The sequence below is a fragment of the Halomonas sp. BC2 genome, assembly GCF_002078115.1.
Classification (GTDB): domain Bacteria; phylum Pseudomonadota; class Gammaproteobacteria; order Pseudomonadales; family Halomonadaceae; genus Vreelandella; species Vreelandella stevensii.
This window is the reverse complement of record NZ_LFGT01000003.1, coordinates 100,317-145,666: the sequence shown is the minus strand read 5'-3', so window position 1 is coordinate 145,666 and position 45,350 is coordinate 100,317. Positions and strand designations below refer to the sequence as shown.

The window sequence follows — 45,350 nt, the reverse complement described above, 5'->3', positions numbered from 1 at the left end:
AGCAGCAGTGTGATCGCCTGATCACCTTTGCCTAGGAGCCATTGATGAGCACTTCTCAACGTCTGGTGATCATTCGTCATGGGCCCCATGCGTCCAACGCCTTGCGTGAAGGGCTGGATGTGGCCCTTGTGGCGGCGGCATTTGGTGAAGAGGTGGGTCTGCTGTTCATGGGGCAGGGGGTGTTTGCGCTGCTCAAGGAGCAGGGGGCTGGTGCGCCGGGCCAGAAAGCGACGCTGCCGACGATGAACATGCTGGAAATGTACGACATCAACGACCTGTGGGTGCCCCAAGAAGCGCTGGACGAGCTGAGCTTGACGCCCGATCACCTGCGGGAAGGGGTCAAGTGCTTGCCAGCAGCGGAGCTGCCTGCGCTGTTGGCACGTCATGAACAGGTACTCACCTTTTAATGGGCGACATACGATGCTGCATATAGTCAACAAACCACCTGAGCACAGCGCCGCACACCAGATGCTGGCAGTCGTTTCCCCGGGTGACACGGTGCTGCTCATCGAAGACGCCGTTCAGGCCGTGCTGCACGATGCCTGGCAGGGCTGGCGCATGGAAGGCGTGGAAGTGCTGGCGCTGCATGACGATGTGGTAGCCCGCGGGTTGAGTGGATATGCATCTGCATCTGACAAGCCGTTGGCAGATATGCCAATGTTTGTCAGCTTGACCGAACAGCACCCGCAGATCTTGACGTGGTATTGATATGAGTAATGAAGATTTATACCGTTATCTTGATTCGGCTAAAACAATCCAACTCGACCCTGAGGGCTATCTAGTAGAGCAAAGCCAGTGGTCAGAAGAAGTAGCGGAGTGGCTGGCTAACGACGAAGGCATGTCGTTGACGGAGGAACACTGGGAAATCATCCATGTGGTACGAGACTTCTATGCCCGTTACGAGATGGCACCTGCCATGCGCCCGTTGGTCAAGGCCACCACACAAGCACTGGGAGCAGAAAAAGGGCGCTCGATCTATCTGATGACGCTCTTTCCCGGCAGCCCGCCGAAACGTATTGCGCGGATTGCTGGCTTGCCCAAGCCGACCAACTGTCTTTGAACGAGCGCCTGCTGATCATGGCAGGCGCTATACCAGGTCTCCTCGCGTACAAACCGAGAGCACCACGGCATCGTCCTGGCTGGTCGACACCAGCGCGTGGCCCATGTCGCTATCGAAATAGATGCTGTCACCCTCTGCCAGTACCAACGGAGCATAGAACTCGGTGTACAGCATGATATCGCCATGCAATACCATCAAAAACTCTTCGCCGTCGTGACGCACCCACTGATGATATTCGTCAAAGCTACGGGCGCGCACGATGGTCTTGAACGGGATCATGCGCTTTTGCGCCAACTGATGCCCCAGTAGCTCGTGCTCGTAGGTGGGGGTGGGGTGCAGCTGCCCTTTGCCTTTGCGGGTAAGATCACGACGGCCCATGGTGTAGCGCTCACGCTTGGGCGGCGTAAACAGCTGCGGCAGATCGATATTCAAACCGCTGATCAGCTTCTGGACCACGCTAAAAGTTGGCGAGACCTGATCATTTTCGATCTTGGACAGCGTCGAACGAGCAATGCCGGTACGTTGGCTCACATCTTCCAGCGTCCATTGGTTGGCCAAACGGATCTGCTTCAGCCGCTCACCCAGGCGCAGCGGCTCGACAAAAGGTTTTCGCCCTGAGGCAATGCGCAGCGCGGCATGCTCTTCGGAGGTCGCGGTCATAAAGGTCACGTAGTGAGAGCGTCAATGAGTGAGAACGTCAACGAGAGCCGCATGGTACCACAGCCGAAAGGGGCACGGTGGCGCCCTAGGGCGTATCGGTGAAAGGTAACCCCAACAGGGCCTTGAGATGCGCTTCACTGCTGCTGGCCAGCGAGGTCAGGTTATAGCCGCCTTCCAGCACGGAGACCACGCGGTTGTCGGCATACAGGGCGGCTATCTCCATGGCCAGGTGCGTCACCCAGTAAAAGTCCTCGTCTTCCAGGCATAGGTCGCCCATGGGATCCTCGCGGTGAGCATCGAACCCCGCCGAGAGCATCACCAGGTCCGGTTTGAACGCATGCAGCGCTGGTAGCCACTGGCGTTCGATGGCAGTGCGAAACGCCGCGCTGTCGGTACCGGCCTCCAGCGGGGTGTTGACCACGTTCTGCCACTCGCTACGCAAGTAACGCCATGGATAGAAGGGATACTGGAAGCTGGTACAGACCAGCACATCGGGGTCATTCTTGAAAATATCGATGGTGCCGTTGCACTGATGGACATCGAAATCGAGTATGGCGATACGCCGAGCGCCATATTTTTCGCGGGCATGGGCAGCGCCCACCGCCACGTTGTTGTAGAAACAGAAGCCCATGGCGTCGGCAGCTTCCGCATGGTGCCCAGGGGGGCGGACCGCACAAAACACATTGTCTGCCTGTCGTTTGTAAACCTGATCGACGCCACGAATCACCGCTCCGGCCGCCACTCTGGCCGCTTTCAAGCTATCTGGGTTCATCATGGTATCGCTGTCCAGCGTCACGATTCCCTCATCGGGCACGCACTTTCCCAGCGCTTTCAGGTGGCGTAGGGGGTGCACCCGTGCAAGCACCTCATCATCCGCTTCCTTGGCATCCCCCTGCATGGTTTGCTGCAGCAGCCCGCTCAGTGACAGGCGTGCACGAATGGCTTCCAATCGCTCAGGGCTTTCGGGATGTTCCGGCCCCATATGGTGCAATACGCAGTGGGGGTGGGTAAGGTAGGCGGTAATCATGCAAGTGCTCCGGTGACAGTAAAGCCACCTTAATCGCCCCGAGGGCTTGCGCAACAGTGTCAATAAGTCGTACACATGTAGGAACCCATGCCAGAGGAGATGCCTTCGTGAGCACACGCTTTCTGCACCATTTTTTCGAGCCTCGCTCCATTGCCGTGTTTGGGGCGTCTGAAAAGCCTGAATCGCTGGGTGGGCTCGTGTTGGGCAACGTGCAGGAGGCGGGCTTTAAAGGTGCGCTATGGGCGGTGAACCTGAGGGGCTACGACAGCGTGTTTGGAGTCAAATGCGTCAGAAATGTCGACGAGCTGCCGGAAGTCCCTGACCTGTGTGTCATCTGCTCGCCTATCGAGGGCGTGCCTCGTTTGATCCGTAAGCTGGGCAAGTTTGGCGCCAAGGCCGCGCTGGTGCTGTCAGGCGGCGCCTATCTGGACCGCGAGGAGGGCGACAAGGGGTCGATTCGTCAACGCATGCTGCAGGCCGCTCGGGAATCCGGCATCCGAGTACTGGGCCCGGAGTGCATGGGGCTGATCGTGCCTGGCAAAAAGCTCAACGCCTCTTATGCCAGCCAACCTATCAAGGCCGGGCGGGTCGCGTATCTGGGCCAGTCCGGCATGTTGGCCAATGCGATGATCGACTGGGCAGCCGGGCGGGACGTGGGCTTTTCCCATCTGATTACCGTGGGTGACAGCGTCGATGTGCTGCTGCCGGATTTGATCGACTACGTGAATCAGTATTCACCGGCCCAGGCCATCCTGCTGCACCTCGAACGGGTCACCGACGCCCAGCACTTCATGACCTCCGTGCGGGATGCCTCGCGCAACCGGCTGGTGGTGGCGATCAAGAGTGGTCGAACCCCGCAATCGGATATTTCCGGCATGCCGCCGACGCCGGGTATCGCCAATCGTGACGTAGTGTTCGATGCTGCCTTTGCCAGGGCAGGGGTAGTACGAGTGAATGATTCGGACGAGATGCTGGATGCGCTGGAAACGCTGTCGCGCATGAAGCCGCTGCGCGGAGACCGCCTGGCCATCGTGTCCAACGGCCTGGGCCCTGCCATGCTGGCCATCGACAAGCTGATGAGTGCCGGAGGAACGCTGGCCGAGTTCGACGCCGACACCCAGGCGGCACTGCACAAGAACCGGGTCGACATAAGCAAACCGGGCGAAAAACCCGGGTGGACCTGGGGGGCAACGCCACGCCGGAGCGTTTTGTCGAGGCGCTGCAAATCGTCACCGCAGACCCCAATGTCGATGCGGTGCTGGTGGTTCACGCCCCCACTCGGCTTGCACCGTCGGTGACCACTGCCCAGGCGCTGATCGATCACCGCAAATCCTTCAAGCGCAACCTGCTGACCAGTTGGATGGGGCTCAAGGAAGCCCTCAATGCCCGCCATGTCTGCAATCTGGCAGGGATACCCACCTACACGTCGCCAGAAAAAGCGGTCAAGGCCTTCATGCACATGGTCGACTATCAGCGGGTGCAGGCGCTACTGCATGAGATTCCACCCAGCCTGCCGTTTTCCACCAGTCCGGCCATTCGCGCCGAGTGCCGTGCCCTGATCAAACACGCCAAGGAGCAGGGGCGGCAAACGCTGACCCACTCGGAAACCGCCCAGGTATTGGAAGCCTACGGTATCCCCACGGCAGAGAGTGTCTACCTTCAGTCGCCGGAAGAAGCCTTGCAGGTAGCAGAGCGCTTCCCGGGGCCCAAGGCGTTGAAAGTGATTCACGACGGCAACTGCCGACCCTATCGTTATCGCAAACATCCTCACAAGCTGTCCGCAGGCCTGTTGCAGGACCTCGAAAGCGCCCAGCAGGTGGCCGATGGCGTGCGCCAACTGGGTGACAAGGTCCGCGAGAAATTCCCTGAACACAGCGTGCGTGAGTACTGCCTTCAGCCCATGCAGCGAGGCAAGCACTCCATGCAGATTTGTGCCGGCATCACCCGAGATCCGGTGTTCGGTCCGCTGATCGTGTTTGGCATTGGGGGCTACAAGGTCAACGTGCTGGCGGATCGGCAGGTGGCCCTGCCGCCACTGAACATGAGCCTGGCCTCGGATGTGGTCGGCCGCACCCATGCCGCCTCGCTGATCCGTGAACACTCTGCCGACCCCGAGCGGGACATCCAGCGGCTCTGCCAGCTGCTGGTCAAGCTGTCACAGATGGCCTCCGACCTGACCGATCTGCGTGGCCTGGAACTCAACCCGCTGCTGCTCAACCGGGACGGCATGCTGGCGGTGGATTTTGCCATGGATTTGGGCACTCCCGCGCGGTTTGCCATCATGCCGTACCCGGAAGAGCTGCGGGAATGGGTTTCCCTCAAAAACGGTTGGCAGGTGGAAGTGCGGCCAATTCGAGCAGAAGATGCGCCGCTGATCACCGCCTTTCACCGGCAGCTGTCGGAGGAGAGCATCCGTTTTCGCTATTTTCACAACAAGTCCAGCCTGACTCAGCGTGACCTCTCGATTCTCTCGCATATCAATTATGACCGGCAGATGGCTTTCATTGCCGAGCATCAGCACGACGATGGCAGCAAGGAGATGCTGGGGTGGTGCGGGTGTGGAACGACCCTGACAATATTCGCACCGAGTTCTCGATCATCATTCGCGATGATGTGCAGGGCCTGGGGATTGGTAGCCTGCTGATGAAGAAAATGATCGATTACTGCACCAGCATTGGTACCCTGGAAATGATCGGCAAGATCATGGTGGACAACCACCCCATGCGGGCGCTGATGAAGCATTTGGGGTTTCGCTGCCGCTATAACATGGAGGAGCAGGTAATCGATGCCGTGCTGAGACTCAACGAGCCAGATAGCGAATGGCAGCGCCACCGCCTGGAGAGCCTGCCGGATTAAGGGCGGCTACTGCCTGAGGAGCGGCCTTCTCAGGCAAGGTGACATGGAAAGCGACGTCAGGGTGCCAGGCGGAAGCGGCTCCACTCGCCACCGTCGCGACGCTCGTAGCGCAGGCGGTCGTGCAGGCGGCTTGGCTGGCCTTGCCAGAACTCGATCATTTCAGGATTGACCCGGTAACCTCCCCAGTGAATCGGGCGCGGAATCGTCTGGCCCTCATACGCCTGCTCGAAGCGCTTCTGACGCTCCTCGATCCAGTTGCGGTCAGGAATCACCACGCTCTGGGTGGCAATCCATGCGCCCAGCTGGCTGCCCCGAGGGCGGCTTGAGAAGTACTCGTCTGATTCTGCTGCTGGAACCTGCTGGACAGGCCCTTCGATACGCACCTGTCGCGACAACGACGGCCACCAGAAGGTGAGTGCCGCGTAAGGCACGTTATTGAGTTCGCTGCCTTTGTGGCTGTGGTAGTTGGTAAAAAACACCATGCCCTGAGCATCGAAGCCCTTGAGCAGTACCACGCGGGCATGAGGGCGCCCCTGGCTATCCACCGTGGCCAGGGTCATGGCGTTGCCATCCTGGCCTTCCTCTTCCAGGGCAAGGCTGAACCACTCATCGAACAGCACAAACGGGTCGCTGGGGGCGGCGGCTTCTTCCAGACGTCCACCTTCGTAGTCGCGCCTGACATCGGCAATGTTACGTGTCATGAGCGGATCTCCCTTGCTTTCATCAATTGTATGCGGGTTATGTTCGCTGGTCTGTGCGTAAAGCTCAAGCATTGATCATGCCTCGCTTTGCTACCTGCGCTTGTGACGGCGATAGCAACGTGGATAATGAGACCCCTTGCCAGCGCCATGACAGAGGAACGGGGAATGCAGAAAGAGACAAGACGCATTGCAGTATGGGATGTACTGATACGCCTGTGCCACTTGGCCTTGCTGGTCGCGGTCGCCCTGGCCTTTTACACGACCAAAACCGATGGGGCGCCGTTTCTGTTTCCCATCGAGGTACATGCTCAGGCGGGTTATGTGATTCTAGGGCTGGTCGTCTTCCGCGTACTGTGGGGGCTGGTGGGCAGTCGCTACGCTCGTTTCTCTACCTTTCTCTACTCTCCGGCGCGTACTACCGACTATGTCCGTGCGCTGATGAAGCGCCAGGAGCCACGCTATGCCAGCCACAACCCGTTGGGCGGCTGGATGGTCGTGCTGCTGCTGTTGAGTCTTGGCTTTCAAGCCCTCAGCGGCCTGTTCCTGAGTGACGATATCTTCTTCCAGGGGCCGCTGAACGGCTGGATCGAACGTGACCTCAGCCGCGATCTCGCCAGGCTGCACGCCCTGAACAGTGATTTGCTGTTGATATTGATCGGCGTGCATGTGGCCGGGGTGGCGCTGCATGGTGCCAAGGGGGAAGGGCTGATGGCCGCCATGGTCACTGGCGTAAAACGCTTTGCCCGGCCGCCCGTGGATGAAGCACCCGCCGTTCACTCGGCGGCTACCCAGCGGCTGTGTGCCGTCGGCGCGCTGCTGGTGGCGGCGGGTGTCAGTGGTTGGCTGTGGTTTGCGTAAGATCAGCCTTTCAGGTGCTGCTGACGGCTACGGAAACGCGCGTAGCCCATGCAGCCGGTGAATAGCGCCAGTGCCACGATGGCTTCCAGCACGCCGCGCAGGCCTTGCCCTGGCAGCGTGGCCAGCATGACCCCTTGGGTGAAGTAGAGCAGGCTGACGAAGGCCAGCCAGGCATGGCCGCGCGCACGCTGGCCAATGATCGAGGGCAAGAACAGTAGCAGCGGCAGAATGAACGCCACCACCGGCCGCCAGTTGAATTCATCCCCTTGAATGAAGAACCCACGATAGATGACCAATAGCATCAGCAACGCGAAACTCCCCAGCACCAGCTGGCGGGAGTAGCGGGTCAACGTATCCAGCCCGTGGCGCTGTTCCAGACCATCCAGCCACTGTCTCATGAAGCCTCCTTGCGGCGCATTGCTTCGAGTGCCATGGCCAGCCGGGCAATACGTTTGCCTTGTGCTCGGCACAGCGCGCGTTCGTCGGCATCCACCGGGCGGTCACTGCGGGCGCCCGCCACGTGGCTCGCCCCGTAGGGAGTTCCGCCGGTTTGGGTGCTCAGTAGCTCGGTCTCGCTGTAAGGCACGCCTGCGTACACCATGCCATGGTGCAGCAGGGGCACCAGCATGCTCAGCAGCGTGCTCTCCTGGCCACCGTGAAGGCTGGAGGTCGAGGTGAAGGCACAGGCGGGTTTATCGATCAGTGCACCATTCATCCAGAGGTTGCTGGTGCTGTCCAGGAAGTACTTCAAAGGGGCGGCCATGTTGCCAAAGCGGGTCGGGCTGCCCAATGCCAGCGCGCTGCAGTGGCGTACATCGTCCAGCGTGGCGTAAACCGCGCCTTCTTGCGGAATCTCGGGATCGACGGCCTCGCAGGTGGTCGATACTGGCGGCACCGTGCGCAGGCGCGCTTCGATGCCTGCCACGCTTTCCACGCCGGCGGCCAGCTGTCGTGCCATCTCTGCCGTCGCGCCTGAACGAGAGTAGTAGAGAATCAATACATAAGGGGTAGCATCGCTGCTCATGGTCGCTCCTGAAGGGGCCTGAAATAGGCAAGGACGCTGCCTGGGGTTGGCGGCGTCGTCAAAGATGTGGGGTATGTTACCAGAGCGGCCAGGTCGACAGGAGGGGCAAGCCAACGTTGCCCGAGGGTTGGCAAGCGCACGTATACCCAAGCCTGCTGCCCGTTGGCCAGCGGCTGTTTGATGCGGTTATAGCGCACCCCCAGCCGTTCGTAGCGGTCCAGCCTTTCCAACTGATCTGCCGTCACGGTCAACAGCAGCCCCTCCACGTGGGCCGCTGGGTTAGGCGCCAGGTCGAGGCCCCGGCGTTCGAAGCCCGGTAGCCGTGCTTCGCTTGGATCGCCGGACGCGCCCATGACCGCCCAGCGCACCGGCCAGTAGCGCAGCGTGCCATAGACGAACACCTGGTGCGTGCGCGGTTCGACCTCGGCCACGCTATCGGGGCGTTCATAAAACCAGGGGCTCAGCATGGTCAGCCACAGCCACCCGGCCATGCCGATCAACAATAGCCCCATGGCCCACAGCCCGCGTTTGACCCAAACCATGGGCATCACTCCTCAGGTTGCAAATCTCTCAGCTTGAACGGCGTGACGACACAAGACAAGTCTTAAGCAATATCGCGGGGTTTGCTACGATGGTAGAGAGTAGCGTGGCACTCTATAGCTGACGAAAGGAGCCTGATATGAGTCAGTCACTTCGGGATGAGTTGGATTTCCGTTCGCTGGTCGGCGAGGTAACGCCGCTGGCCAAGCGAAACCGTGCCGATACAGGCCCTCGGCGGCAAACGCCCTCCGAGGCGCAGCTGGCCAGACGCGAGAGCGCCGCTCAGCGCTTCGATGAGCGCAATTTTCTGTCCGACGACTTTGTCGATCTGCTGCCTCCTTTCGACCCCATCGAGTTTCGCCGTGAGGGAACCCAGCAGGGCGTGGTCGATAAGTTGAAGCACGGCGGTTACAGCGTTCAAGCTCAGCTTCACCTGCTGCGCAGGCCTTTGGCGGAGTGTCGGCGCATGCTGTTTCCGTTCATTCAGGAGGCCTATGCCCACGACTTGCGCTCGGTGCTGATCGTGCATGGGCGTGGCCGCGAGCTGGATAGCCCAGCCAACGTATTACGCTCTTATATCGCCAAGTGGCTGACTCAGTTCGACGAAGTGCAGGCATATGTCTCCGCCCAACCGTCGGAGGGTGGGTTAGGCGCCACATGGGTGATGCTGCGCAAGAGCGATCGCGCCAAGGCCCACAATCGAGAGCGCCAGCAGAAACGGCGCGGCTGAACGCAAAAACGCCGACAGGGGCTGCCCCGGTCGGCGTTTGTTTTAGCGGATGGCCGCGCCTAGTGGCTGGCGGTCAAACGCTTCTCGAACAGCGCCTGACGCTCTTCGACGTCCGTCTGGTAGCGAACGCTGAAGGCGTTGAGGGCACGCAGGGCGTCTTCGGGGTGCTGATCATCCCGGAGGGCCATGGTCGAAAACCCGCAGCGGCGCATGTAATCGAGCTGGTCGACCAGCACGTCACCGACCGCACGAATTTCCCCCGTAAAGCCGTAACGTTCCCGCAGCAGGCGGGCAATGGTGTAACCACGGCCATCGGTAAAGGCAGGAAAGTCGACGGCAACGGCAGGCGCTGTGTCGAGGACGCTGGCCAGCTCGGCGTTCAGCTCGGTATCGCTGGCCAGCAGGGGGGCCAGTTCCGCATCTTCCTTGTTTGCCTGCCAGAGCGCCAGCGGCACGAAAGCAGGACGCTGCTCGGGCAGCGCGTCGGCATCGTAGGAAACGCACCAGGCATTCTCAGCGGCCAATTCACCGTTGTCGATCAGGTGATCCACGTGCACCGGCGCCTGTGGCAGCGCCTCGGCGTGAGTGTCATTGCTGGGCATAAACACGCTCCTTGAAGGGTTTCAGGCCGATGCGACGGTAGGTATCCAGGAAGCGCTCATCTTCGTGGCGCTCGGCCACGTACACTTCCAGCACTTTCTCGACCACACCCGGCACGTCTTCGCGGAAGAAGGAGGGGCCGAGAATCTTGCCTAACGAAGCATCATCGGTGGCGTTACCGCCAATCGAGATCTGGTAATACTCTTCGCCTTTCTTGTCGACACCCAGAATGCCGATATGGCCCACGTGGTGGTGACCACAGGCGTTCATGCAGCCGGAGATGTTCAGGTCCAGCGGCCCCAGGTCGTAAAGGAAGTCGAGGTCCTCGAAACGCTCCTGGAGCGCCTGGGCGATGGGGATCGACACCGCATTGGCAAGGCCGCAGTAATCACCGCCGGGGCAGCAGATGATATCGTTGAGCGTGCCTACCGTGGGGTTGGCCATGCCCAGCGCGTCCAGCTCGTTCCAGAGTGCTTCGATCTCGTCGACGGGCACGTCCGAGAGCACCAGGTTCTGTTCATGGGTAACACGTACTTCACCGAAGCTGTAACGGTCTGCCAGGTCGGCAACGGCGTCCATCTGGTCGGCGGTCACGTCGCCAGGCGCGTGCTCACGGCGCTTGAGCGATAGCGTCACGGCCTTGTAGCCCGGCACCTTGTGGTCGGTCACGTTGTTGGTGACGAAACGCGCAAAACTGCGGTTTTCACTGCGCAGCTGTTCGTAGGCGTCGATGGCGCTCTCGCTGACAGGGCGGCGCTCGGGCTCCGGGAAGTGTACCTTGGCGGCATCCACGGCGGCCTGGTTCAGCGTTTGCGGGCCATCCTTCAGGTGGGCCCACTCTTCATCGACGCGGCGACGGAACTCTTCGATACCCAGCGCCTTGACCAGGATCTTGATGCGCGCCTTGAACTTGTTGTCGCGGCGGCCAAACTGGTTGTACACCCGTACACAGGCTTCCAGGTAGGTCAGCAGGTGCTGCCAGGGCAGGTCATGGCGGACCACGTCACCAATCATCGGCGTACGTCCCAGGCCACCGCCTGCCAGTACCGAAATGCGCAGCTCACCTTCGTCGTTGCGCCACAGGCGCAGGCCAATATCGTGCACCTGAATGGCTGCACGGTCCTGAGCGGCGCCGGTGACGGCGATCTTGAACTTACGCGGCAGGTAAGCGAATTCGGGGTGCAGCGTCGACCATTGGCGAATCAGCTCGCACCAGGGGCGCGGGTCTTCCACTTCATCGTTGGCGATACCCGCAAACTGGTCACTGGTGGTATTACGGATACAGTTGCCGCTGGTCTGGATGGCGTGCATCTGCACCTTGGCCAGTTCTGCCAGGATGTCCGGCACGTCTTCCAGGGCGGGCCAGTTCAGCTGGAGGTTCTGGCGCGTGGTGAAGTGGCCATAGCCACGGTCGTAGCGACGGGTGATCTCCGCCAGCGCGCGCAGCTGATAGCCCGCCAGCATGCCGTAGGGAATGGCAATGCGCAGCATTGGGGCATGCTTTTGAATGTAGAGCCCGTTCTGCAACCGCAGGGGGCGGAACTCTTCTTCTCCCAAACGCCCTGCGCGGTAGCGTTCCATCTGGTCGCGGAACTGAGCGACGCGCTCATCGACCAGCGTCTGGTCGTGAATATCATAACGGTACATGTGGCACGATCCTGCTAAAAGCGAAATGGTCACGTCGGGACGGACGGTACTGTGCCGCCACCTTAACGCGGGCGTCATATTCTACAAAAGAATATATAATTATCTTTTTATCGTTAAATGCTATTAATGGGTTTGCGCTCAGGCATTGGCCTTGAGGCTATGGGCCAGCCAGCGTCGTCGCTGCCATACCCATAAAAAACTGCCGGAATTGAGTAGCCGATAGCATAGCTGACTCAGCCATACGCCGACCAGCCCGTAGCCCATGACGATGCCGACCCACCAGGCCAAGGGTAGAAATACCAGCCACTGCATGCCCAGCGTCAACAGCATCACGGTACGTTGTGCGCCCGCTCCCATCAACGCCTGGGCCAGCACCAGGGCAGCCGCATCCAGCACGATCATCAGGGCGGTAATGCGTAGCGGCAGTGTCCCAAGTTCGAGCAGCGCCGGATCCGTAAAAAAGATCGCCAGAATCTGCGCGGGAAACAGCAGCATGGGCAGCGCCAGTATACTCAACATCATGGCCGCGACGCGAAGGGCGTCCAGCCCCCAGCGATGTGCCTCGCGCTGATCGTCACGCCCCAGGGCTTCGCCCACCAGGCTCATGGCAGCCACGCCAATACCCACACCGGGCAGAATCAGCAGCAGAGAGAGGTTCACCAGCACATGGCCTAGCGCCACGCTGGAGGTACCCAACCGCCCCAGCAGCCAGAACAGTACCACATAGCCCGCGGCAAACCAGAGCTGTTGAAGGGAGTGGGGGAAGGCCAGCCGGACGGTTTGCCATAGGGCCGCCAACGGCAAGGGCTGCCACGTAATGCGCGCCCACAGCGTTACCCAGGCCCAGGCCAGCAGACCCAGCAGCAGTGAAAGGCTGGTGCCCATGGCCGCGCCATTGGTGCCCAGCGCAGGCAAGCCTGCCAACCCGTAAATCAGCCCTGCGCTGAGCAGCACGTTGACCAGATGCACCGCCATGACAATACGCAAATACAGGTGGGTGTGCTGAAGCCCGTTCCAGTAGCCCCTCAGGCAGAGGGTTATGGCGATCACCACAAGCGACAGTACCCGCCAGCGAAAGTAGTCGACGGCCACCTGCGAGACATCATCGGCGGGAGCGATCAGCTGTATCCACCAGGGGGCTTGCCACCATGCCCAGGCGGTCAAGGGAACCCCTACCCCCAGACTGATGAGCAGCCCGGCCTGCAAGGCAGTGGGCGCGGTGCGGCCTTCTCCGAAAGCGTGAGCGGTCTGGGATTGCACGCTTGACGAGAGGCCGAACACCAGTGCTGTCATCATGAACATGGCGTAGCCACCCAGCCCCACGCCTGCCAGAGCCTCCTCTCCCAAGTGGCCCACCAGCGCGGCATCCACCAGGTTGAGCATGCTCTGAGACAACATACCCAGCATGATCGGGAGAGCAAGGCGCACGACCTTGCTCTGACGACGAACCGGCGACATCAGCTCGGATCGTAGGAGAGCACGGGCGCCAACCAGCGCTCCATTTCTTCCAGCGACATCTGTTTGCGCTGCGCCAGCGCATCGACCTGGTCACGGGTAATCTTGCCGGTGGAGAAGTACTTCGACTGCGGATGGGCAAAGTACCAGCCGGACACCGCCGCCGCTGGCCACATGGCAAAATTCTCGGTCAGCACGAGTCCGGTATTCTTTTCGGCTTCCAACAGCCGGAACAGCGTGGCTTTTTCGGTGTGATCAGGGCAGGCAGGATAGCCGGGGGCAGGGCGGATGCCCTGGTACTTCTCGGCGATCAAGGCCTCGTTGTCCAGCGCCTCTTCCGGCACGTAGCCCCAGAACTCCTTGCGCACCCGCTCGTGGATACGCTCGGCAAAGGCCTCTGCCAAACGGTCGGTCAGTGCCTGTACCAGGATGGCATTGTAGTCATCTCCCGCCGCTTCATAGGCTTTGGAAAGCTCATCCACACCATGGCCCGTGGTGACCGCAAAGCCCCCGATCCAGTCGGCCTTGCCGCTCTCCTTGGGGGCGATGAAATCTGCCAGGCTGTAACAGATGCCGTCACGGCCTTTGGTGGTCTGTTGACGTATATGATACAGACGCTCGATGACCTGGGTGCGGGATTCGTCGGCATAGACTTCGATGACATCGTCGTCCACGCTGTTGGCAGGCCACAGGCCGATTACCCCCCGCGCCTGCACGCGTTTTTCATCGATCAGCTTGCGCAGCATCACCTGCGCATCGGCAAACAGGCTGCGCGCCGCTTCACCCACGATCTCGTCGTCGAGAATCTTCGGATATTTGCCGGCCAGTTGCCAGCTCATGAAGAAGGGCGTCCAGTCGATGCGCTCCACCAGCTCGTTCAGGTCGTAATCGTCGAAGGTCATCAACCCCAGCTGCCGGGGAGCCACAGGGGTATGCGTGGCCCAGTCGGTGCGGAAGCGCCGCTTACGGGCCTGGGTGTAGTCCAGGTCAGCGGCTTTGGGGCGGCGCTTGGCGTTGCGCTCGCGGACCTTTTTGTACTCTTCACGAATCTCGGCGACGTAGGCCGCCTTGAGGTTGGGCGCCAGCAGCTTGCCGGCTACGCCCACGGCACGGGAGGCGTCGGTGACGTAGATGACCGGGTGGTCGTACTGGGGCTCTATCTTGACGGCGGTATGCGCCTTGGAAGTCGTCGCACCGCCGATCAACAGCGGCAGGTTCATGCCGCGTCGCTGCATCTCCTTGGCCACATGGACCATTTCATCCAGCGAAGGCGTGATCAGGCCCGACAGACCGATGATATCGGCATTGTGGTCAATGGCGGCCTGGAGAATTTTCTCGGTGGGCACCATGACGCCTAGATCGATCACTTCGTAGTTGTTACACTGCAGCACCACGCCGACGATGTTCTTGCCAATATCGTGGACATCGCCCTTGACCGTGGCCATCACGATCTTGCCCTTGGCCTGGGTCTCGGCGCTTTTCTCCGCTTCGATGAACGGGATCAGATAGGCCACCGCCTGCTTCATGACGCGGGCCGACTTGACCACCTGGGGCAGGAACATCTTGCCCGCGCCAAACAGGTCGCCGACCACGTTCATGCCGTCCATCAACGGGCCTTCGATGACCTCGATGGGGCGTTCAGCCTGGGCGCGGGCCTCTTCGGTATCTTCCTCGATGAACGCCGTCACGCCTTTGACCAGCGCATGCTCGATGCGCTTGTTGACCGGCCAGCTGCGCCACTCCAGATCTTCCTTCTTGGCTGCGCCGCTGCCATCTCCCTTGTACTTGTCGGCAATGTCCAGCAACCGCTCGGTGCCATCATCGCGGCGGTTGAGCACCACGTCTTCGACGGCGTCACGCAGTTCGGCGGGCAGGTCATCATAAACCGCCAGCTGGCCGGCGTTGACGATGCCCATGGTGAGCCCGGCGCGAATCGCGTGGTAGAGGAACACCGAGTGGATGGCTTCCCGCACCGGGTTGTTGCCACGGAACGAGAACGACACGTTGGAGACGCCGCCGGAAATCATCGCATGGGGCAGGTGCTCACGGATCCACTGGGTGGCCTCGATGAAATCGACGGCGTAGTTGTTGTGCTCCTCGATGCCGGTGGCGATGGCAAAGATGTTCGGGTCGAAGATGATGTCTTCCGCCGGGAAGCCTATCTCGTCCACCAGCAGGCGGTAGGCGCGTTCACAGATTTCCACCTTGCGGGCGAAGGTATCGGCCTGGCCCTCTTCATCGAAGGCCATCACGACGATCGCCGCACCAAAACGGCGACATTTGGTGGCCTGTTCGCGGAACGCCGCTTCACCCTCTTTGAGCGAGATGGAGTTGACCACCGCCTTGCCTTGCACGCACTTCAAGCCCGCCTCGATGATGTCCCACTTGGAGGAGTCGATCATGATGGGCACCCGGGCGATGTCAGGCTCCCCGGCAATCAGGTTGAGGAAGCGCACCATGGCTTCCTGCGACTCCAACATGCCTTCGTCCATGTTGATGTCGATGATTTGCGCGCCGCTCTCGACCTGCTCCAGCGCCACTTCCAGCGCCGTGGTGAAGTCCTCTTCCACGATCAGGCGTTTGAAGCGGGCCGAGCCGGTCACGTTGGTACGCTCACCCACGTTGACGAACAGCGAGTCGGCCTCGATGTTGTAAGGCTCCAGGCCCGCCAGACGGCAGGCGCGACGGCGCTCGGGCACCTGGCGGGGCGCCATGCTGTGAACGGCCTCGGCAATGGCGCGGATATGTTCCGGCGTCGAACCACAGCAGCCGCCAATGATGTTGACCAGACCGCTCTGGGCAAACTCGCCCACGATGGCCGCCATCTCTTCTGGCGTCTGGTCGTACTCGCCGAACTCGTTTGGCAAGCCCGCATTGGGGTGTGCCGACACGAAGGTATCGGCCTTGGTGGCCAGCTCTTCCAGGTAAGGGCGCAGCTCCTCGGCGCCCAGCGCACAGTTGAGGCCCACCGAGAGGGGCTGGGCATGGCGAATGGAGTTCCAGAAGGCTTCGGTGGTTTGCCCTGACAGGGTGCGCCCGGAGGCATCGGTGATGGTCCCCGAAATCATGATCGGCAAACGATGGCCCAGATCTTCGTAAAGCTCTTCAAGGGCGTAAATGGCGGCCTTGGCATTCAGCGTGTCGAAAATGGTCTCGATCATGATCAGATCGGCACCACCCTCGATCAGCGCGTTGGCGGCTTCGTAATAATTCTCGCGCAGCTCGTCGAAGGTCACGTTGCGCTTGGCGGGGTCGTTGACGTCCGGCGACAGCGATGCGGTACGCGAGGTAGGCCCCAGCACGCCTGCCACGTAGCGGGGGATGTCGGTTTCCGCGGCCACGGCATCACACACTTCTCTGGCCAGCCGGGCAGACTCCCTGTTCAGCTCGGGCACCAGCTCTTCCATGCCATAGTCGGCCTGGGAAAGTCGTGTGCTGTTGAAGGTATTGGTTTCGATAATATCGGCGCCTGCCAGCAGGTAGTCGCGGTGGATACGGGCCACCACGTCGGGGCAGGTCAGGGCTAGCAGGTCGTTGTTGCCCTTGAGATCGGAAGGCCAGTCGCGAAAACGCTCGCCACGAAAATCCTCTTCACTGAGCTGGGCATTCTGCAGCATGGTACCCATACCGCCATCCAGAATCAGGATGCGTTGGGTCAGGCGTTGGGTAAGGGATTCAGTCAAATCACTAGCGGCCATGGCAGGGGAAGTTCTCCAGCGTCTCGGTCGAAAAGGATATTCTTGTTGTCGTCGTCATCATGGGTGAGCGGCGCTTATCATACCAAAAGGTGATCGCAAGGGCAGCAAGTAAGCCATGCCGCTCGCCCAATAGCCGACTAAAACAGTCGGGATTGTGTCGCAGCGCGGTTTTGCTTACCATAGGCGCAAATGACATGTGAAGTGGCAACGCCACTACCACGGGAGGATAACATCCCTTATGACCACGACTATCGAAGCGCCGGGCATTGATATCACGGATAGCGCACAGGGCTACCTCGCCGAGCTGCTGGAAAAGCAGAACGTCGAAGGCATTGCCGTGCGTATTTTCATTACCCAGCCGGGCACGCCTTATGCAGAAACCTGCCTGGCCTACTGCCGCCCGGGTGAAGAAGAGCCCACCGACGTCAAGCTCGAGCTTGACAAGATCAACGTGTTTCTCGACAAGAACAGCCTGGCGTTTCTTGAAGAGGCCGTGGTGGACTTCAATGCCGACCGTATGGGGGGGCAGCTGACCATCAAGGCACCCAACGCCAAGATGCCCAAGGTCAATGCGGACAGCCCGCTGGAAGACCGCATCAACTATATCCTGTACAGCGAGATCAACCCCGGGCTGGCGGCCCACGGCGGTGAGATCAAGCTGGTCGAGCTGACTGAAGACAAAATGGCCATTCTGGCCTTTGGTGGCGGTTGCCAGGGCTGTGCCGCGGTCGACCTGACCCTCAAGGATGGCGTCGAAAAAACGCTGCTGGAGCGCATCCCCGAGCTGGCGGGTATTCGTGACGTCACCGACCACACCGATACCAGCAACGCCTACTATCGCTAATGGCGGCCATGCTTGACAGCAACGCTGTCATTTAGCACTTTCCACGAACAACGCCAGGCAGCCATGCTGCTTGGCGTTGTTGTATCTGCTCACTCCTGCGATTTAGGAGCCATGGTCTCCGGCAGCGCTGCCAGCTGTGCCTGCATAGCCTCCATTCGCTGCCACAATTGTTGTTGCCACTCTTCACGCCTTGCCGATTGCTGCTGCTCGACCGTTAACGCCTGCCTTGCCTGATCGAGATTGCGCTGAGCGGTTTCCAGTGCTACTTCTAGTGTTTCCTGATGCGCCTGATGCGTTTGCAGCTGTTGCTCGAGCTTGCCGTTGTCCACCTGCAAACGGCTAACCGTATCGTTTTTATTGCGCAGCTCCTGCTCCAGCGTCTCGCTACGCTTTTCCCACTGCTGCAGACGTTTCTGCAGCGCTTTCTCTTCGTTGGCACGCTCCTGACGCAGGGTATCCAGCAACGCCATCAAACGCGCCTCGGCGGCTTCGTTACGCTGCTCTTCCTGTGCGAGGCGCTCCTCCCATGCCTGCTGACGAGCCTCCAGCTGCGCAGCGCACTCTTGCTGAGCGGCCGTCAGCGCCCGCTGGGCTTCTTGCAGGTCTGCCAGATGTTGCTCGGCATGCTCTGTGGCCTGCTGAGTCTGCTGCTGCCAGTGCCGCTCGCGGGCCTGACACTCTGCCAACTCACGATGCAGCTGCTCCAGGCGCTGCTCGGTGTGGCGCAGGTGCTCCGCCAGGGCGCTTTCTCGCTGTTCGGCATTGGCGGCCTGCTGGCGTGCTTCGGCGGCTTCCTGCTGAGCGCTCTCTACTTGCCTGTTGGCCTCTTCGCGATAGTGCGACAGTGCCTCGTTGGCCAGCTCCTGCGCTTCGCGCCATAGCTCACTGGCCACATTGACCACCACTTCCGGGACGCCCTTGGGTGGGGGAACGTCACGATTCTGCTCACGTGCCGCCCGCCAGGTGCGGAAGTGTTCGCTGATGGTGGTGAAGCTGCCGGTCCCCAGCACATCGCGTATGCGCTGCACGCTTGGCGTGTCGCCACGTGACAGCAAGGTATCGATTGCCTGCTGCACATCACCGTACTGAATGCCGTTCCGAGCCATGCCTGTTTGATCCTTGAAGTAAGCCGCGCCTGAAATGATCAGGATGGATAGTTGCTGTGCGCCATTGTCGTGTAAAAACGGCCTCAACTCAATTATTACATATTACATAAAACGTAATATTATTTATTTAAAAGAACATAAATTCAAGATTACCCATATTATCTTGAATTTATGGGGCAAAAAGGCGATGCTTAGCCCTCTGATAGCGCGAGTTACCACCATGACCAAGCCACCTGTGCCGCTCTACGACTCAACGCACCTTGCAACCTTCGCCAGCGGGCTGGAGATGGCCGAGCGGAAGGGCAGTGGCGACGTGTTTTCCGACATAGGGGGCAAGCAGGCAACAACCACCGATTCAGCAACGCCCCATGTGGCGGCCGACACCGACTATCAGGCCGTTGCGCAATGGCTGGCGGAGTACCAGGACAGCCCGCAAACCCTGAAGAGCTATCGCCGTGAAGCGGAGCGGCTGTTGCTCTGGTTGGGCAGTCAGGGGCGCGGGCTAAGGGAGGTGAACCGTGAAACACTGCGGGACTTCGAAGCATTTCTGGAAAACCCGCAGCCAAGGGAGATGTGGGTAGGGCCTTCCAAACCACGCCACCACCCGGCGTGGCGACCGTTTCGCGGCGGGCTGTCACCGGCCAGCCGACGCCAGACCCTCGTCATCCTGCAAGGGCTGTTTGGCTGGCTCGTGGAAGCAGGGTGGGTAGGCCACAACCCATTCGTGCTGATGCGCGACAAATCGCGCCGCCTCAATAACCAGACCCAACGTATCGAACGCTACCTGGAGCGACCGCTATGGGACTGGCTATGGAAGTGGCTGAATACACGCCCTATGCCCGAGGATGCACGCGGCCGCTATGAGCATGCGCGGCATCGCTTCATTTTCGGCTTTGCTTACCTATTGGCGCCGCGTATCCATGAGATGGCCAGCGCCACCATGGCCGATTTTCGGGTCAGTGAAGGGCGCTGGTGGTGGCATGTGATTGGCAAGGGCGGCAAGCAAGCGCGCATACCGCTGCCTGAGGACATGCAGGCGAGCCTGCAGCAGTGGCGCCAGGTGCTGGGCTTAGTGGGCCTGCCCGGTGTTAGCGAACATGGTCCGCTGATCCGCGCGCTGGACAAGCAGCGCGGGATCAGCGACAACCAGCTCTATCGTTTGATCAAGGAGACCTTCGGCCATGCGGCCCTGGCCCTTGAAGCAGAAGGGGGCAAGAGGGAGTATATCGATGCACTACGCAAGGCCACCCCCCACTGGCTACGCCACACTTCGATTACCCATCAAGCCCAGGCGGGTGTCAGTCTGCGCTACCTGGCAGAAAACGCCCGCCACTCAAGACTGGACACCACCAGCCTCTACCTGCACACCGAAGCCCATGAGTGGCATGAGCAGCAGCAGCGGCATCGCTTGAAAACAGCACCCCCAGAGCAGCCTTGAACCGTTATAATGTTGGCCTTCAACGCACTTACCCTGAAAAGGAACCACCATGACCACTTCCGGTGCCGAGCTCGCCCAACAAGAGCTGGTCGAAGAGTTTGAAATGTTCGATAACTGGATGGATCGCTACCAGTACATCATCGATATGGGGAAGCAGCTCCCGGCGTTTCCCGCTGACAAAATCACCGACGAATTCAAGATTCAAGGCTGCCAGTCAAACGTGTGGATGTGCCATGAAGAGCAGGGCGGCCGCTTGATCTTCAAGGCCAAGTCCGACGCTGCCATCGTCTCGGGGCTTATCGCGGTGCTGCTGCGCATTTACAGCGAGCGCACGGCAGAGGAAATCCAGCGGACGGAACCGCATTTTCTGGCGGATCTAGGATTGGACAAGCACCTGTCACCCACCCGGAGCAACGGCCTGCATGCCATGCTGGAGCGCATCTATCAGGTGGCTAAGCAGCATTAGACAAGCAATTTGCTAATGCTCTGAAGGTTTGGAGGAGGGGCCTGAGCAGCAGCCATCATCTTCCTTGCAGAGCTGCTCGCTGCGGCCGCCAGGTACCGGATCCATACCCCCCGCGCTGCCGGGGTGGCAGCGCAGGATGCGCTTGAGTGCCATCCAGCCCCCTTTGAAAGGGCCGTGCACCTGGATGGCTTCGATGGCATAGGACGAGCAGCTGGGCCAGTAGCGACAGCGGGGGCCCAGGAGCGGACTGATCGTATATTGATAAAGCCGAACCAGGCCGACCATCAATAGTGACACTCCCTTGATCAGCGCGTTTTTTACCGCCTTCAACGCTTTCAAGAGGGTGCCTTCAAGGACTTTTTTTGCCATACAGGGTGGCGGGGTCGATCAGTGGTTCGCTGGTGATGGCGGCCTTGTGGGCATCCACCGCCACGTAAAAGCAGCTGCGCCTGCCGGTGTGACACGCGGGCCCCGTCTGGTCTACCTGCAGCAGCAGCGTATCGCCATCGCAATCCAGCGCAGCGCTTTTCAGATGCTGCTGCTGGCCGGACGTCTCGCCCTTGCGCCAGAGCGCCTGACGAGAGCGAGAGTAGTAGCATACTCGCTGGGTAGTGAGCGTTTCTTCCAGCGCTTCACGGTTCATCCAGGCCATCATAAGCACTTCGCCGCTGTCGTGCTGCTGTGCTATGGCAGGCAGCAGGCCATCCGAATTGAAGCGCACCGAGGCCAGGATGGTCGCCACATCGGGCAGCGTGTCTGAAGGGGAGGCGGACTCCAGCGACTTGAACAGGTCGCCGTCGTATTGGTTGACTGTGGACATCACGTATCACTCGCAGGTCGGCACGCCTGACACAAGCCCTGAAGCTCGATGGTTTGGCGCTCTACATGAAAGCCCTGACGCTTGGCCAGCGCAGCCAGCTGGTCGCTGATTTCGTCCAGATGAAGCTCTTCCACATAGCCACACTGGCGGCAAATCAACAGCTGAAAGCCGTGGACATGCTCCGGGCAGGCGCAGGCAACGTATGCGTTCTGCGACTCGATGCGATGCACCAGGCCTTGGTCGATCAGGAACTCCAGCGCCCGATACACCGTCGGCGGCCGAGCAGCGGCATGCTCCGTAGAAAGCTGATCCAGCAGGTCATAGGCTTTCAGACCGCCACCATTTTCGGCGATCAGCTCCAGCACCCGGCGGCGGATAGGGGTAAAGCGCACGCCGCGGGTGTGGCATTGAGACTCGGCTTGTTGCAGTAACGTGTTGGCTTCAGTCATTGGACAGCTCGTTGAACATCATGGGCCTAGTCTACGCGGTTGCCGAAGAGGTGTCAGGAGTTTCCACCAGCTCGCTTCGGCGCGCAAAGTGATGCTGGGCAAACGCAACGCGCTTGGCTACGGGAACGTTCTCTGGCTGCCGTTCGATCAAGTCCAGGCGGCGGCGCAGGCCTTCACCATTGGTCATCTGGATGGCCAGACCGGGACGCGCGTTCAGCTCCAGAAGCATCGGGCCATGCTCCCGATCCAGTACCATGTCGGTGCCAAGGTACCCCAGCCCAGTCATTTCATAGCAGCCCGCCGCCAGGTGCAGCAGCGTTTCCCACTGGGGCACCACCAGGCTGGCCAGATCATGCCCAGTGTCCGGGTGGCTGAAGCAGGGGCGGTCGAACTGGACACCGCGCAGCGCGGCTCCCGTGGCGATGTTCAGCCCTACCCCCACCGCACCCTGGTGGAGGTTGGCCTTGCCATCCGATGCCGCCGTGGACAGGCGCATCATGGCCATGACCGGATACCCCTTGAACACGATGACGCGAATGTCCGGCACGCCTTCGTAGGTATACTCCAACAGGCTCTCGTCGAAGTTGATCAGCGTTTCGATGACCGCGACATCAGGGGAACCCCCCAGCGAATAGAGCCCAGAGAGCAGGTTCGAGACATGCCGCTCGATATCTTCCATGGTCAAGGAAGCCCCACTGGGCTTGAAGAACAGGCCATCCTCGACCCGTTCGATCACCAGGATTCCCTTGCCGCCGCTGCCCTTGGCGGGCTTGATGACGAAGCCGTGGTGGCCTGCCAGCATCTCACTCATGTGCTTGACGCCGAATTGCGTGGCCACGGTACCGATCAGTTTGGGCGTGGTAATGCCGTACTGCTCGGCCAGCAGCTTGGTCTTGAGCTTGTCATCCACCAGCGGGTAAAGATGGCGCGCATTGTACCGGCCAATATAGCGAATATTGCGCCGGTTCATGCCAATGATGCCTTTATCCCTCAGCCTGGTCGGCCAGGTCCAGTTATCGAACCAACTCATGAGGGCTTCTCGTCATCGGTGATGGGTTTGAAGCGACGCAGTTCCAGCAGGCGATAACCGGTGTAGTTGCCCAGCAGCAGAATGAAGGCCATCAGGATCAGCTGTACGCCAAGGAAGTTGAAAGTGATGTGACGCACCCAGGGGTTGTTCATGGCCAGGTAAGCCAGCACCGCCGTGAGCAGGCTGCCGCCGCCCTGAATCAGCACTTGCTTGGGGCCTTCTTCCTCCCAGAGGATCGACATACGCTCGATGGTCCAGGCCAGAATGATCATCGGGAAGAAGGTCACCGTCAGGCCCGCACTCAGGCCCATCCGGTAGGCGAGTACCGTAAAGATGGAGATGATCGCGATGACCGTGATAATCACCGCCGACACCCTCGCCACCAGCAGCAGATTGAGATAGGAAAGATAGTTGCGGATGATCAGACCCACGCTGACGATCAACAGGAAACCGATCAGACCGGTGAGCAGGGTGGTCTGGATAAAGGCCAAGGCAATCAGTACGGGCATGAAGGTGCCCGACGTTTTCACGCCCACCAACACGCGCAAGAAGACCACCACCAGCGCGCCAATCGGGATCAGCAGAATCGTCTGGAACAGCGCCTGCTCTTCCAGCGGCAGGCTGTGAATCGAGAAGTTGAGCAGCGTATCATCAGAGTAGTGGTTGCGAACCGCCGCTGACGCGGGCTGATTGTGGGTCAGCATGGAGAATGATACCCGCGAGTTGGTACCGCCCTGTACTTCGAGTACGGCACGTCCGCCGGTTTCCCAGAGCAGCAGATTCTCAGGACGACCGCGCTCGCCGGTGGCGGGGTTGAACAACGCCCACTCTTCGGCAGCCTGGTCAAAGACCTGGATCCAGCTACTCAGGTTTTGGCGACGCCGCCCATCTTCGAGCAGCAGGCCGCTCACTTCACGGGCCTGAACACCCGCCTGGTTGAGTAGACGCACGATCAGCGCCGAAGGCTGCATCTGGGTCAGCAGTAAGCGAGCATTTTCCCCCTGACGATCTCCAGTGATATCGAGGATCAGCTCGCGGGCAAAGGTCGCGTTATTGGCACTGCGTGCCCAGGCGCGCTCGATGAGCTGGTTGGCCGCTGTGTCATAGGGGCTTTCCCAAGGGGTAATGCTGGGGATTCCTGGCGGCGTTTGAATGGGCGAGCGGGCGTCGGGGGATACCAGCATCTGCACTGAGTAGTAGAGCTGCTGACTACCGGCTGCGTTGCGAATGGTCCACTGCGCCTGACGACCCAGCTCATCGGCCTGGTACGCCAGACCATAGCCGGAAGAGGCCGTATTTTCAGTCAATACGCGATAACCCGCCTGATGCGAAGGCAGCGCGAAGTCCACCTGCACCGGCCCGTTCTGCGCATTGAAATTGATGACGGCTTCGATTTCCCATACCTGCCGCTGTTCACCCGGGAACCAGGGTATTTCGAACTGCAAATGCCTGTGCACGCTGGTGGCAATACCCGCCAGCAGCAGCAACCCAACGATAAAATAAAATGGCAACCGGGACATGATGATTCCTTTCAGCGTAAAGCGGCAGGGGAGTGATATTACTCTTCGGTATCGTCTTGATCGGCCGCTTCATCGTCAGCCGCCTGCTCAGAAGGCTCACCGCCTGGAAATTCGGGACGCTCATGAAGATAGGTTTCTGCCACGTCGATGGTGGCGATATCCATCATGAAGCGACGGCCCAGCAGCACCGGAAAATCCAGATGAGTACGATCGTTCAGGGTGAACTCGACGTTTTCGCGTATCGGCCCCAGGGTCATCAGCAGCGAGATTACCGGGCGCGACTCTTCGCCGGAGGCCTGGACGATTCTGACACGACGCTGAATGGGTGCCTCGATCCATTCGTCCCGAACGCGATCTACGACCACATCGTCTTCATTGAGTGCCAGCTTGAAACGCACCCAGTTCTCACCGTCACGCTCGAAACGCGTGATATCCGAAGCAGACAGCGAGGAAGTATTGGCGCCAGAATCCACCCGGGCCTTGAGGTACGTACCGATGCCGGGAAAGCCGACCCATTCGCTGCGCCCAAGCAGCGTCTTGCCGTCTTCGATGGCTTCTGTCGGACACTCTTCACGAATGATCACGGGCTCCTCACCACGTGCTTCGAGATTGGCGACATCGTCACGCAGCAGGCGCAGGAGGCTTCCCACTTCGCGCACGTCGGCGGTCAGCGCGCGCTGCTGGGCAAGCTGCTGTTCATTGAGCGCCGAAGAATCCTGACACTGTTGCTGCAAGCTGGACTCGAGTTCAAGGATACGCGTGTTGAACGACGCCTCGCTTAGTGGCGGGGGCTCATTCGATTCGGGCTGCGTCACTGCACAGCCTGCAAGTGACATCGACAAACCGGCCATTAGCCATAGAACACCTGAGCGCATAACGAGGGATATCCTTAAACAATAAGAGCACGAATGATAAGGAGAGGGTATCTGCTTGTCCAACGCCACGGCGGCTTTTCACGAGTGCATGAAGCGATTGCGCCATCCGATTTAACATAATATATATTATGCGAACTAATCTGGCACCAACCGACGACTGACGCAAAGCGGCCTGGCACCAGGCCAGGCCGCAAACACCTGCGTTCAACGATCAGTCGTCAGCGGGTGCGTAGGATCCATCTTCACGGTGCACTTCGTTGCCGGTAATCGGCGGCGTGAACACACAGGCCAAGTGCATGGTCTTGTGGGCACGCAGCAGGTGCTCGTCGTGCTGGTCGAGGATGTAGATGTCGCCCGGCTTGATGGGCCAGATTTTGCCATCTGCCAGGGTTTCCACTTCGCCTTCGCCTTCGATGCAGTAGACGGATTCGTAGTGGTGCTTGTAGTGAATATGAGTCTCGGTCCCTTCAAAGATGCGCGTGATATGGAACGAGAAATTGCCGCCGTCGTTGGCCAGCACTAGGCGCGTGCTATCCCAGTTGCCGTTTTCGGCCGTGACGAGACGGTCGGTTTTGCGTGCTTCTTCGATATTACGAACGATCATGGGCGTACTCCATAACGTGGCAGCCAGGGTAGCTGCCATACCATTAAGCGTTGATGACGTGCTTGACCGACGCTTCGAGAATATCCAGCGCTTCGAGCAAATCCGCATCCGGGATGGTCAGCGGGCACAGGCACTTCACCACTTCCCCATCCTGACCACTGGTTTCGATGATCAGGCCATGCTCGAAAGCCGTACTGGTGATCTTGTCGGCAATCTCACCCGAGACCACATCGATACCACGCATCAGGCCACGACCGCGCTCTGTAGCAGGCATGCCGTTCTCGCTGAGCAGCGCTGCCAAGGCCTTGAAACGTTCTTCGACGATACGTGCTTTACGCTGAACGTCGCGTTCGAAGGTATCGTTGGACCAGTATTTCTTCAGCGCCGCCGTGGCAGTCACCATGGCGAGATTGAAACCACGGAACGTACCGTTGTATTGGCCTGGCTTCCACTTGTCGAGCTCCGGGCGCATCAATACGTGGGCGAACGGCAAGCCAAAACCTGACAGCGACTTGGAGTTGGTCACGATGTCTGGCGTGATGCCTGCATGCTCGAAGCTGAAGAATTTGCCGGTACGGCCACAGCCTGCCTGAATGTCGTCCACGATGAGCAGAATGTCATGGGCACGGCAAATCTGTTCCAGGCGCTTGAGCCATTCCAGGCCCGCCACGTTGATACCGCCCTCCCCCTGCACGGTCTCCACGATGACGCCGGCCGGAACATCGAGACCACCCGACTTGTCGTTGAGCAGCTTCTCGAAGTAATCCAGCGTATCGGCGTGCTCGCCCATGTAGCCATCGAACGGCAGGAAGCTGGCACCCTGAGTGGGAATACCGCCGGTGGCTTCGCGGAACTTGCGATTACCGGTGGTGGCCAGTGCGCCCATGGTGACACCGTGGAAACCGTTGGTGAAGGTCACAATGTTATGGCGACCTTTAGCAACACGGGCCAGGCGAATGGCCGCTTCCACTGCATTGGTGCCTGTGGGCCCCGGCAGATGTACCTTGTAATCCAGACCCCGTGGTTTGAGGATCACATTTTCCAATGTTTCAAGATAGTCACGCTTGGCGCTGGTCCACATGTCCAAACCATGTACGACACCATCCGTGGCCAGATAGTCGATCATCGCCTGCTTCAGATGGGGGTTGTTGTGGCCGTAGTTGAGCGTGCCGGCACCGGCAAGAAAATCGATGTACTCACGCCCATTCTCATCGGTCAGGCGTGCGTTCTGCGCCTTCTTGAAAACGACAGGAAAAGAACGTGAATAGGTACGAACATTGGACTCCATGCGTTCGAGCGTCTGGGTCTGCATAAGCGACCTCCTTATCAGTCGGGTCTGGTTGGCCTGATCGGCAAAAAGTGACAGCCGGGGCAACACAAGCGGGAAAACCGTTAACCTTGAAAGCTGTCAGAGACTGCCAGTTTGAAACGGGCCGATTCTCACCAGGTTTTCCGGATCGTGCTCTCCACCGAGCTGCTCGGTCGAAAAGTATTCTCGGCTATTCAGCGGGGCCTGCCAGCGGGCAGCCAAACGGCGAAATAGCCCCCAGGATGCCTGGTTGTCTGGCGTAATGGTGGTTTCGAGGTGATGCACGTCATCCAGTTCAGGGCGCGACATGATCGCCTCTACCAGCCGCCGTGCAAGCCCTGTACCGCGGGCTTTCTCACCTACGGCGACTTGCCATAGGAAGTAGGTATCAGGTGCATTGTCTTTCACATAACCTGAGACGAAACCAACGATTTCGCCCTCTTCGCTAGTGGCCACTGCGCAGGTATCGCGAAACTGGGTTGCCAACAGCAGGTAGGCATACGCGGAGTTGACGTCTAGCGGTGGACACGCCTTGACCAGCTCGTAAATGCCCCAACCGTCGTCGGCGTTGGGCTTGCGAATGAACAGAGGCGATTCCGCATGGCCCACGACGGCATCGGCCACGGTGGGTCTGGCGAGTTCAGCAGAGGGCGTAAAAGGCTTGATAGGCGTACTCATGGTTATGCTTCGCTGTAGCGAATTTGAGTTTCATTATAACAGCTGATTATGAGCAATTCAAAAATCATATTATTTATCCGTGGCTTTTCCATAATTCAGGGTTATCAAAACACCTGCCCGGCGCGCTGGGATCCACTGCACGACCATGATTCACTGAGTCTAGAACACCCACGCGTATGCGCGAGACAAAAAAGAGGCAAGCTTCCGCTCGCCTCTCTGTTTGACACTAATGCCTCTGGCCGAGCCGACGCTCAGTAGCGTGATGGAGTCCTTAGCGTGACGAACTCTTCTGCCGCCGTGGGGTGAATGCCCACGGTACGATCGAAGTCTTCCTTGGTCAGCCCTGCGCGCACGGCAATGGCAATGCCCTGAATCAGTTCTCCCGCCTCTTCACCTACCATATGGGCCCCCACCACGACATCAGTGGCATCGTCGACGATCAGCTTCATCAATACACGCTCATCGCTCCCCGAGAGCGTGTGCTTCATGGGCTTGAAGTCGGTGCGATAGACCCGAATGCCGTCGAACTGCTCTCTGGCGGCTTCTTCGGAGAGCCCTACCGTGCCGATATTGGGATGACAGAACACGGCGGTCGGGATCGTGTGGTAATCCAGTGGTCGTGGAGCCCGCTGATGAAAGTGGATGTCGACCAGCTGCATGGCTTCTGCCAGCGCGACAGGCGTCAGTTCTGGGCCCGCGGTCAAATCCCCCAGCGCCAGAACGGAGGGCACGCGGGTCTGGAATTGAGCATCTACCGGCACCTTGCCGTCCGCATCCAGCTCGATCTGCAGCGTATCGAGCCCTAGTCCTGCCGTATTGGCTTTCCGGCCCGTGGCTGCCAACACGGCATCGACTTCCAATACGTCTCCGTTGGTCAGCTCGACCTTGAGTGCACCGCTCTCCAACGTATCGATACGAGCGATATTGACACCAAAATGAAGATTGACGCCTTTCTTGGCCATTTCCGCGCGGGTGAACTCCCGAACTTCCTGATCGAACCCTTTCAGGAACATCTCACCGCGATAAATGAGGTGGGTGTCGCTCCCCAGTCCATTGAAGATGCTGGCAAACTCCACCGCGATATAGCCGCCCCCCAGCACCAGGAAACGCTCAGGGAAGCGCTCAAGATCAAATACCTGATTGGAGGTGAGCGCCAGTTCGCTGCCCGGGAACTCAGGCACCCATGGCCAGCCACCCGTCGCCAGCAGGATTTTCTCGGCACTGTAAGTGGTTTCCTGACCCTCTTGGGTCAACACAACCTGATGCGGCCCTACCAACCGTGCACGGCCATTGAGCAGCGTGACACCCGCACCTTCCAGCATACGCTGGTAAATGCCATTGAGACGCTTGATCTCACTGGTTTTGTTGTCGCGCAGGGTGGCCCAGTCAAAGGTCGGCGGCGCACTCATTTGCCAGCCAAAACCTGCCGCATCGTCAAAGCTATCGTGAAAATGCGCAGCGTAGGAGTAAAGTTTCTTGGGCACACAGCCCACGTTGACGCAGGTGCCGCCCAGGTAACGATCCTCAGCCACCGCTACTCGAGCGCCCGTCGCGGCGGCCATGCGCGCGGCACGCACTCCACCCGATCCCGCCCCAATCACCAGTAAATCGTAATCATGCGCCGTTTTGGCTGACCCGGTGTCTGACATCGTTTCTGACATGGTTGCTTCTACTCCTTGCTTGAAGCTGCCGCACTTGATAGGCAGCCCCCGGTTGATCTGGAACTGACGAGACGAATAAAACTCGTTACTCTGTATGGCCTTGGCTGCATTGACATGCTGCCACTTTCGATGAAATACGTTCTCCCGGGAGACTCAATGTCCGATAAAATTGCCACGCTGCTGGAAAACAACCGCGCCTGGGCTGAGCGGATGTGTCAGGAAGACCCTGATTACTTCAAGCGCCTATCGAGCCAGCAAAAGCCAGACTACTTGTGGATTGGCTGCTCCGATAGCCGCGTACCGGCCAATCAGATCATCGCGTTGCCGCCTGGCGAAGTGTTCGTTCACCGCAACGTCGCGAATCTGCTGCACCATACCGACATGAACGCCCTGTCGGTGGTGCAGTATGCGGTCGACGTCCTCAAGGTCAGTCATATCATGATCGTTGGCCACTACGGCTGCGGCGGCATCAAGGCCGCCGTCACCGGAGGCGAGTGCGGCGTCGTGGACTACTGGCTGCACTCGGTGCGTGAGCAGTACAACCAGCACCGCCCAACGCTGGAAGCCTTGCCTCTCGACGCGCAAATCGATCGAATGTGTGAACTCAACGTACAGGCGCAAGTGAACAGCCTGTGTCGCACCAAGATCCTCCAGCGCGCCTGGCAGCGTGGCCAGAAGATCTCGGTGCATGGTTGGGTATATGGCCTGGACGATGGCCGGGTTAAAGACCTCGATTGCACCATCAGTGGGCTCGAACAGGTCGAGACCCTCTACCGTATCGACCGCGTTCAGTCGGGCGATTGAGCATAGGCCATCGCGCTAGTTGTAGCGATAAGCGCGGTGGCAGCTCCGGCAGCTGAGACTCACGTCCGAAAAGGCCCGCGTAGCGGCACGGTAATCCTCCTGCTGTGCGGCCTCCACCAGGTCGGCTACTTTTTCTTCCAGGTCAACGAAACCCGCCGAGAAGTCTTCCCACTCCTGCCATATTTCCGGCCGAGCATCGGAACCACGCCCATGGGTGCCTTCGATGAAGGCAGGCAGGAAGTGCGCTTGCGTGGCTTTCTGCTGCAGCTCCTCCAGGCGAGGTTCGGCCCCACGAGCATCACGATTATTGACCAGGTCAAAACGCAGCTGGCGCAGCAACCGCTCCAGGTCTTTCAACTCATCCTGGCGCCATATCACGGCTTCTCGTTCACTGGCAAACGGCGTATCTTTTACCGTTGTCGGCATGTCCGGCGTGCTGGCCTGAGTCGTCGACCCCAGCGTCAACAGCGCACACCCCGCCATGTTAATCAGCCATGGATAGTCACGTCCACGTCGCCACATCGTTGTTATCCTGTTCAAACGGTCATCGTTGTTAGCCAATCGCACAGGTCACGCCCGTGCCCTTCAACCCGCAATAGCCACCGGGATTTTTATCGAGGTACTGCTGGTGGTACGCCTCGGCATAGTAGAACGTGTCCAGCGGTTTGATTTCCGTGGTGATACGCCCTTTGCCCGCCGCTTCCAGCGCTTGTTGAAACTCAGCGGCACTCTGCTGGGCACGCGCCAACTGCTGCGCCGTGGTGGTGAAGATCGCTGAACGGTACTGGCTGCCGATATCGTTGCCCTGACGGTCTCCCTGAGTAGGGTCGTGCTCTTCCCAGAAAATCTGCAGCAGCTTTTCCAGACCAATCACACTCGGATCATAAACGACCCGCACGACTTCCGTGTGGCCGGTAAGCCCGGTACAGGTCTCCTGATAAGTAGGGTTGGGAGTGGTACCGCCCGCATAACCGGCAGCTGTGACGACCACACCGGGCTGACGCCAGAAAAGGCGCTCCACGCCCCAGAAGCAGCCCATCCCCAGCACGATTTCCTCGCAGCCAGCCGGAAATGGCGGATGCAGCGACGCCCCCGTCACGGTATGCACCTCACTGGTCTCAATAGGCGTGCTGCGGCCTTCGGGTGCCGTCTGGCGAGATGTAAAAAACGACATCGATGTTCTCCTATTGCTGCGGATAGACGTAAGGATCTCCCGAGCGGGTAAAGGTGTAAATCAGGTCAACCGCTTGATTCGCACCAGACACCGCCTGGAGGTACAAGTTCCGCCACAGGGTGTAGCGCAGCGTCAGCTCAGCGATGGGTGAGAAAATGCCTACCCCGTAACTGATGCGCAAGTCATCGGTCAGCTGGCCACTCACCGCCACTTGGCTTTCATCGCCCGCACCAGTGGTATCCAGCGTCAGGTCATCGATCCCGAAGGCTTGTCCCAGCGAGCCGACGGCCCCTCCGGTACGACCCAATGACATGCCGATCAGTGCCGTGGTCAGGGCACTATCGATGCCGCCACCCGAAGCGTCAGGGGCACGACCACGTAACAGATACGAAAGCGCGCGGGTCTCATCCATGGAGGGTTCGGAAAAGATCATGACGTTCGGCTCTTCTGCGTTGCCCGAGACCCGCAGCCCGGCAATGACTTCGTCTTCGGTAATGTCCGGATTACGAATCGCTTCGAAATCCAGCACGGGCAAGCCGGGCGGACCGCTAAAGAGCAGTTGGCCACGCCGAATCAGCAAGTCCTGCCCAAAGGCCTGGAAGCGGCCATCCACCAGGTTTACGTCACCAAACAGCTGCAGTACCCCGCTCTCCTGGCGTATTTCCAGGCTACCCCCTAAACCAGACTCGAGGCCGTAGGCGGAAATCTGCATGTCGCGACCCAGGGTCAAGGTAATCAGGACATCGATGGCCATTCCCGTGGCCGCCAGTTCTTCAGCAGCGCTGGGGTCTTCGCCCGCTGCGATGGCGCGCTGGCGCGCCTGTTCGGCTTCTCGATCATCACGCTCGGTAATGATGATCTCATCGGGGCTGGGTGAAGTGGCCGACGAGGGCAGATCGCCTATTTCCAGCCGCGCCCAGGGCAAGTCGACATTGCCCCTGACCTGCAAACGCTCTGGAGTAATGCGTACACGGATGTCTGGTGCGGCTTCCAGGCGGCCGAACTGGGGCAGTACCACCAGCAGGGGCTCCTGAGTGGCGTTGAGATCTATCCCGATCCGCCAAGCATCGCTGGCTGGCCAATAAGCTTCGCCGCTGATGTTCAACCGGCCTCTTTCGGCGGCTACGAAGCCGTCGATATCCCCCTGCTCGCCGTCGAAGGTAATGCCGAATTCACCGTCCTGAACGTCCACCGGGATGTCCGGGCCATGTACTCGCAGGCCACGCAAGGCGAGTTGCCCCTGCAGGTCGGGCTGCTGTGTGCTGCCACCAATTTGGACGCTGCCGTTCAGCGCCCCCTCGAGGCGGTCCATGCCCAGCATCATCGGACGATAGGGTTCCAGGGAGACATTGTTGGCACGCAGTTCGCCTGCCAAGGCTCCTTGACCCAAGGGGTCGTTGACGGAAAGATCGAGGGTTATTTCTCCGGCTTCGGACAGCGAGAGCAGCAGGTTGGCATCGGCCTGTGATTGATTGGCCTCGATTTGGGTATCCAGACTCAACACCGGCAGGGCCACCGGCTGGCCGTAATCGTTGATGGCGGTGATCGCCAGCTCACTGAGTACTTGCACGTTGGCTTGCCAGCGCGCGCCTCCCTGACGCCAGTTGGCCGCCAGCTCAGCGGTCGTGGCACCTTCGAAGCTCCACTCTTCGGGCAAGAAAGGTTCGAGCATCTCCATGGGGACTTCGCTGACTCGCAGGCTGGCTTGCCCCTGCTCTGCCGATGCCGTCATGGGCTCATCCGAACAGACCAGGCCGCCTTCCAGTCGCCGCAAGCAGAATGGCGACAGTCTCGCCTGGCCATTGGCCAGGTTGTAGCCGATATCCAGCGGCGCTTCGAGGCGAATACTGCCCGCCTCGCTGTCCAGCTCCAGCGGCATCAGCCGGGCTTGATACTGCTCCGTAGCCTGATTGAAGCGGCCATCCAAAGCCAACGAGGCAGCGCTGAGCACATTGCCTGGCGCACCGTCGACATTGACGCTCAGAGTGTGTTGAGACAAGCGCCCGCTCAGATTGACGGCCAGGCTGGATAGCGCCTGCCCACCGGCATTGACACTTTGGGCATCGAGTTCGACACGCAGAACCGGATCATCGACCCCCTGAACATTGGCCACCAGGCCAAGGGTTTCAATACGGTTTTCGGCAAACCTCAGTTGATTGCCGGTCAAGCGTGCGACCAACTCGGGGGCACTAAAGCTCCCGGTAGCGCGGAGGTCGCCGCTGAGGCGACCGGCCAGCTCCGGGTGCAGCGTTTGCAGTTCGGTGAGCGCGATATCCGCCTGCAGCGACATGGCTTGTTCACTCACCTGGCCGGAAGCCGTCAGGCGGTTGTTCCCCTGCGTGAACAGCAGTCGTTCGATAGCGACTTCCAAATCGCTGTTGGCCTCCAGCGCGGCCTCCAGCGTCAGCGGATACTCTTGCAACTCACCGTCGATGGCCAGCTCAGGGAGCGCAATGTCCCAACGCTCTCCCTGCTGCTGAACGTTGGCAGTCAGGCGCCCATTCAGGTTGCCTTCCAACTGGTCGACGAATAGCGAGGGGTCGACACTGCTCAATTGCACACTGGCATCGATGCGCAGCGCGTCGGCCCAGTTCACTTGTCCTTCGCTGGTCAAGCGGCTCTCTTCGATACGCAGGTTGAGGGGCGCCCAGCGGAAGGAGGTCATGTCACCATCGCCGGTCAGGTCTATCGACGTATCCGGCACCTGAGGCGCCTGCGCGTCGACCAGCAGCCGCACGGCGTAGGCGTCCAGGCTACCGTTGACGGTCAAATCCACATCTTGTGCCACGTAGGTGGTGCCGGGATCACGCTCCATGCTTTCCAGCGGCCACTCGACGCGTTCGCTCTGCAGCCTCGCGGTAAAGGGCACATCAGGCGCCAGGACATCGACGTCGGCCGCCAGGGTCGCGTTGATCTGCCCCGACACATCCAGCTCCGCCGACAGATCCGCCAGCGAGCCAGAAAGCCGAAGCGTCAGCGTTTCTCCGCTCAAGGCCGGGAAGAGTTCCGGCAGCAGAAGCACGCTGTGCAGCTCGGCTTCCAACGGGTAATCGTCTGCCAGCGTCACATCCGCCATCAACCGCGCCGTGGCATCCCGGGTATCCACCTCAAGCGTAGAAAGCACCACGTTGTCACGCTCAGCATGTCCGGCCAGCAGTACTCGCTCCACGTCATAGGTGAACGCACCTGCCACGCTGACATCGGTGACCAACAGCGAGGTGATCGCCACATCGATGGGTAGCTCAATGGCTGGCAGCGACAGTCGTTCACGCGGTGCCGGGGAACCCGCTATTGGCTCCTCATCGTGGGGCTGATTCACTTGGATGGCACTATCGATACCGACGGCGGTGAGCGGCGTGTCGATATCCTCTGTGAGCTGCCCACCCGGTGAAAGCGGCAGATGAACGGCCAGGCGTTCAAGGCGCGTCGGCTCGATGATGACCTGCTGCCGTGCGCCAGAGAGGGAGGTGGTAAAGCGCTCCCAGGCCACATGGGTGCCATCGGCCAGGTGCAGTTGAACGTCACTGAGATCGATATCACGCAGCTCGATAGGGAATGGCAGGTGAATACGCGAAAGGGGCGTGGATTCGCTGTCGGGCTCTTCAGGTGCATCGCTGGCAGACAAGCGGATATCGGCGCCCGAGAGGTGCAATCTTTCCAGGCACAGCCTACCTGACAGCAGACAATCGTCGGCCCAGGCAAGCTCCACCTCATCCAGGGTCACCTGCGTGCCGCCCACGGCCAAGTGAAAGCCCTGAAGCCGAAAGCTCTCCAGCAGCGCCCCTTCCTGCTGTTCATAGCTGAACCAGCCGCGCTGTTCACCTTGTGAGAACAGCTGTGCCGTGCCCCAGGGGGACAGCGCCACACCCAGCAACAGGGCGGCCAGGCCCAGCACCCAAAGGGGCAACAGAATCATCAAACGCAGCAGACTCCACAGCGTCAGCCATAGGCGACGACGACTAGAGAGCATCTCGCGGTTTGGGGGTGTCGTTACATCAACCTTGGCCAAAGAGCTCTCCTAGAATTCTGGTCCGATCGAAAAGTGCACGCGGTAGTCATCGTCGTTGTCGAACGGGTGCGCCACGTCGAAGCGTATTGGGCCCACCGGCGATACCCAACGCACACCTACCCCCGCCCCGGTCTTCAGATCTTCGGGGCCCCAGTTATCGAATGCATCACCGCTGTCGACGAAGGCAGCGCCCCACCAGTCGCCCGTCACGCGGCGCTGATACTCCAGCGTGGAGGTCAGCATTTGCTGGCCACCGCGCAAACGACCCTGCTCGTTACGCGGCGAGAGGCTTTCGTAGGAGTACCCGCGTACACTGCGATCCCCACCGGCAAAAAAGCGCAATGATGGCGGTAGTTTATCGAAATCGTCGGTTTCGATGGCGCCAACGCTCAGGCGCGCCACGAAGCGGTTGTCGCTGCCCAGCATGCGTATCCATTCGGTGTCGCCGGTGAGTCGGGCAAAGTCGGCATCCGAGCCCCAGGTACTATCGGAGTATTCCAACGACAGCTGCTGACGGTCTCCCCAGACGGGGAATCGCTGTGGGCGAGTGCGCGTACGCGACCACTGGATGCCGGGATAGAAGATCCACACCTGGTCGGCCTGGCCACCCTGGGTAAAGTCCTCGTAGGTAGTTCTGAAGTACAGCGTTTGCACCCAGCGGTTCTCGAACTCCCAGCGCCGCGCTATCTCGACCGTGCCTTGCAGTGAGCGGGTATCGCTGTCATCGATATTGCGCACGCCGTACTGGAGGCGATAGTTGTCCCGGATCGGGTCTTCAAGGGGGATGTTATACACCCCGGTGAAGCGCTGCTCGGGCGCCGACAGGTAAAGATTATGATCCAGGCTATGCCCTAGCTGATTGATCCACGGCTGACGCCAGCCAAAGCGCAGCCTGGGGCCTACATCGGTGGCAAAGCCTATCCCCACCTCATACTGGTGGCGGTCGGCGGGTTCAACATTGACGTCAATGGGAAGACGCGTGTCGTCGCGACGATGAAGGCTCAATGCGCTGGTCAGCGCCGCACTGCTAATCCGTGGCCGCTCTGGCTGAGTGGCAGCGACTTCGCTCCACCAGGGATCTCCCCCGCTGGGGGGCGCTATGATCAATTCATGGGCGGTTTCCAGGCGGGGACGCACGGAGACCGAACTGAACCAACCGGTTTCTGCCAGCCGCTGATTGTAGAGGGCCAGGGACTCGGCAAGGTAGGGGTCGCCTGCTTCGAACGTCTGCATCTGCCGAAGACGGTCAGGCTCGATATGGCTTCCGGTGATAAGCGTGTTGCCGAACTGGTAGCGAGGCCCGCTATCGAAGCCCATGTAGAGCCTCGCGCTTTCCAGGTAGGGGCGCACTTCCATACGCCGGTCCGAAAACCCCCAGTCGAAATAGCCGCGCTCGATGGCCAGCCCGGAAAACTGATTGCGCAGCCGATCCCAGGGTGCGTGGCGCAAAGGGTCGCCGACGTTGAGGGGAAAATCGTCCAGGGCTTCCTGAAAAGGCGGATCGTCTGCCGCATCGCCAGTGACGTTGATCTCCAGGACTTCAATGGTAACGCGTGGCCCCGGCTCGATACGCACGGCGACCGGCGTCTCTTCGAGAGAGACACGCACCTCGGGCTGGTAATAGCCATACACCCGCATGGCTTCCTGGGTGCGCTGACGAATTTCCCCCTCCAGGCGTACATCGGTGTACTGCTCTGCGTCGATATTTTCGAGGTAAGCACTGATATTGTTGCGCACCTGCTGGTTGACGCCGCTAATATTGGCCTCGAGCCCCCATACCGATACCGAAGCCACCCATAGCGGTAGTGCGCAAACCACGCGCGCCATGCCGGACCATCGCCGTTGTCTTCCCATACGCTTTTATCCCTAACCCCAAATTATCGGCTTGCGGCATGCTAGTTACGCAGCATCTCCATTTGTGCGCTGAAGGCCAGCTGGGCTTGACGCACTTGCCGCACATCGCTTTCGAGGGTGGCCAACCGCTGCGACCACTCGGCCTCCAGTGACGCCAGCTCGGACTGGCTGGCAAACGTGGCAGAGGTATCATCCTCCAGCACTTCAGACAGCTGGCCCAACTGCTGCTCCATGGTAACACGCCACTGCTGCTGCTCTGCCAGTGCGGCTTGCTCACTGGCCAATTGCCGCTCCAGTTCCTCGAGTCGTTGGCCAAAGGTCTGTTCCAGGTAAGAGACCTCTTCCAGCAAATTTTGTCTACCGGAAGTTCCTACCTGTTCCAGCGCATTCAGCGACGCACGAATCGCAGCAAGCTGATTGTCTCGCATGGCAGCTTGCTCCTGTAGGCGTTCGAACTGCTGCGACACAGAATCCAGCGCATCGCTGGAAGCGCTGGCCTCATGGTCCGTAAGTAGCCCATACAGCTCTTCACGTGTGGTGGTGAGCGCGATGGCAAGCTGCTCTTGCTCCTGGAAAAGCGTGGCCATCTGAGCTTGTACAAAGGTTATCTCATCCTGAGCATCAGTGTCACCCGAGTCCAATCGTGCATGCAGATTAGAGACTTCGCCACTGACACGACTAACCTGGCGGAGTAGCTCTTCGCGCTCGTACCACAGCAACACCGACGCCCCGGCCAGGGCCAGGAAGAGCAACATCAAGAAAAACCATAATGGCCAGAGCCTGGGCCCCTTGCGATGCCGCAAGTGCTGAGCAGTAAAGCTCTGGTCGACATCCGGCACGATACGAGGTGATGAGATGGCGTCAGACATGGTTTTTCCTTAGGGCAATATCGGGTCGGCGCGTCGTCCAATTCCCCGGTAGTGTAGGCCACAGCTGGCGACAAAAGCAGGGTCGTAGATATTGCGGCCATCCAGTACCAGCTTTTCTCCCAGTAGCGTCGCCAGGCGATGCCAATCCGGGTTCCAGTAAGTCTTCCATTCAGTCACCAGCATCAAGGCATCTGCCCCTTGGCACGCAAGGTAAGGGTCTCCCTGAACAGGGATCAGATCATCCCGCTGGCCCACTACTTCATGCAAAGCTGGCAACGCGGCAGGGTCATGCAGCTTGACCGTCACGCCCTGCGCCCACAGGGCCTCTAACAGCGTGAGTACCGGGGCGTGGTCGATGCGTGCCGTTCCCGGCTTGAAGGCGGCCCCCCACACGGCAATCGTTTTACCCGCCAGGTTGCCGTCGAAAAACGTCCATAGCTTTCTGAACAGGGTCTCTTTTTTCTGCTCGTTGATATCCATGACCTGCTCCAGCAAAGCGGAGTAACGGCCATGCGCCGATTGAACATCGGCCAGCCCCATCAGGTCACGGGAAAAATTGGGCCCACCAAAGCCACAGCCAGGATAAAGATACTCGAAACCGATCCGGCTATCCGCCCCCATCCCCTGTCGCACATGCTCCACATCCACGCCTAGCGTATCCGCCAGGCCAGCAATTTCGTTCATGTAGCTGATACGTGTCGCCAACATACCATTGATCGCCAGTTTGGTCAGTTCAGCCGCTCGACAGGGCATGCGCTGGAACACTTCACTACGGCGGTTGAAGGCGCGCAATAGCTCACGGGTGACCTGCTCACCGTGGGCATCGTCACAGCCCAGCAACCAACGCATCGGCCGTGTAAAAGCGGCCCACGCCCGCCCCTCCTCCAGGGTATCAGGCAGCGCCACACGGCTATGTTGACGGCCCATTAGCGCATGCAGACGCTCCGTTTCACCCACAGGGAAGGTCGAGTTATTGATCAGCACTCCCCCATGATAACCGGCAAACAGCGGGCTACTGAGCAGTTGGCGCGCAGAATCACGCTGGCTGGGAGACAGTGCCAACCAGACCACATCGGGGGTGTGAGAGGCGTCAAGTGTTTCGATGACACGTAGTTGGCCCGACGCCAGGGCCTGTTCCAACTGCACCATGAGCGAAGGCTCGCGGCGCAGCCAGTCGACCTGGGCCAACGATGACCATGGCATGTTTTCATGCAACAGCCAGTCCACCTGGTGTCCTACCCAGGCGAGTGCGGCAGCCGCCGTGGCGGCACTCAGCTCGCTACCGTGCAGTAATACCCGCATTCAAAGGCTCTCCATGGCAAACAACCGTCGATAAAATAGGGGGTTGGGCATCATGCCTCGCTCCTTTTCATGCGTTCCGCTCCGGGAGTGGTTAGAATACTCCCATACTCAACGATAGAAGGGTGATGGGCAAGGCATTGCCCTCTCCGCTTTATTGCCGACTTGCTCAGGGAGCCATACCATGTCATCGACTCTTCAGGATAGCACCACTGACCGCCTACAGGGCAACGTTGATGCGGCAGAAGTTGCCAAATTTGAAGCACTTGCCAGCCGCTGGTGGGACCCTCACAGTGAGTTCAAGCCACTGCACGACATCAACCCTTTACGGCTGGACTTCATTGATGCTCGCGCTGGCCTGGCAGGCAAACAAGTGCTGGATGTAGGTTGTGGGGGCGGCATCTTGAGCGAAGCCATGGCGCACCGTGGCGCACGCGTGACCGGTATCGACATGGGCGAAGCACCGCTGGGAGTGGCCAGACTGCACGCTGAAGAGAGTGGTGTGGCTATCGACTACCAACACATTAGCGTCGAAGCCCTGGCCGCCCAACAGCCGGGGACGTTCGATGTGGTCACCTGCATGGAAATGCTGGAGCACGTGCCAGACCCGGCTTCAATTATTCATGCCTGTAGCCAACTGGTGCGGCCAGGCGGCCACGTTTTCTTCTCTACGCTGAATCGCACGCCCAAATCCTACGCCTTCGCTATCGTCGGTGCCGAATATCTGCTCAAGCTGCTTCCCCGCGGCACCCACGATTACGCAAAATTCATTCGCCCGTCTGAAATGGCCCACTGGGCGCGTAGCGCCTCGCTGGAAGTGCGTGAGCAGAGCGGCTTGACCTATAACCCGCTCACACGCCACTACCGCTTGGTGGCCCACGACGTATCGGTCAACTATATGATGCACTGCCGCAAGGTGAGCGAATAGATGTGTCGTTCAGCCCCCCATGCCGTGATCTTCGATCTGGATGGCACGCTGGTGGACACAGCGCCGGACCTGGCCGCCGCCACTAATGCCTTGAGAGCCCATCATGGCCTCGCGGCCCTGCCCTTCGAACAGATTCGCGGGCAGGTCTCCAACGGTGGCAGCGCGCTGGTCACCCTGGCTCTGGGCCTCGAAAATGGCAGTGACGAGCATGAGCAGGCGCGCGACTTTCTACTCAATGCCTACGAGCAAAAAGTGGCCGTACACAGCCGCCTGTTTTCGCCGCTGGACGTGTGGCTGCATGCCTGGCAGGAAAGCGCTCGCCCTTGGGGGATCGTTACCAACAAGCCACGGCGTTATACCGTTCCGCTGTTGGATGCCTTGGCCCTTACCCCCGGCACACTGCTGTGTGCCGATGACTTGAGCGTCAAGAAGCCTGCGCCGGAACCCTTGTGGGAGGCCGCCAGACAGCTGGGAGTCGCGCCAGAGCGTTGTTGGTACATAGGCGATCATGTCAGGGACATGCAGGCAGCGCGAGCGGCTGGCATGCTGGCCGTAGCGGTGGGCTATGGCTACATCAGCGAAGAGGATGACTACCAGCAGTGGCCTGCCGATGTCTGGTTTGCGACGTGCGAGGAGCTAGTGGCCGCGTTAGACGACCACCGCTCCCAGTGACATGCTCATCGGCCCATGGGGCCGATGGCGCACTTGCTGCATTCTTCAGGCATATCAACTACGCGGCGGCTGGGCATCGTACTTCTGGCCGCTGACCCCTTGGCTGTCCGGGCCCATCAGCCATAGGTAGGTGGGCATGATCTCTTCTGGCGTGCGCAACGTTAGCGGGTCTTCGCCAGGATAGGCCGAACGCCGCATCTGGGTTCGCGTGGCACCAGGATTGAGCGTGTTCACCCGCACATGCGGCTGATTTTCGAGCTCGTCTGCCAGCACCTCCATAAACCCTTCGGTGGCAAACTTGGAGACTGAGTAGGCGCCCCAATAAGCACGACCTTTACGGCCGACGCTGGAGGAGGTAAAGATCACCGACGCGTCATCAGACGCCTGCAGCAGCGGCAATAGCGCCTGGGTCATCCAGATGGGGCCGTTGATGTTCACCTGCATGACCTGTTCCCACAACTCGGGATTGTACTGGTCGAAGGGGGTGATACGGCCCAACAGCCCTGCATTGTGCAACAAACCATCCAGCCGACCGAACTCGTTGTTCAACGTCTCGGCCATGTCGTGGAAGTCTTTTAACGTAGCGCCTTCGAAGTTCAACGGGAAAATGGCTGGCTGAGGACCGCCTTGAGCTTCGATTTCATCGTAAACGCGTTCCAGCTTGGCAATGGTACGACCAAGCAAAATCACGGTTGCCCCATGTTTGGCATACTCAAGCGCTGCAACGCGCCCTATGCCATCGCCCGCACCGGTTACCAACACGACGCGGTTTTCAAGCAAGCCAGGCGCTGGTTGATAGTCGATTTTGCAGTTCATGAGGATTCCTTGATCCAAGAAAGCCGATTAACCGGCTGATTGACGGAGAAAATCATTGGCAAGGCCAGCAGCACTGCTTTGCGGGTAGTCGTCACGCACTTGCTCCAACAGCTCACGACTGCGTGCCGCTTCCCCTTTGCGCGCCTTGACCAGTCCCAGCTTGTAAAGCGCATCAGGCACTTTGGAGCTGCCACTGTATTGCTCGATGACACGTGTAAAGGCCTGATCTGCCGCATCCAACTCACCTTCCGCCGCGTACAACTCGCCCAACCAGTAATGGCCATTGGCGGTCAGGCTGCTGTCAGGATGATCGGCCACGAACGCTTCGAAAGCCGCAATGGCATCGCCGAACTGGCGCGCCTGCACATGAGCAAAGGCAGCCTGGTAATCGGCCTGAGCGTCGTCACTGACGTTGCGGGTCGATGGGGCCTGGGCCACCTGCTCGGCAACTTCCGGTTCGACCTGAGGCGTGGACTGCTCGATCTGACTGGGGCCGCTGCTCATCAGGCGGTCTTCGATATCCAGATACTGCTGCTGAGACTGTCTACGCAGCTGTTCCAACTGGTGACGCAGCTCTTCGATCTGCCCCCGCAGCTGCTGGATTTCCTGCTGGTGCTCTTGCACCTGATTGAACAGCACCAGATTGCCACCCGACGCCTCCTGACGCTGCGTCTGCTGGTAGAAACCCGAGGAACCGGAAGAGAGGTCTTGCACCAGCGGCTGTTGGGCAACGGCTGAAGCAGAGAGCAGGGATAAGGGCAATACGGACAGCGGGAGCACCAGGGCTCCCGCACCGCACAGCCTCTCAAAATAGCGTTTGAGACTGTGATTCATTGATAGCTCCGAAGGGCCGTTGGCGTGCCTGATAACAGGCACGCCAACGCTATCAGTAGTTGAAGACTACGCGACGGTTCTGAGAGTAAGCGCTTTCGCTCTGACCGCTTACCGCCGGACGCTCTTCACCGTAGCTGACAACGCTCATCTGTGAGGGAGAAACGCCCTGAATGTTCAGGAAGCGCTGCACGGCTCCGGCACGACGCTCGCCGAGGGCCATGTTGTATTCACGCGTACCGCGCTCGTCGGTATGACCATGCAGAACGACGCGCGCGTTCGGGTTGGCACGCAGGTAGCGAGCGTGGGCCATGACGACCGACTCGTACTCGCTCTTGATGGTATCGCGGTCGAAGTCGAAATAGATGGTACGCACTTCAGGAATACGCGAGTCAGCTTGCTGGCCAGCACCCGCACCCGAGCCAGTAGTAGAGCCATACTGACCCCCCGCACCTGCACCCGAGGTACCCGTGCCCACGCTGCTGCCAGTCTGGCTGCCGTAAGCGTCTCCGTCCTGGGATCCGCCGGTGCTGGAACAGCCAGCGATAACCACGATAGATAACGCTACTGCCAATGAGCGAGCCAACGGCTTAAGTTGCATAATCAGACTCCTTGCCTGAAAACAGAGATTAGTGCTGTTCATTCATTAATTTAAGAAAGGTGACCATGCAGGGTCACGTACTTCGCCTTGCGCTGCTGGCAGCCTGAACGATGAACGGCCATCGGCTGACACGGCACTGAGCACTCCCGCACCACCCTGCTGGGTAGCGAAGATTACCATGGTACCGTTCGGTGCAACACTAGGAGATTCATCTCTTGTTGATTCGCTCAACACCACTAAGCGACCACCCCCAAGATCCTGCTTGGCAACCTGATACCCCCGGCTCGAACGATGGATGAAGAAGATCTCTTCACCGTCGGGAGAGAAGCGGGCACGGGCATTATAGTTACCTGTGAACGTAATGCGATTAGTTTCGCCACTACCCAGCGAATATTGATAAATTTGCGGTCCACCGCTGCGGTCAGAAGTGAAAATCAGGCTGCGGCCATCGGGTGACCATGCGGGCTCGGTGTCGATACTGTTGCTTTGGGTGACACGCTCAACGGAGCGGTTGGCCACATCCAGAATGTAGATTTCCGGTTGACCATCCTTGGAGAGCGACATGGCAATGCGACGACCATCAGGTGACCAGGTTGGCGCGCCATTGATCCCGTCGAACGACGTCGCCTGGACACGTTGGCCGGTGGCCACGTCCTGAATGTAAATGGCCGCCTTGCCAGATTCGAAGGAGACATACGCCAACTTGCGGCCATCCGGGGACCATGCCGGCGACATGATCGGCTGGTCAGAGGTCAACACTTGCTGGCTTCTGCGACCATCGGCATCGGCCACGTACAGGCCGAACTGCATGTTATCGCCCACGCCCTGCGCCGTTACGTAGGCAATACGCGTGGAGAATGCACCACGAATATCGGTGATCGCTTCGAAGATCTCATCGCTGATATAGTGCGCCGCCCCACGCAGATCATTACTGTTGGCGGTGACGGTTTCGCGAAGAATTGACCGCTGACCGCTGATATCCATCAGGTCGAACTGCAGCTCATAGCCGCTGCCCGATTGGCGCGCCCGGCCTACCACCAGATAGCGAACATCCAGTGAACGCCAGGTACCGAACTGAACGTCGCTGGCCTGGCTGGGGCGCTCGAACATGGCACCACGGTCCAGCGGTGAAAAGAAGCCGCTGCGCTCAAGGTTGTCCTGAATGATCTGAGCCACGTCCTCGGGCAAGCCTTCGCCACCCTCGAACGGAACCACACCAATGGGCAGCGCACGGTCACTGCCACGGGTTATTTCAATGGTCAGGTTTGCGCTTGCCACACTGCTGATCAATAGCAGTACGCAAAAAAGCCACACTTTGCTCAACGTTTGCATCAGCGAACATCCCCCGGGGTAAATCGCAGATTAAATTGACGTAAATTGCGCTGCTGATCCGCTGGCAAGTCGCGTAACTCGCCAAACGGTGCTGCATGTTCGACCGCCTGCATCGCCGACCGGTCAAAGGCACTGTCACCACTTGAAGTGACCACCGATGTGGCTAGCAGTTCGCCCGATGGTCCAAGCCTTACCTGTATGGTAGCACTCATCGAGTTACTTGCTCCCGGCGGAATGACCCAGGCCTGCTCAACGGCTCGCCGCACGATATTAATAAAGCTGTTTGCCGCCTGCTGGGCCTGCTGAGCATTGGCGGCCGCTTCGGCTTCACCCGCCAACTGGCGCTGCATGGCCGCTTCTGCCGCTTCGGCAGCACGACGCTCCTCGGCTTCCCGTTGGCGCCGGGCCTCTGCTTCGGCTTCTCGCTGGCGCTGGGCTTCTGCCTCGGCTTCCCGTTGGCGTTGAGCCTCTGCTTCGGCTTCTCGCTGGCGTTGAGTCTCTGCTT

43 protein-coding genes and 1 pseudogene are annotated in these 45,350 nt (G+C 59.7%); 12 read left to right on the top strand and 32 right to left on the bottom strand.

From position 1 onward, the window contains the following. Positions 1–44 precede the first annotated feature (44 nt). Genes tusC through B7L71_RS02120 form a run of 3 tightly spaced genes read left to right on the top strand, consistent with a single transcriptional unit; the run spans position 45 to position 1,060 of the window. Positions 45–407, top strand: a complete 363-nt coding sequence (tusC, locus tag B7L71_RS02130; protein ID WP_081135660.1) for a sulfurtransferase complex subunit TusC — start codon at positions 45–47, stop codon at positions 405–407. A 13-nt stretch (positions 408–420) separates the two neighbouring features. Beyond that, positions 421–708 (top strand): sulfurtransferase complex subunit TusB, encoded by a 288-nt coding sequence (tusB, locus tag B7L71_RS02125; protein ID WP_081135658.1) that lies wholly within the window; start codon positions 421–423, stop codon positions 706–708. Position 709: 1 nt separating this feature from the next. After that, positions 710–1,060, top strand: a complete 351-nt coding sequence (locus B7L71_RS02120) for a TusE/DsrC/DsvC family sulfur relay protein (protein WP_081135655.1) — start codon at positions 710–712, stop codon at positions 1,058–1,060. 27 nt (positions 1,061–1,087) lie between these two features. Here the strand turns inward: B7L71_RS02120 and B7L71_RS02115 are convergent, their stop codons facing one another. Together B7L71_RS02115 and B7L71_RS02110 are read right to left on the bottom strand one after the other, a co-directional pair. Further along, on the bottom strand, positions 1,088–1,720 hold the full coding sequence (locus B7L71_RS02115) for a helix-turn-helix domain-containing protein (protein ID WP_016913860.1): 633 nt from the start codon (positions 1,718–1,720) through the stop codon (positions 1,088–1,090). 85 nt (positions 1,721–1,805) lie between these two features. Then, positions 1,806–2,747, bottom strand: coding sequence for a histone deacetylase family protein (locus B7L71_RS02110; protein ID WP_081135652.1), 942 nt, complete (start codon positions 2,745–2,747; stop codon positions 1,806–1,808). Between the two features lie 107 nt (positions 2,748–2,854). Between B7L71_RS02110 and B7L71_RS02105 the strand changes: the two are divergent. Beyond that, a pseudogene (locus B7L71_RS02105) lies at positions 2,855–5,603 on the top strand (bifunctional acetate--CoA ligase family protein/GNAT family N-acetyltransferase). 56 nt (positions 5,604–5,659) lie between these two features. On the opposite strand, the gene pdxH reads toward B7L71_RS02105, so the two are convergent. Then, on the bottom strand, positions 5,660–6,304 hold the full coding sequence (pdxH, locus tag B7L71_RS02100; RefSeq protein WP_016913857.1) for a pyridoxamine 5'-phosphate oxidase: 645 nt from the start codon (positions 6,302–6,304) through the stop codon (positions 5,660–5,662). A gap of 165 nt (positions 6,305–6,469) precedes the next feature. On the opposite strand from pdxH, the gene B7L71_RS02095 reads away from it, so the two are divergent. Continuing rightward, positions 6,470–7,162 (top strand): cytochrome b/b6 domain-containing protein, encoded by a 693-nt coding sequence (locus tag B7L71_RS02095; protein WP_081135650.1) that lies wholly within the window; start codon positions 6,470–6,472, stop codon positions 7,160–7,162. Positions 7,163–7,164: 2 nt separating this feature from the next. On the opposite strand, the gene B7L71_RS02090 is transcribed toward B7L71_RS02095, so the two are convergent. The 3 genes from B7L71_RS02090 to B7L71_RS02080 are packed head-to-tail and all read right to left on the bottom strand — an operon-like array spanning position 7,165 to position 8,728. Then, a complete protein-coding gene (locus tag B7L71_RS02090; protein WP_016913855.1) occupies positions 7,165–7,560 on the bottom strand; it encodes a DUF2069 domain-containing protein in 396 nt (131 codons plus the stop codon). Next, positions 7,557–8,186, bottom strand: coding sequence for an NAD(P)H:quinone oxidoreductase (gene wrbA, locus B7L71_RS02085; protein ID WP_016913854.1), 630 nt, complete (start codon positions 8,184–8,186; stop codon positions 7,557–7,559). The genes B7L71_RS02090 and wrbA overlap by 4 nt, the downstream gene beginning before the upstream one ends. Further along, entirely contained in the window at positions 8,183–8,728 is a 546-nt protein-coding gene (locus tag B7L71_RS02080) for a gamma-glutamylcyclotransferase family protein (RefSeq protein ID WP_081135647.1), read from the bottom strand. Before B7L71_RS02080 ends, wrbA begins: the two co-directional genes overlap by 4 nt. Positions 8,729–8,865: 137 nt before the next feature. Here B7L71_RS02080 and smrA point away from each other — a divergent pair, with 137 nt between their 5' ends. After that, positions 8,866–9,456: a DNA endonuclease SmrA gene (gene smrA, locus B7L71_RS02075; RefSeq protein ID WP_016913852.1), complete on the top strand. Its 591-nt coding sequence runs from the start codon at positions 8,866–8,868 to the stop codon at positions 9,454–9,456. Between the two features lie 59 nt (positions 9,457–9,515). Here smrA and B7L71_RS02070 read toward each other — a convergent pair whose 3' ends face one another. From B7L71_RS02070 to metH, 4 genes are all read right to left on the bottom strand, one after another. Further along, positions 9,516–10,058 (bottom strand): DUF934 domain-containing protein, encoded by a 543-nt coding sequence (locus B7L71_RS02070; RefSeq protein ID WP_081135645.1) that lies wholly within the window; start codon positions 10,056–10,058, stop codon positions 9,516–9,518. Beyond that, complete coding sequence (locus B7L71_RS02065; RefSeq protein ID WP_016913850.1) at positions 10,045–11,703, bottom strand: nitrite/sulfite reductase; 1,659 nt, start codon at positions 11,701–11,703, stop codon at positions 10,045–10,047. Before B7L71_RS02065 ends, B7L71_RS02070 begins: the two co-directional genes overlap by 14 nt. Positions 11,704–11,841: 138 nt before the next feature. Then, positions 11,842–13,161: an MATE family efflux transporter gene (locus B7L71_RS02060; protein ID WP_081135643.1), complete on the bottom strand. Its 1,320-nt coding sequence runs from the start codon at positions 13,159–13,161 to the stop codon at positions 11,842–11,844. Then, on the bottom strand, positions 13,161–16,856 hold the full coding sequence (gene metH / locus B7L71_RS02055; protein ID WP_081135641.1) for a methionine synthase: 3,696 nt from the start codon (positions 16,854–16,856) through the stop codon (positions 13,161–13,163). Before metH ends, B7L71_RS02060 begins: the two co-directional genes overlap by 1 nt. A gap of 238 nt (positions 16,857–17,094) precedes the next feature. Between metH and nfuA the strand changes: the two genes are divergently transcribed. Next, the gene (gene nfuA / locus B7L71_RS02050) at positions 17,095–17,700 is read left to right on the top strand and encodes a Fe-S biogenesis protein NfuA (RefSeq protein WP_016913846.1); all 606 of its coding nucleotides are present in this window, start codon (positions 17,095–17,097) and stop codon (positions 17,698–17,700) included. A gap of 89 nt (positions 17,701–17,789) precedes the next feature. On the opposite strand, the gene B7L71_RS02045 is transcribed toward nfuA, so the two are convergent. Continuing rightward, positions 17,790–18,806 carry a DNA-binding protein gene (locus B7L71_RS02045; protein ID WP_081135639.1) on the bottom strand — a complete coding sequence of 339 codons (1,017 nt, stop codon included), beginning with the start codon at positions 18,804–18,806 and terminating at the stop codon, positions 17,790–17,792. A 220-nt stretch (positions 18,807–19,026) separates the two neighbouring features. Here B7L71_RS02045 and B7L71_RS02040 point away from each other — a divergent pair, with 220 nt between their 5' ends. After that, positions 19,027–20,244: a site-specific integrase gene (locus B7L71_RS02040; RefSeq protein WP_081135636.1), complete on the top strand. Its 1,218-nt coding sequence runs from the start codon at positions 19,027–19,029 to the stop codon at positions 20,242–20,244. Positions 20,245–20,293: 49 nt separating this feature from the next. After that, positions 20,294–20,710: a SufE family protein gene (locus tag B7L71_RS02035; RefSeq protein ID WP_081135633.1), complete on the top strand. Its 417-nt coding sequence runs from the start codon at positions 20,294–20,296 to the stop codon at positions 20,708–20,710. Between the two features lie 12 nt (positions 20,711–20,722). On the opposite strand, the gene yidD is transcribed toward B7L71_RS02035, so the two are convergent. From yidD to gorA, 10 genes are all read right to left on the bottom strand, one after another. After that, positions 20,723–20,995: a membrane protein insertion efficiency factor YidD gene (gene yidD, locus B7L71_RS02030; protein ID WP_237718584.1), complete on the bottom strand. Its 273-nt coding sequence runs from the start codon at positions 20,993–20,995 to the stop codon at positions 20,723–20,725. Between the two features lie 64 nt (positions 20,996–21,059). Next, positions 21,060–21,530, bottom strand: coding sequence for a phosphoribosyl-AMP cyclohydrolase (gene hisI, locus B7L71_RS02025; protein WP_016913841.1), 471 nt, complete (start codon positions 21,528–21,530; stop codon positions 21,060–21,062). Beyond that, positions 21,530–21,979, bottom strand: coding sequence for a transcriptional repressor (locus B7L71_RS02020; RefSeq protein WP_016913840.1), 450 nt, complete (start codon positions 21,977–21,979; stop codon positions 21,530–21,532). Before B7L71_RS02020 ends, hisI begins: the two co-directional genes overlap by 1 nt. Positions 21,980–22,010: 31 nt before the next feature. Further along, positions 22,011–23,009 carry an alpha-L-glutamate ligase-like protein gene (locus B7L71_RS02015; protein WP_016913839.1) on the bottom strand — a complete coding sequence of 333 codons (999 nt, stop codon included), beginning with the start codon at positions 23,007–23,009 and terminating at the stop codon, positions 22,011–22,013. Next, entirely contained in the window at positions 23,006–24,529 is a 1,524-nt protein-coding gene (locus B7L71_RS02010; RefSeq protein ID WP_081135631.1) for an inactive transglutaminase family protein, read from the bottom strand. Before B7L71_RS02010 ends, B7L71_RS02015 begins: the two co-directional genes overlap by 4 nt. A gap of 38 nt (positions 24,530–24,567) precedes the next feature. Next, entirely contained in the window at positions 24,568–25,404 is an 837-nt protein-coding gene (locus B7L71_RS02005) for an ATP-dependent zinc protease family protein (protein WP_081135628.1), read from the bottom strand. A gap of 211 nt (positions 25,405–25,615) precedes the next feature. Further along, complete coding sequence (locus B7L71_RS02000; protein ID WP_016913836.1) at positions 25,616–26,008, bottom strand: ectoine synthase; 393 nt, start codon at positions 26,006–26,008, stop codon at positions 25,616–25,618. Between the two features lie 43 nt (positions 26,009–26,051). Then, positions 26,052–27,320, bottom strand: coding sequence for a diaminobutyrate--2-oxoglutarate transaminase (ectB, locus tag B7L71_RS01995; protein WP_081135625.1), 1,269 nt, complete (start codon positions 27,318–27,320; stop codon positions 26,052–26,054). 96 nt (positions 27,321–27,416) lie between these two features. After that, the gene (ectA, locus tag B7L71_RS01990; protein ID WP_081135623.1) at positions 27,417–27,995 is read right to left on the bottom strand and encodes a diaminobutyrate acetyltransferase; all 579 of its coding nucleotides are present in this window, start codon (positions 27,993–27,995) and stop codon (positions 27,417–27,419) included. A 251-nt stretch (positions 27,996–28,246) separates the two neighbouring features. Then, positions 28,247–29,656, bottom strand: coding sequence for a glutathione-disulfide reductase (gene gorA, locus B7L71_RS01985; protein WP_139790016.1), 1,410 nt, complete (start codon positions 29,654–29,656; stop codon positions 28,247–28,249). A gap of 156 nt (positions 29,657–29,812) precedes the next feature. Between gorA and can the strand changes: the two genes are divergently transcribed. After that, complete coding sequence (can, locus tag B7L71_RS01980; protein WP_081135620.1) at positions 29,813–30,460, top strand: carbonate dehydratase; 648 nt, start codon at positions 29,813–29,815, stop codon at positions 30,458–30,460. A gap of 15 nt (positions 30,461–30,475) precedes the next feature. Here the strand turns inward: can and B7L71_RS01975 are convergent, their stop codons facing one another. The 6 genes from B7L71_RS01975 to B7L71_RS01950 are packed head-to-tail and all read right to left on the bottom strand — an operon-like array spanning position 30,476 to position 39,668. Continuing rightward, on the bottom strand, positions 30,476–30,982 hold the full coding sequence (locus tag B7L71_RS01975; protein WP_081135618.1) for a c-type cytochrome: 507 nt from the start codon (positions 30,980–30,982) through the stop codon (positions 30,476–30,478). A gap of 31 nt (positions 30,983–31,013) precedes the next feature. Next, positions 31,014–31,634, bottom strand: coding sequence for a peptide-methionine (S)-S-oxide reductase MsrA (gene msrA / locus B7L71_RS01970; protein ID WP_016913830.1), 621 nt, complete (start codon positions 31,632–31,634; stop codon positions 31,014–31,016). A 10-nt stretch (positions 31,635–31,644) separates the two neighbouring features. Beyond that, positions 31,645–35,643: an autotransporter assembly complex protein TamB gene (gene tamB / locus B7L71_RS01965; RefSeq protein WP_446497337.1), complete on the bottom strand. Its 3,999-nt coding sequence runs from the start codon at positions 35,641–35,643 to the stop codon at positions 31,645–31,647. A gap of 9 nt (positions 35,644–35,652) precedes the next feature. Then, complete coding sequence (gene tamA, locus B7L71_RS01960) at positions 35,653–37,497, bottom strand: autotransporter assembly complex protein TamA (protein ID WP_081135613.1); 1,845 nt, start codon at positions 37,495–37,497, stop codon at positions 35,653–35,655. A 41-nt stretch (positions 37,498–37,538) separates the two neighbouring features. Continuing rightward, entirely contained in the window at positions 37,539–38,366 is an 828-nt protein-coding gene (locus tag B7L71_RS01955) for a hypothetical protein (RefSeq protein ID WP_081135610.1), read from the bottom strand. 9 nt (positions 38,367–38,375) lie between these two features. Then, positions 38,376–39,668, bottom strand: a complete 1,293-nt coding sequence (locus B7L71_RS01950; RefSeq protein WP_016913826.1) for a nucleotide sugar dehydrogenase — start codon at positions 39,666–39,668, stop codon at positions 38,376–38,378. A gap of 181 nt (positions 39,669–39,849) precedes the next feature. On the opposite strand from B7L71_RS01950, the gene ubiG reads away from it, so the two are divergent. Both ubiG and B7L71_RS01940 read left to right on the top strand, forming a co-directional pair. Continuing rightward, positions 39,850–40,593, top strand: a complete 744-nt coding sequence (gene ubiG / locus B7L71_RS01945) for a bifunctional 2-polyprenyl-6-hydroxyphenol methylase/3-demethylubiquinol 3-O-methyltransferase UbiG (protein WP_081135608.1) — start codon at positions 39,850–39,852, stop codon at positions 40,591–40,593. Beyond that, positions 40,594–41,265 (top strand): HAD family hydrolase, encoded by a 672-nt coding sequence (locus B7L71_RS01940; RefSeq protein WP_081135605.1) that lies wholly within the window; start codon positions 40,594–40,596, stop codon positions 41,263–41,265. It begins immediately after the preceding gene. Positions 41,266–41,319: 54 nt separating this feature from the next. Here B7L71_RS01940 and B7L71_RS01935 read toward each other — a convergent pair whose 3' ends face one another. The 5 genes from B7L71_RS01935 to tolA all read right to left on the bottom strand — a co-directional run. Continuing rightward, positions 41,320–42,081 carry a YciK family oxidoreductase gene (locus B7L71_RS01935; RefSeq protein WP_016913823.1) on the bottom strand — a complete coding sequence of 254 codons (762 nt, stop codon included), beginning with the start codon at positions 42,079–42,081 and terminating at the stop codon, positions 41,320–41,322. A gap of 27 nt (positions 42,082–42,108) precedes the next feature. Then, positions 42,109–42,915, bottom strand: a complete 807-nt coding sequence (ybgF, locus tag B7L71_RS01930; protein ID WP_081135602.1) for a tol-pal system protein YbgF — start codon at positions 42,913–42,915, stop codon at positions 42,109–42,111. A 52-nt stretch (positions 42,916–42,967) separates the two neighbouring features. Beyond that, positions 42,968–43,513 carry a peptidoglycan-associated lipoprotein Pal gene (pal, locus tag B7L71_RS01925; RefSeq protein WP_016913821.1) on the bottom strand — a complete coding sequence of 182 codons (546 nt, stop codon included), beginning with the start codon at positions 43,511–43,513 and terminating at the stop codon, positions 42,968–42,970. Positions 43,514–43,558: 45 nt separating this feature from the next. Next, entirely contained in the window at positions 43,559–44,845 is a 1,287-nt protein-coding gene (gene tolB / locus B7L71_RS01920; protein WP_081135599.1) for a Tol-Pal system beta propeller repeat protein TolB, read from the bottom strand. Then, the coding region (tolA, locus tag B7L71_RS01915) for a cell envelope integrity protein TolA (protein ID WP_081135596.1) at positions 44,845–45,350 on the bottom strand (506 nt) is incomplete at its 5' end. The genes tolB and tolA, both read right to left, overlap by 1 nt.

What these genes read in the sequence shown, in the direction of transcription:
- tusC (WP_081135660.1), top strand. Translation starts at nt 45, where the DNA reads ATGAGCACTTCTCAACGTCTGGTGATCATTCGTCATGGGCCCCATGCG.
- tusB (WP_081135658.1), top strand. Translation starts at nt 421, where the DNA reads ATGCTGCATATAGTCAACAAACCACCTGAGCACAGCGCCGCACACCAG.
- B7L71_RS02120 (WP_081135655.1), top strand. Translation starts at nt 710, where the DNA reads ATGAGTAATGAAGATTTATACCGTTATCTTGATTCGGCTAAAACAATC.
- B7L71_RS02115 (WP_016913860.1), bottom strand. Translation starts at nt 1,720, where the DNA reads ATGACCGCGACCTCCGAAGAGCATGCCGCGCTGCGCATTGCCTCAGGG.
- B7L71_RS02110 (WP_081135652.1), bottom strand. Translation starts at nt 2,747, where the DNA reads ATGATTACCGCCTACCTTACCCACCCCCACTGCGTATTGCACCATATG.
- pdxH (WP_016913857.1), bottom strand. Translation starts at nt 6,304, where the DNA reads ATGACACGTAACATTGCCGATGTCAGGCGCGACTACGAAGGTGGACGT.
- B7L71_RS02095 (WP_081135650.1), top strand. Translation starts at nt 6,470, where the DNA reads ATGCAGAAAGAGACAAGACGCATTGCAGTATGGGATGTACTGATACGC.
- B7L71_RS02090 (WP_016913855.1), bottom strand. Translation starts at nt 7,560, where the DNA reads ATGAGACAGTGGCTGGATGGTCTGGAACAGCGCCACGGGCTGGATACG.
- wrbA (WP_016913854.1), bottom strand. Translation starts at nt 8,186, where the DNA reads ATGAGCAGCGATGCTACCCCTTATGTATTGATTCTCTACTACTCTCGT.
- B7L71_RS02080 (WP_081135647.1), bottom strand. Translation starts at nt 8,728, where the DNA reads ATGGTTTGGGTCAAACGCGGGCTGTGGGCCATGGGGCTATTGTTGATC.
- smrA (WP_016913852.1), top strand. Translation starts at nt 8,866, where the DNA reads ATGAGTCAGTCACTTCGGGATGAGTTGGATTTCCGTTCGCTGGTCGGC.
- B7L71_RS02070 (WP_081135645.1), bottom strand. Translation starts at nt 10,058, where the DNA reads ATGCCCAGCAATGACACTCACGCCGAGGCGCTGCCACAGGCGCCGGTG.
- B7L71_RS02065 (WP_016913850.1), bottom strand. Translation starts at nt 11,703, where the DNA reads ATGTACCGTTATGATATTCACGACCAGACGCTGGTCGATGAGCGCGTC.
- B7L71_RS02060 (WP_081135643.1), bottom strand. Translation starts at nt 13,161, where the DNA reads ATGTCGCCGGTTCGTCGTCAGAGCAAGGTCGTGCGCCTTGCTCTCCCG.
- metH (WP_081135641.1), bottom strand. Translation starts at nt 16,856, where the DNA reads ATGGCCGCTAGTGATTTGACTGAATCCCTTACCCAACGCCTGACCCAA.
- nfuA (WP_016913846.1), top strand. Translation starts at nt 17,095, where the DNA reads ATGACCACGACTATCGAAGCGCCGGGCATTGATATCACGGATAGCGCA.
- B7L71_RS02045 (WP_081135639.1), bottom strand. Translation starts at nt 18,806, where the DNA reads ATGGCTCGGAACGGCATTCAGTACGGTGATGTGCAGCAGGCAATCGAT.
- B7L71_RS02040 (WP_081135636.1), top strand. Translation starts at nt 19,027, where the DNA reads ATGACCAAGCCACCTGTGCCGCTCTACGACTCAACGCACCTTGCAACC.
- B7L71_RS02035 (WP_081135633.1), top strand. Translation starts at nt 20,294, where the DNA reads ATGACCACTTCCGGTGCCGAGCTCGCCCAACAAGAGCTGGTCGAAGAG.
- yidD (WP_237718584.1), bottom strand. Translation starts at nt 20,995, where the DNA reads ATGGTCGGCCTGGTTCGGCTTTATCAATATACGATCAGTCCGCTCCTG.
- hisI (WP_016913841.1), bottom strand. Translation starts at nt 21,530, where the DNA reads ATGTCCACAGTCAACCAATACGACGGCGACCTGTTCAAGTCGCTGGAG.
- B7L71_RS02020 (WP_016913840.1), bottom strand. Translation starts at nt 21,979, where the DNA reads ATGACTGAAGCCAACACGTTACTGCAACAAGCCGAGTCTCAATGCCAC.
- B7L71_RS02015 (WP_016913839.1), bottom strand. Translation starts at nt 23,009, where the DNA reads ATGAGTTGGTTCGATAACTGGACCTGGCCGACCAGGCTGAGGGATAAA.
- B7L71_RS02010 (WP_081135631.1), bottom strand. Translation starts at nt 24,529, where the DNA reads ATGTCCCGGTTGCCATTTTATTTTATCGTTGGGTTGCTGCTGCTGGCG.
- B7L71_RS02005 (WP_081135628.1), bottom strand. Translation starts at nt 25,404, where the DNA reads ATGCGCTCAGGTGTTCTATGGCTAATGGCCGGTTTGTCGATGTCACTT.
- B7L71_RS02000 (WP_016913836.1), bottom strand. Translation starts at nt 26,008, where the DNA reads ATGATCGTTCGTAATATCGAAGAAGCACGCAAAACCGACCGTCTCGTC.
- ectB (WP_081135625.1), bottom strand. Translation starts at nt 27,320, where the DNA reads ATGCAGACCCAGACGCTCGAACGCATGGAGTCCAATGTTCGTACCTAT.
- ectA (WP_081135623.1), bottom strand. Translation starts at nt 27,995, where the DNA reads ATGAGTACGCCTATCAAGCCTTTTACGCCCTCTGCTGAACTCGCCAGA.
- gorA (WP_139790016.1), bottom strand. Translation starts at nt 29,656, where the DNA reads ATGTCAGAAACGATGTCAGACACCGGGTCAGCCAAAACGGCGCATGAT.
- can (WP_081135620.1), top strand. Translation starts at nt 29,813, where the DNA reads ATGTCCGATAAAATTGCCACGCTGCTGGAAAACAACCGCGCCTGGGCT.
- B7L71_RS01975 (WP_081135618.1), bottom strand. Translation starts at nt 30,982, where the DNA reads ATGTGGCGACGTGGACGTGACTATCCATGGCTGATTAACATGGCGGGG.
- msrA (WP_016913830.1), bottom strand. Translation starts at nt 31,634, where the DNA reads ATGTCGTTTTTTACATCTCGCCAGACGGCACCCGAAGGCCGCAGCACG.
- tamA (WP_081135613.1), bottom strand. Translation starts at nt 37,497, where the DNA reads ATGGGAAGACAACGGCGATGGTCCGGCATGGCGCGCGTGGTTTGCGCA.
- B7L71_RS01955 (WP_081135610.1), bottom strand. Translation starts at nt 38,366, where the DNA reads ATGTCTGACGCCATCTCATCACCTCGTATCGTGCCGGATGTCGACCAG.
- B7L71_RS01950 (WP_016913826.1), bottom strand. Translation starts at nt 39,668, where the DNA reads ATGCGGGTATTACTGCACGGTAGCGAGCTGAGTGCCGCCACGGCGGCT.
- ubiG (WP_081135608.1), top strand. Translation starts at nt 39,850, where the DNA reads ATGTCATCGACTCTTCAGGATAGCACCACTGACCGCCTACAGGGCAAC.
- B7L71_RS01940 (WP_081135605.1), top strand. Translation starts at nt 40,594, where the DNA reads ATGTGTCGTTCAGCCCCCCATGCCGTGATCTTCGATCTGGATGGCACG.
- B7L71_RS01935 (WP_016913823.1), bottom strand. Translation starts at nt 42,081, where the DNA reads ATGAACTGCAAAATCGACTATCAACCAGCGCCTGGCTTGCTTGAAAAC.
- ybgF (WP_081135602.1), bottom strand. Translation starts at nt 42,915, where the DNA reads ATGAATCACAGTCTCAAACGCTATTTTGAGAGGCTGTGCGGTGCGGGA.
- pal (WP_016913821.1), bottom strand. Translation starts at nt 43,513, where the DNA reads ATGCAACTTAAGCCGTTGGCTCGCTCATTGGCAGTAGCGTTATCTATC.
- tolB (WP_081135599.1), bottom strand. Translation starts at nt 44,845, where the DNA reads ATGCAAACGTTGAGCAAAGTGTGGCTTTTTTGCGTACTGCTATTGATC.